Here is a 56529-nt window from a genome sequence, read left to right as displayed (position 1 = left end):
TGAACGGCCTGCTCCACAAGGCTGTCTCCGCTGAGCCAGGAGAAATTGTACCAGTTGCGCACCTGCCACTCCACATCGCCCATGCCCGCAGGGCGTCCTGCCGCCGGGGGCATGACTTTCACAGGCCCGGAATAGTAGGTCGCGAGAATGCCGGTGATGTCGCCGATGTCGCCATCATGGAGGCGCTTGTAGCACTCGATGCGGCTGGTGGCGTAGCGCCAGCAGAAGCCGGCCACGAGATTCAGCTTCTTCTGCTTGGCCTTTTCCACCGCGGCCTGGGCCACACGGTAGCCCGCTGCATCCACCGCCATCGGTTTCTCGCAGAAGATGTGTTTTCCGGCTTCGACCGCGGCGGTGAGGTGCATCGGGCGGAATCCGGGTGGTGTGGCCAGGAGCACCACATCCACACCGCAGTCGATCAGCTTTTGGTAAGCATCAAGACCGGTGAATTTCATTTCCGGTTTCACATCCACGCGATCCGGGAAGCTTGCGGACAAGTTCTTGATGCTGCTCTCGATCTGCGTGTCAAAGGCATCCGCCATGGCCACGATTTTCGAGTTGTAATCCGCGCCGAGGGCCTGCGCCGCCGCACCGGTGCCACGACCGCCGCAGCCGATGAGGCCGATTTTCAAAGTCTCATTGGAGTCCGCTTTTTTTTCCGCGAGCAGGCTGCCAGTGGAGGTAAGAATGGCTGGGGCAAGGACTGCTCCTCCGCTGGCATTGAGAAAGCGGCGGCGCGAGAAGGCGGAAACGGCTGGATCAGACATGGGAGCGGAGGGTGGTTGAATGACAGAAGTGAGATTCGGCACGGACTTGCCAAACCTTTCAGCGAAAGGCCAGATTGAAACCAAGATCACACGTCCTGCACCAAAATCAAAGGTCCGGCGTTAGGAAGCCGCTAATGGATCGACCCCGGCTCTGCTCTGCCGTGGCGATGGATGATGTTCGTCGGACCGGAGGACTGCGGCGGGTAGCCACCGGCCTCCAGATTTCCCAGCGGCTGCGTTTCATCGCGGCTGATTTCATCATCCGGCGAAGGCTGCAGCAGCGTCTGCACAAGGAGCTGGGTGTCCTCCAAAAAGGTCAGTCCCACACGGCGAAGAAAATCCACCTCCGAAGCATGCGAGTGCAGAGTGATCAGGAGGCACTCCCCCTGGAACAGCGCCAGCACAAACACGCCCTCATACCCGAACCAGAAAGTTTTGACGTCCCGGTCGCCACCGCTGGCAAAGTGAGCCCGCGCATCATGCAGCGCCTGCAGGAGGCGCTCGGCACGGAATTCCTCAAAGGGGAGCAGATTGATCAAAATCTGCCGCCGCCAGCACAGCAGCAGGCCGTTGACCGCGCCGGCGTGCTTCAGACGTTCGAGAGCGGAGCGAAGAGAGGGGGTGATGGATGCAGCCATGGTGTTTATGCCTCCAATGCGTTTGCCCGGGTGAGCAGTTCAAACATCGGCACACGTTCTCCGATGAGCGCGCCGGCGCCAGGATCCTTGGCGTCCGTGCCAGCATCAAAATAGGCGAAATTCAGGGTGAAGTCATCCTCCTGCAGCGATCCCATCCAGGGCGCGCCGAGTTCGAGGCACTCCCCCACTTTCAAACCGAAATGCCGCAGCCCTTGGAAATCTGCAGCGTAGTTGTTGACGGCTTCCTGACCGCTGTCACTGGCGACGACGCCATCTTTCAGGGTGAAGAGTTGCAGGGGTAGAGGCAGAACCTCGGATTCGCTCATGGAGAAATTGGAGTTGTGGCTCTTTCGTCTCAAAAATTTGCTGATGAGGCAAGCAGAATCCACATGAAGCTCAAAATAGAAGCGCCCTTGGCGGCTTGACACCATGACGCTTCGCTTTCTTTCATTCTTTTCCTGCGCTATTCGTATCTCCCCCCATGACCGCCGTCGCTCCCAGTTTCAAAATCGGCAACGAAAAACTCATCAAGGTGCTGCCAAACGCAGCCAACCGTCTGCTAGGCCTGCTCAAAAAACAGGGCCGTGCGGAAAACGGCGCCCTGCGCGTGGCCGTCGTCGGCGGCGGCTGCTCCGGCCTGCAATACAAGATGGATCTCGTCGATGGCCCGGCCAACCGCGACATCATGGTCACCTCCAGCGAAGTACGGGTGGTCATCGATCCCAAGAGCGCCCTGTTCGTCTCCGGCTCCGAGCTGGACTATAGCGACGACATCCAGAGCGGCGGCTTCAAAGTGAAGAATCCGAACGCCGTCGTCACCTGCTCCTGTGGCGAAAGCTTCTCTGCCTGAGAACGATGCCAAACGCCTTTGCCCTCCTCGGTCTGCCACGCATCGCCGCTCTCGATGACGAGGCCCTGCAGCAGGCCTGGCTCGCCGCCAGCCGCAGCGCCCACCCCGACCAACCCGGAGGCGATGCCACCCGCGCCGCCGAGATCAATACCGCCTACGAAACCCTGCAAGCCCCCGAGAAACGCCTGAAGCATCTGCTGGAGCTTCACGAGGTTCCCTGGCGCACCGTCCCCATCGACGAGCCCATGATGGCGCTCTTCGGCAAAATGGGTCCTGCACTTCAAGCCGTCACCGCCTTCCTCAAGCGCAAACAGGCCGCCACCTCAGCCCTCGCCAAAGCCCTGCTCGCACCCGACGAGATGCGCCTGCGCGAAAATCTCGAAGCTCTGGGCACCACGCTCGACGCCGAACGCAGTGCCCTTTTGGAAAACCTGCCCGCATTGGATGCACGACTCAGCACCGGAGACACCGCAGCGCTTTCGGATCTGCAAATCCTTCAGGCGCGGCTGGCCTACTTCAGCAAATGGCAGGCGCAGGTACGCGAGGCGCTGCTGAGTTTGATGCTGTGATTGAAAGCGCTGGATGCAGCCAAAGCGTGGTGTCGAGGATGGTCCCTTCCCCAGTGGAAACCCCGAAGGTCCCAGCGCCTGTCGAAGCACCCGTCCGGTGGAAACTTCATCAAATTCATCAAATTCGGGGGGAGTGTCTCTCCCGGGTGCCAGCCAAAGTCACCCGTCCCGTGGAAACTTCATCAATTTCATCAAATTCGGGGGGAGTGTGTCTCTTCGCTCGAACCCCCTTCGCCACCCATTTTGACTTCACAGGGCGCGATATCTGCAATCCGTTGCCATAGAAATCACAAACAAGCGCCCCAAGCAGCCAGATGGAGTACCTCCCCCCGTCCGGCAAGGGACAAGCCTTTTAGACCTGGCTTGCCTGCCCCCTCATAAGCCAGTGTGGAAAGAAAACGCTCCGGCGGCAGCTCGGCTCGCCGTCCCGCAGGCCATCCAAGACCAACTGTAAACCATTGATTGCCATGAAATACCACATTGTGGCAAACAATAACAATCCAGACACGCCACAGAGCCTGAGCTTCCGATGCTGCAAAGCACGCGTACGTTTGCCACCAACAGCTTAAATGTCATCAGAGGTCCATGACTACGTTTCTTTTCTCCACCCTTTCCGTGAGAGAGAGACATACCTCCCGAATTTGATGAATTTGATGAAGTTTCCCCACGCTTCTCGCTCCACCGCGCCCTTGCGAGAGACACACTCCCCCCGAATTTAATGAATTTGATGAAGTTTCCGCTCCGCCTGCACGACATCGACCAGGCAGAGGAGGCGCTGCGCCAGGCCACTCCGCACTCAGCCACCCACACCCGCCGAAGCATGCCCACGCGTCAAACGTGCCTCACGCAGAAATGTGTCCCACTCAAACCGCCGCGGATAGTCGTGACCGGCCTCGTCCACACCATCCCATAAGCCTGCACCCGACGCGTCAACGTCCTCGCTGTTGCATGACGGACACTTGATGGAACGTGGATTACTTATGCGCGTCCGTGATGGCGGGAGGTAATCACCTCAAGCTCAGATACTGAGGAGGCTGGCGTGCTGGCTGCTGGTCGAAGGCGGTGATGAGGCTGACCAGCAGCCAGTGTGATGCCCGCCGGGTTCGCTGTAGCGAATGGCTAGGCGTTGTGGGTATTGTCATTGGATGTTCGAGCTTGAAGGCGCTGAGGCAAGCTGTTGAAGACGCCGAAACTCTGCGAAGTACAAGGTTGCTCGCTGCTCGTCTGGCATAACCGCATCGTAGAAATGGGCAGCCTCCTCGTATGCCTCTGCAAAGGTCGGGTCAATGGCGATGGCCCGGAGAAAGCATGCTCCGGCTTCGTCAAGTGAGTGCGGGCAAGACTCTGATGCGAGTTGAATGAGATCGCCCCGCATGCACCAGAGCTTTGGCGAATTCGGAAAAGCACGAACAGCCTCGTCCGCGAGCGCGATAGTCTCTGGCGTCGCCTCGAAATTGGGCTCGCTGGAAGACGAACCGCGAGGCCACCGGGCTCGGAGTTCTGAGATATAGTCGTGCTCGTTCACAGGATGCGCTTACCAACGCCGAACCATTTGACGGCCGGCAGTTTTGTCGAGCACCAACAGAGTTGTGCCTTCATGACTGTTCGCTTTTGGCGCTTGGGGCTGCCGTTGACTGCTGCATCGTCACAGCCGCCACCGCCTCCCTCACAATCCGCAGGCACTCTTCAGGACTCGCATCCATCGGCAGCGTGATCGCTTTCTGAGCAGCCTGCAAATGGCGCACGGGGCCTTCGCGGCGGACGTGGCTCACCTCGATGTCGTGACTGGCAAAGAAGCGCACCACGTCCTGATTGCTGGCGTAACGGGCCATGGCAGAGGTTTAGAAATCTCCGCCGCCACCGCTGTCACCACCGCCAAAATCGCCGCCGCCACCGGAGTCACCGCCGAAGCTGTCGCCAGAGCTGGAGTAGTCAGTGTCCGTGCCGGAGTAACCGCCGCCGCCGCCAAAGCCGCCGTCACTTGAGCCGAAATCTGAACGATGCTGATCATTGAAGGTGGCGGCATTGCTGTGGCCGCCGAAGAAGGTGTCATACATCCACATGCCCGCGGCAGCGCCAAACATGCTGCTCATCATGTTCTGGAAGAAGCCACCGCCGCCCACATTGTAGGGCTGGCCCATGCCACCATTCATGGTGCCACCACCGCCGCCGGACATGGCGCGGAAGAGGCTGCGAATGACATTGATGACCACGAGGATGACCACGAAGCCAAGAATGGGGCCAAGCCATGAAGAACCCGTCGTAGGCTGAACCGAGCTCGACCTGTAGTGGGAGGTCGTCGGAGCAGCACTCCCACTGCGATGCGAGGTCATGGTAGTGGCGATGAAGTTCACGCCATCGATCAGCGCCTCATCGTTCTTCTTGTCCCGCAGCTGCTTGATCATGCGCTCCACCAGCGTCTGGCGATCCAGCAGCGTGAAGGCCTGCCTCTGCGTGTCATTGCCCACAACGACCTGCAGGTGCGCGGGTTGTTTGACGAGGAGAATAAAAACACCGTTCACGCTCTTTGAGCGGGCGAGCTGTTCGGCCCACTGGGAGAAGCCGCGATTGGTGGCGGCCTTGTCACCCTGCAGCACCTTGGCCTTCATGTCCTCAGGCACTGCGGCAAAGGTTTGCACGGAGATATCCTTGTGCAGCCGGGTGGAGACATCCTTGATCGTCCCCGAGGCATTCACCTTGGCGAACTCGGAGAAAAAGGCGCCGTCATCTTGAATGCCGCCGGCTGCGCGGACAGCGGAGGTGCCAAGCAGCAGCGTGGCAGCGAGCACGGGAAGGGATAAGAGGCGTGGAAGTGTGGTCATGATGGGAGAGGTTGGCAGAAGTAGTGTCTGCCATAAATACGCACCGGGAAGCTACGAAACGCGACTGATTTTGTAGGCGCTCACGCCTCGCTCAACCAGGAACACCAGACAAATTTCACACAAACACATTACAATACCTGCCTTTACCGAGGCCTGCGCAGTGTGAAACTTCCCCTATGGAAAAGACGACATGCCTAGAAATTCTCAAACAGGGCTCCTACGCTTGGAACACCTTTCTTCTGGACGAAGGTCTGCAAACGGCCTGCCTCAGTGAAGCTTATCTCAAGGGAGCAGACCTCCGCCGCGTGAATCTCGCGCAGGCGGATCTTCATCTGGCGAACCTCAATGGCGCAGACCTCAGTCTGGCCAATCTCCGCGGCGCCGACCTCAGCCTGGCCGATCTCCGTGGCGCAAACCTCAACGGCGCCGACCTCAGCCTGGCCAATCTCGAAGGTGCCGACCTGCGCGGGGCCAAATGCACCGGCGTACAACTCCTCGGTGCAGACCTGCGACGTGCCAACTTTCATGACACCGACCTGCGCCGTGCCAATTTTGCCAATGCCAATCTCTGCGGAGCCGACCTCGGGGGCACGCGCCTGATCCGGGCCAATCTTGCGGGCGCCGATCTCGGCGGCGCTGACTTGACCGGGGTGGAAATGGTGGAGAGCAAGCCAGAGCCGCTGCGCGCAGCGGCTTGAGTGCGCACTGTTTGACGCGGCAACGGCACAACCTTTTGAAGATGCACAAACAGCGTCTTCTTTGCGCGATTTAGCGTCTGCGAAATCGAATGGATGGGCAGGGATATGCTCAGCGTATGGGCGGTTAATCGGCCCCCGCATGCACCTCACCCGTCAACATCATGGAACAAGGCAGCCCTCGTTTCGAGACGGGTGGGGACTTTAGAGAGGTGGCACGATTTCAGGCACTTCATCACTCACCCCACCCCACACATCATGCCCCGCGTCTCACGTTACTCACCTGCTGAAAAGGCCGCCATCGTGGCCGCTGCACGTTCCCGCATCCGCCTCGGAGAAAGCTGCAAAGAGATCGCCCATCAGCTGGGCGTGAACCAGCCCTCCCTGCGCGGCTGGCTGCGCGAATCGACGCTGGACATGCTCTACCCGCCCCTGCCGCCCTGCATGCCGCGCAATCGCTCGGCATGCCCGCACTGAGCGGTTTCAAACTGGCTGCCTACTTGCTCTTCACCTGCCAGAGATCGTCAAAGAAGTCCGCGGCCACGACCTTGCCGGCCGACTCGGCGCTCGGTGGCTGAGTGATGTCCAGGATGGCCCAGTCCGGCAGCTTCGGATTTTGCAGCGAGTTGGTCTTGTCATGCGCTTCCCGGAAGGTGAGGCCCGAATTGATCACCGCCTCAAACCCCATCGACTTCAGGCAGGGATAGGTCAGCAGCGGCACGTGCGTCTTCGCATCAAACGACTGCCCGCCCACGCTCACCTTTTCCGCATCCCACTTCACCGGCAGTGATTTGGCGATCTGCTTCAGGCAGGAGTTGGACTCTGGCGTGCCCCAGAGAATGAGGCTTTGAGTTTTGCCCGCCTCGAAAACATCTCCCACATCCGACGCCTTCACCACGCGCACGTCACCACGCATCAGCCCCCTCCAGCGCTGAATGAAATGCGCAGACTCCGCCTTCACCCACGCATCCACCTCGGGCGAGGAGGACTTGCCATCCGGCAGCACCACGAGGAAGCGCTTCAAGAAACTCGCGTCCATCGGCCCAGGGTGCGCCCCCGGCTTGCCGCCCGCAGGCGTGTCATGCTGAAACGGCTCCGCATTGCCAAAGTCGCGCCACGCGCCGTTCTCCTTGATCAGGCGGCAGAAGGCCCCCGCCACCTTGGGCCCGGGCGTCATGAAGGTCTCAAACTGCGGAGCCACCGGGCCGGTCTTCAGCGTCAGCGTGGCACCGTCGATCTTCACCGTGAGCGATCCCCCGCCCTGCCGAAGCTGCGGCGGCGGGTAGAAGACGATGCGCATCACGTTCTGCGTTTTGATTTCCAGCGTCTGCCCGTCCACCACCTTCGCATCCAATCGCGCCTCCTTCCAGCTTTCCTCCATGCCGTGGAGGTTCAGCCACTTCATGCGGCCATAGAAAGGCGTCTTGGTCTGGATGTGCACTTCATTCGGGAAAAGATCGCGCCCTTTCGCCACCGCCTTTTCAATCCACGCCTGCACTTCCTTGATCGTTTCCGGATGGTATTTGTGCGGCATGCCAGGGCCGATCAGGTGCGGCGGATGGAGATCCTGCTTCGCCAGCACCTCCATCATGTACTCCGCTGAATCGCGCTGCGCATCCACTTCGCCGCTGTAGCTGATGAGCGGCACGTTGAAGAAATTCCGCGCATAGTCCGGCACGTCATACACGCCCCACAGCGTCTGCTCATACGCCACGGGATATTTGTCCGGCGTGAGTTTTTGGTAGCGCTTCACATCCGCAAATCCGGCCCCCGTATGCACGCAGGCCCACTGGTCCGCATAATGTGCGCCCATGTGCCACGCGCCAGCGCCGCCCATGCTGAAACCCGCCAGCGCGATGCGATTGCTGTCCACATTGAAGCGCTTCATAGCGTCGTCGCGACATTCAAACACATCCGTCTCCCCCGCGCTCTTCCAGCCATTGCAGTAGCGGCCAAAGGGATGAATCACGATGGTGCCCGCAGGCTGAAACTGCCCCGGCTTCTTCGCCGTCAGCTTGGAATACACAAACGGCAGATCCGTCGCGGTGTCTCCCCGGCCATGCAGCCAGATCCACATCGACACCGGCTTTTTGCCTGCGCCAAACTCCAGCCCCTCCGGCACCTCCACGCCATAAGGCTGCGGCGAATCATCAATCTTCGAATAAAACCCCAGCACCTTCTGCCCGCTGCCATTCATCCACGGCGTTTCATTTTTGCCGAGCGATGCAATGCGCTTCTTCGCCTCATCAAGCAGCACCGTGGCCTTCTTGATACCGTCCTCCGGCTTCTTGTCATACCACTCGTCAAACTCCAGCGCATAGCGCACCGCTTTGAGGAAGATGTCTGCATCCGCTGCGCGCGGATGTTTCTTCACCGCCTGAAAAGACTTCGTCACCACCGCCAGCTCTTTGGCGAGTCCCGCCTCCTGCTCCGCGGAAAGCGCAGCCGTGGGTTTCGGTGGCAGACTGCCTTTAAAGGAAGCCGTGGCACCAGTGGGACTGAGCTGCGCCTGCGCAGTCACCGCAAGCAGGGAGAGAAAGAAAAAACGCTTCATCATGAGAGAAGCTTAAACGCAGCCATCCCGCATTTTTAACAGCTCAATGCCCTGAAGCACTTTGCCCGCCTGCGGAATCAAAGAAGAGTTCCCCCGTGGCGCGCACGCCGATGTAGGCATAGGTGCCAGCCACCTCGCTGGTGCTGACGGTTGATTGAAAATTCATGCTCGCCAGCGAACCACCGTTTGGCTTCCGGCCCGCCAGCACCGCAGCCACCTGCGTGGCCACATCTCCTTCCGGCCATTCCACACCCGCCGCCGCACCGGTCGTGTAGGCCAGCAGGATGTTCTGCGCATTGCGCTTGTCCTTCACCTTGTCCGCCGTGCCTGAGAGAAAACTCAGATTGGGGATCACAATGGCAGCCAGCACACCAATGATGACCATCACCGTCAGGAGTTCAATCAAGCTGAACCCCGACCGGCGACGATCAGGCTGGGTGGTTTTCATGAGCAGGAAGGAAAGGCACTCGGGACAGGCAGCGCTTCAGCAGCTGCGCACCTCAAAGTTCTTCCCCTTCCCTCCACCCTGCACTGCGCTAAATATTCAAAACCACTTAACGCAGGCAGATGCTCAGGACCTCTTAACCTCGCCCTTGAATCACGCCGTCTTGAGCCAGCGCGCCAGTGTTCCGAAAGGAACCTCCGGCACCCCGGCCTCCCCCGTAAGCAAGATCTCCCCGCTCTCCACCTTTCCGCCAAAGACGCTGAACTCCTGCCGCATGAGATGCTGCAGCGTCGTGGGCGAAACCACGCCCTGACGGCAGCAAATGACGACTCCAATCGGCTTGTCTGAAAGCAGGCCGCTGACCGTGCCAAGCAGTGCGCCGAGATCGCGCTCGATCTCAAAGCCGCGCTTGGCATCCTTCGGCGTGTGCGGATCGATCACGATCAAATCATAGCGCGTGGTCTGCGTGCGCTCGCGCTGGGCGAACTTCACCGGATCATCCACCACCCAGCGGATGTCGCGATTCGCCAGCGTATTGATCGCGGCATGGTCACGGGCACGTTTGATCGCGTCCGCCGAGGCGTCCACATGCGCCACCGCCGCACCGGCTTGCGCGGCCGCCAGGGTGAAGCCACCGGCTCCGCCGAAGAGATTCAGCACCCGCGCCGGACGCCGCTGCTGCTCGGCAAAGGTCACGCACGCGGCGCTCACGCGCTCCCACTCTTCCTCCAGCTCCGGTGCAAGCCCACGCACACCGCCCTGGGGAGAAAGCAGAAAGCGCACGCTGCCGATGCGCACCTTGAGCGTCTCTTTCACATCCCTCTTTAGATCCACGGCCTTGCGCCATTCACTGCCCGGCAGCTTGCGCCGCCACCACGCCGCGTGGCTGTTGCGGGTGGACACGAGGGTGCCTAGTTTTTCGAGCACTCGCCCGCCGCCGCTGTCCAGCAGCGCATACATTTCCTGGTCGGTTTCGGTTTCAGCCATTCCCGACTTTGTGCGGCTAAGTGTGGCAGACAAGGAGGGATTCGAGGCGGAGCTTGACTTTGCAACGTCAGACGACAGTGAATGTGCGCAGGCGGTGGTGCCAAGCCGCCATGAGACACGATGGAATCCAACCGCTCCCCCAAACCCTCTGGCGCCGCAAGCGGCAAGACCTGGTCCCGCCGCATTTACTACACGGGGCTTGCCTTGTTTTTCGCCACCCGCCTGCTGGGCATCTGGGGTGGCTATTTCACCGGGGAAAACGCACGCAATGGCGGCGATGCCCTCACCTACCTGTGGCACGCCCAGGCCAGCCTCCACGGCTACCCGACGGACTCCACCGCCATCCAGTCGGTCAAGCAGCAGCTGGCCGATCATCACCTGAATTTCGAGACAGATGGCACCTATCCGATGTTCATCCACACGCGTCTGCAGGGCACCGCCACGCCGCTGTTTGATGTCGTCCTCGGCAGCCTGCACGCCTTGGTGCATGACGACGGGCTGGCCTATGCATTGGTGGAAACGCTCACCACCATCTTGCTCAGCCTCGGCGCAGGGTGTTTCCTAAAGCGCCTCGTCGGCTGGCGCGCCGCCGGCCTGGGCCTGCTGCTCATGGGCGTGATGACCATGCCGCGCCAGGGCATCGATACCCTGATCGCCTCACTCGCGGCCACGGGCCTCTGCCTGTGGATCGCCGGGGCTCTGCTGAAAGCTGGCCGCCCGCGCTGGGGCTGGATCGCGCCAGGCATGATCTGCCTGCTGCTGGTGCACAGCATCGGTCTGGTGTTTGCGGTCTTCCTCTGCGCACTGGCGGCGCTCATCTCATGGCGCCGGGGGGAGAACCTCCTGCGCGGCCGTGCCGCATTGTTCATCACCATCGCGGTGGGCGCGGTCGCGCTGCGCACCGTCTTATATGCCAGCGTGCCGGGCATGAGCCTGCCCAAGGAATACCACGGCGTGGTGCATGACCTGAGCCAGTTGGGCGGCAATGCCGAGCGCGCCTTCCGCTTCATCTACGATGTGCTGCGCAAAAATCTGGCCGTGCTGCTGCTGCTGGTGGTCGGCGTGTGGCAGTCGCGCTCCCGCTTTTTCCCCCGCCATGTGTGCTGGACGTTCCTGGCCTGGGGGCTGGTCTCCATCTGCACGCTGGCGCATTACCTTCCGGGCTTCAAAGCGGACGTCTTCGGCCGCGTGCTGGTCGTCGCCGCCTTCGTGATCTGCGGTCTGGCAGCGCGCATGTTTTTCCGCCGCTCGACTCCGCAATGGGTGAAGACGCTGGCCTGCGTGTTTTTCGCCGTGCACGTCACCCACTGGTTCGTCGTTCAGCTTGGCGAGCAGATGCACTTCAACTGGTATGCCTTTGACCTGAACAAGACCGAGCAGGTGCTGAAGCAGCAAAAGCCCGAGGAAAAGCTTCTCTTTGTGGAAGGCGAGCAAACCCTTCAAACCCTCATGCTGGCGGGCGCAGGCAGCCATGAAATCCTCTGGATGCCGGCCTATGCCAAAGACGTGCAGCCGTGGAAAGTGGCCACGGAGACTCCACAGTGGACCGGCGTGGTCGGTCCGCCGCGCGAGCTGAACTGCCTCGCCATGATCCGCCCCATGGGCCTGTCCAAACGGCGGGAAGGCGTGTCCTTCATTCACTGCACGGGATTGCAGATCGAGGCGCTGGACCGCCGGGAGCTGCCGCCCCTGGTGCTGAAATTCCTCAATACCAAGGGGCTTGATCAGGTCCTCTTCGTCCCCTACGACAAAACCGGCGCACGCATGCCCGCCGAGGTCCTGCAAACCAAACACAATGATTCCGGCGAGATCTGGCTGGTGCAAGGGGCCGGGGTTCATCGTCTGGACGCCATGCTGCCGGAGAAAAACAACTGGCTGGTCGGATTGCATGCAGGCACGGACAACACCATTCTGAACTGGCCCTGGAACTCCGGCCTCCTCATGCGCTACTCCGCCCGCAACGTCCGCGCCAACCCCATGTACACCGTCGATTTCGACCTGCGCCACGCCATGCAGATTCAGGCCACCGGAAACCTCCCTCCCCCGCCCTTTGACGTCGTTCCCGTGGATGATTCTTCAGGCCTGATTTTCTTCCGCCGTCAAACTCCCTGACCCTTGGGGAACCCACCCGCCCCTAGGGGGCGAAGGAATTCAGTTGTGAACACCTATCACCGCTTTATCTAGCGCGATTGATGCCCACAGATTCCCACACAGCCACAGGAAAAGGACTGCTCAGCGCGGTCCCTCCTTCCTGGATCACCTGGATTTATACCGTCCTGCTGCGGCCCAAGCCCCTGCGCATGCTGGCACAGTGGGCCGTGCGCACGCTGTTCATCAAGAAGGAAGTGCAGGTCCATGGCGTCCGCTTGGCCCTCAATCCGCAGGATGCCATCGTCAGCGGCGCCCTGAGCCTCGGCTGCTATGAGACCAGCCTTTCCGAGCTTTTTCGCGCCACCATCAAGCCCGGCATGAACGTGCTGGATATCGGGGCCAATATCGGCCTTTACTCCATGATCGCCGCCAATGAGGCAGGCCCCACTGGACGCGTCGTCGCCGTGGAGCCAGAGGCTGGGAACTGCGCCTTTGTCGAGCGCTCCCGCCAGCTCAACGGCTTTGAAAACATCGCCATCATCAACAAGGCCGCCAGCGACCGCGAAGGCACGCTGAACCTCTACCTCTGCGCGGAAAACAAGGCCGACCACCGCGTGTACGACGCCGGTGGCGACCGCCCCCATGTGAAGGTGCAGGCCACCTCCATTGACTTCCTGCTTCAGGAGCAGGGCGTCACCCGTCTGGACGTCATCAAGATCGACGTCCAGGGCGCTGAATACCAGGTCTTCGTGGGCATGCAGAAAACGCTGCAAAGCCAGCCCAATCTGACCATCTTCATGGAGTTCTGGCCCTGGGGCCTCCTGCAGTCCGGCTCCGATCCGCAGAAGCTGCTCGACCTGCTGGTGCAGGCCGGTTTTTCCATGGGTGAATTTGATGACACCACCGCCCAGGTGAAGCCCATCGCGGATCTGGCCGCACTGGCCGCCCACAAACTGGAGCGTGAGCATTTCAATCTGGTGCTCACCAAGGGCGCCAAACCCGCAGCATCGGCACAATGAGCGTGAGCGTCATCATTGGCAGCGAAGGCCAGGATGGCCGGCTGCTGTATGACCAGCTCGTGGCAGCGGGAGAAAGCGTGGTCGGCATCGGCCGCAGCGGCGTCCGCTCGCACGGCTGCGAAGTCCCGCCCTTCCATGGCATCGCCGACGCGAAATCCGTGCGCGATCTCGTGCGCGAAACCAAGCCCGTCGCGCTGTACTATCTCGCGTCCTTCCACCACTCCTCACAGGAAAACGCCCTCACAGATGCCTCGGCGCTGATGACCCCCAGCCTGGAAGTGCACGTGACCGGCCTGCTGCATTTCCTTGATGCCCTGAAGCACGAGGCCCCCGGCTGCCACGTCTTTTACGCGGCCTCCGCACTCGTGTTTGGCGATGGCAACGGCAGCGTGCTGCAGGATGAGAACACGCCCCTGCGCCCCCGCTGCATCTACGGCATCACCAAGACCGCCGGCATCCACCTCTGCCAGAAGCACCGGGAAAAGGACGGCCTGCCAGCCTCCGCCGGCATTCTCTTCAATCACGAATGCCACCTGCGGCAGGAGAAATTCGTCTCCAAAAAGATCATCAATGCCGCCGTGCGCATCAAGCAGGGCCGCCAGGATCAGCTCGTGCTGGGAAATCTCTCCGCGCAGGTGGACTGGGGCTACGCGCCGGACTACGTCAAGGCCATGCGCGCCATCTGCGCCCTGCCTCAGGGAGACGACTTCGTCATCGCCACCGGCACGCTGCACACCGTGCAAGAGTTTGTGGACATCACCTTCCGCGCACTGGGCCTGGACTCCCGCAATCACGTCAGCCAGGCCGGGCAGGTACTCACACGCTCGCGCTGCGCCATGGCAGGCGACTCCGCCAGACTCACCCGTGCCACCGGCTGGAAACCCGAGACCGGCTTTGCGCAAATGATTGAGAGCATGGTTCAACACGCACTTCAGGAACACATTCAATGAACAGGCTGCTGGTTTTTATCCCCACGTACAACGAACACGAAAACGTCGGCCCGCTGCATGCGGAACTGCGCAAGCTGCCGCTGGACTTTGACATCCTGTTCATGGACGACGGCTCGCCGGACGGCACCGGAAAAATCCTCGACGACATGGCCGCCAAGGACCCGAAGATGAAGGTCATCCACCGCGAGGGAAAGCTCGGCATCGGCAGCGCTCACTTCACCGCCATCCGCCATGCATGCGAGCAGGGCTACGATGTGCTGGTGACCATGGACTGTGACTTCACCCACAATCCCGCCGACATCCCCCGCCTGCTCGAAAAACTCTCGGGTTATGACATCGCCGTCGGTTCCCGTTACTGCAACCCCGACAGCCTTCAAGGCTGGAGTCTGCCGCGCAAGATGCTCACGCATTTCGGCCACTTCCTCACCTCCAACCTGCTCGGCCTCCCCCAGGATGCGAGCGGTGGCCTGCGCGCCTACGATTTGAAGCGGATCGATCACCACGCTTTCGGCCCCATCCAGTCGCGCAGCTACTCGTTCTTCTTTGAGAGCCTGTATGTCCTCATCAAGCAGGGCTACAAAGTCAGCGAACTGCCCATCACCCTTTCCGCGCGCACCTACGGCCACTCCAAGATGAGCCTGACCGAGGCAGCCCGCAGCGCCTCCTTCCTCTTCCGTCTCTGCCTGGAAAACATCGTCAACCCAGGCCGCTTCCACCCTTCCCGCGATCCCGACCGTATTGAGCCAGGCCTTAGCGATCCGCAAAACTGGGAGCCCTACTGGCGGCAGAAGAGCCGCCTCAGCGCCTTCGTCTATGAGGTGATCGCCACGATCTATCGCCGCCTCATCATCCGCCCCAATCTCGAGCGCGCCATCCGCCGCGAGTTCCGCCCCGGCTCCGCCCTACTGCACGCCGGCTGCGGCAGCGGCCAGATCGACGTGAGCCTGCACGCATCCTATCAGATCACCGCCCTCGACATCTCGCTGGCGGCGCTGGAACTTTACTCGCGCTACAATCCCCAGGTGCACCGCCTGGAGCAGGGCAGCGCTCTGGCACTGCACCATCCGGACGGCACCTTTGACGGCGTGTACAATCTCGGCGTCGTCGAGCATTTCTCCCACGAGCAGATCGAAACCATCTACCGCGAGTTTTACCGCGTGCTGAAGCCCGGCGGCAAGATCGTCATCTTCTGGCCGCACCGCCGCGCCACCAGCGTCTTCGTTCTCAAAGTCTGGCGCTACATCCTGGACAACATCCTCAAAAAACCCGGCGAATTCCATCCCGCCGAGCCCTCACTTCTCGACTCCGAAAAGCAGGCCCGCGGCTTCCTCGAGCGCACCGGCTACAAGTTCGTCGGCTACGAGTTCGGCCCGCGCGACATCTTCATCCAGGCCGTCGTGGTCGGACAGAAGCCCGCCTGATACCACGATCAGTTGAAAACAGGTCTGATCACCCACAAACACTTCGCCTGATACCGCATGCTGGACCGTAGGATGGGCGTGGCGACAGCCCGCCCGTCTGCGAGCGCACCGCAAACACTGTGGTGTAAGAGCGTCCTCGCCCACTGCTCGTTGTGATACGCCAGAAGTAGCACGGGCAATCCTGCCCGTGTCCAACGCATAGCCACGGGCAAGATCACCCGCGTTACGTCGCAGCCTTCGCGCCTGGGTTGCAAAGGCTCTCATACAGCCTCCGCAGCCCCTCAATATAATCCCCCATGCGCGGCTGCCGCGCCCATTGCTCATTCTGATACGCCATCAGCCGTCCGCGAAATTCACCATCCTTCAGGCACTGCTGCACCTTGCGCTGGTAGTCCGCATCATCATTCAGATCAAACAGCCCCGGATGCTCCGCGCCCAGCGCCGCCACATTCCCCTCGATCCTACTGGCCACGATGGGAATGCCACAGGCCATGCCTTGCAGCAGCACCATCGGCTGCCCTTCCCACGTCGAAGGCAGCAGCAGCACATCGAGCGCCTGCAACCACGGCGCGATGGGCCGCTTGTTTCCCGCCAGCGTGAGCACATCCCCCACACCCGCTGCGGCGATCTCAGCCTCCAGCGTCGGGCGCATCATGCCCTCACCAAAAATGATCCCCTGACACGCAGGCAGCGCCTTCTTCAAACCGCCCATCATCCGCACCGTCGCCGAATGATTCTTCTGCGAGGACAGCGAAGCAATGCCACCAATGATCTGCGCCCGCGCATCCAGCCCCAGCACTTCACGCATCCACCCACGGTCTTTCATTGGAGCAAACACACGCGTGTCCACCGTGTTGGTCATCACATGGGTGGCGCTGCGCGGCACCTTCAGCGCGCTGATGATGTCGTCCCGCGTTTGCTCAGAAAGGGTGATCTGCGCGGCCGTGATCTTGGACAGCATGCGCAGGGTAAACCAGCGTCTGCGCCGCTCCCTGTTAAAAGTCTTGTGGTGATGCATCACCACCGGCAATCCAGCCAGCCGCGCCGCCAGCACGGCATACACGTGCGCATTGTACACATGCGAATGCACCACATCGATGCGCTGCTCCCGCAGCCAGCGGGAGAGGCGCCACACGCCCGTCGGACTGAAGCGCCGGCTGCGCGCGGCATGCAGCAGCTGCACCGGCACGCCCGCCTCGCTGGCCTCCGCACCGGCCACGCCCAGCTCCCGCAGGCACACGGGCAGAATCTCCACGCCCGGCACTCCCGCAGACGCTAGCGAGAGGACAATGTCCTCCGCGCCGCCAACAGGCATGCTGATGAATACGTGGGCTGCTCTCATGGGTGGGTCTGCGGGTGAGGCACTGCTGTTCGTAGCACTTTGAAATACCGGCGCAACCACCGGCCCGGCATTTGATTTGCACACCCGCCCCACGCGGATTAGAGGCACGTTTCCCCTCCTTCATGAAGTCCCACGCCCGCAGCATCCTGGACGCCTACAATCGCCTGCTCCGGCTTTGCGGACGGCGTCTGCGCGTGTCAGAGCCCGACAAGGCCGTGGGCCTCCAGGAGCGCCGCACCGTCGTCTCCGCCGGCAGCCGCAGCGACACCAATCCGCTGGAGATCCGCGTGAACGGCCCCGAGACCGCCACCTTCGATTTCGACTGGCCCGCTGCCGAGCTCTTCCGCCTGCGCGACGTGTGGCTCACCGGCGACCAAGGCCAGGTCTTCCTCAAAGACGGCAGCCTCTTCTCTCCCTGGGTGCTGCCCTACAATCTCGCGAAGCTCAAAATTTCACAGCCGCTCAAACTGGGCGTAAAGAAGATCGCGGGCCCCGTCTTCCACCTCACGGGCCGCAATCACGAAAACCGCGGCCACTTCATGCTGCAGCATCTGCCGCGCCTCATGGCTGCACGGGATTACCTCAAGTCGCTGCCCGACTACCGCATCCTCGTGGCTCCGGGCCACTCACGCTGGCAGGGCCGTTACATCGCCTGGGCCGGACTGGATCCCTCCAAGCTCGTCGAAGGCACACGCGGCACCATGCAGATTGATGACCTGATCTTCATCCCCAATCTTTACGGCAAGTCCTCCCTCTGCCCGCCGCCGTTTTACAACGAACTCTCCGACTGCGCCGCAAACTACCCCGTTCCCAACGGCCCCGGCCGCCCGCTCTTCATCACGCGGCGCGATGCACCCGACAAGCAGCTCATGAACGAGGAGCGCATCGTGGAAATCCTGCGCAGCAAGATCGGCCCCGTCGATCTCATCCGCCTCGGCGAGCACTCACTGCCGGACCAGATCGGCATGTTCCGCGCCGCCCCGCTCGTCATGGGTGCCATCGGCCAGGGCATCTGCAACGTCCTCTTCTGCAAGACCACCCTGCTCGTCATGCTCGCCCCCGGCACGCCCGACAATCAGGTGTACACCACCTCCCACGGCGCGCAGCTTGCCCGCATCTGCGGCAACGAAGCCCTCACCTTCCTCTCCAACGAACCCGCCCCTTCGCGTGGCGACTGGACCTTCCCCGAAGAGCGCTTCATCACTTTGCTCGACCGCTTGCTTGAGCAACCCGAGGCCGCCAGGATCAAACCCGCCGCACCGTGAATCCGCGCCGCATCCTCGCGATCAAGAACAAACATCTCGGCGATGTGATCTGCGGCGTGCCCGCCTTCCGCGCGCTGCACAACGCCTTTCCCCAGGCCGAGCTCGATGTCATCGTCTCTCCCGGCAGCCGCGATCTCATCGCCGGCTTCGACTGGATTCACGCCGTCATCGAATCCCCACGCAAGCTCAAAGGCCTCGCCCGCGTGCGCGATGAACTGCGCGTCGCGAAAGCCGTCGCCACCGGCGGTTACGACCTCGTCGTCGATTTCACCTGGAGCGACCGCGCCATGTGGTACGCCGCCCTCAGCCGCGCCAGCCGCCGCTGGGCCATCCAGGTCACCGCCGGTTCCAAACTGAAGCCGCACATCTTCAACGGCTACGGCGGCAAGCCCGACCGCAGTCACCATGTGATGGAACACGAGCGCGAGTTCCTCATGCGCATGGGCATTCCGTACTACGACATCCAGCCCGACTTCCCGCCCACGCCCGTCGAAGAGCAGGAAGCCCGCGACTGGCTCGCCGCGCACGGCGTGCAGCGCGAAAAACTCGTCGTCGTCCACCCCACCTCCCGCTGGCTGTTCAAATGCTGGCACGACGAGCGCGTGGCCGAGGTCATCGACTGGCTCACCGCCCAGGGCTGGCAGCCCGTCGTCACCTGCGGCCCTTCGGAAGACGAGCTCAAACGCGCCCGCAACATCGTCAGCCTCGTCCGCCAGCCCTGCCTCTCCCGCCTTGGAGACATGAGCCTCCGCCACCTCGCCGCTTTCATGCGCCAGGCCCGCTTTTTCTTCGGCATGGACTCCGCCCCCTCTCACATGGCCTCCGCCGTGGGCGTCCCCGCCGTCATCCTCTTCGGCCCCTCCCAGGTGAAACGCTGGCGCCCCTTCGGCGACCAGCACATCATCCTCCACCGCGACTGCCCCTGCATTGCCGCCCGCGGTGCCGAACTCGCCTGCGACAAAACGCAAATCGTCAAATGCATGAGCGCCATCACGGTGGATGAAGTCACCAGCGCCATTCAGTCGCGATTTCCAGCCGCCCCAAAGATTGCAATGGCTGATTGAGCATCGGGGGAGGTGCCAAATTATTCGGCTCCTCCTTGGCATTGTATGCTCTACTTGGTCAACCACGCCGCTGAATGAAACGAGCCACTTGCCGCCTTTCTGTTTTCATTCTGGCCTTTTTGATGTGGTTCATTTGGTCCGCAAACAAGGAACGGCTAAGGTTGAATGCCATTTCCCGCCTTTCCACGGGTGGATGGGATATTTATTTTGCTCGCTCTCCTGCAAACGTCCCATGGTCGAGAAGGTTGTGGATATGGATGCTGCCGGATGTGCTGCCGCCAGACTATCTCAAAGAGGTGGAAGGCATCGCCTTGGGCGGCGCCACAGAGCAGCAAACTCTGCTGGTTGATTGCATTAAACACATCCCAAGCATTCAGGGGGTCTATGTTCCTAACAACCTGCACCTGTCAGCAAACTTCTTTGCCAGCCTTGCAACCTTGCCAAATCTCAAGCGGCTGAATCTTGATGGAAGCAATGTGGATGATGACATGCTGAGTTCCTTTTCTGCTGCCTCGAGAATCGAGTCGATAACCATGTACATCGCTGTGAATGTGCATGGGAAGTCCTTGGAAAGATACAAGTCACTCAGGGAGTTGGTGGCCAGTGAGAGCGGCATCGATGACAAGGGGATCAGCATCATTGCCCTTAATTGCCCTATCTCCAGAATGGATGTTGATGGAACAAACATCTCGCGAGAGGCCCTGAAACACCTTGAGGGTATGAAGTCCCTGCAAATTTTGTCGCTTCCAGATCGTGTATTTGATGACAATCCGGAGCTGGCCCAATTTCGGCAAAAAAGACCCGACGTTCATATTTCTCATTAGAAGTGGGGATCTCTACAGGCATGAATGTTTTTTCTTCCGAGGTGCCGGTGCATCCAAGCAATTCGGCCAGAGCTGTCTGGCCGTAAGATCACGGCAATCCCCATTCCTCCCTCTCCCACGATTTCATCTTGCCGCCCCGTGCCTGCTGGCTTTGTATCCGCCCAGTGAATCAACCCGAAACAGAGGCCCAAATCCGGGGCATCCGAGAAAACATCATCCGTGCGGCCAGCGTCGCTGGGGAGGGGCATATCGCCAGCGCCTTTTCCATCCTCGACATCCTGTATGTGCTCTATCACGGCATTCTGAGCAACGACCCCGCCCAGCCGCAGGATCCGCAGCGCGACCGCTTCGTCCTGAGCAAAGGCCACGCCTCCCTCGGCATCTATGGTATCCTGGCAGAGCGCGGCTTCTTCCCCAAAGAGGAACTCAACACCTTCGCCTCCTCCAGCGGCCGTCTCGGCGGCCACCCGGACTCTCGTAAAGTCCCCGGCGTAGAGGCCTCCACCGGCTCCCTCGGCCACGGCATGCCCATGGCCGCTGGCATGGCCCTCGGTTTGAAAATCAAAGGCTCCGGCTCCCGCGTCGTCTGCATCGTCGGCGATGGCGAGTGCAATGAAGGCTCCGTCTGGGAAGCCGCCCTGCTGGCCGCGCACCACAAGCTGGGAAACTTCACCTGCATCGTCGATTACAACCACTCAGGCGACCGCGCCCTCATGCTCGGCGACATCTCCGCCAAGTTCCAGTCCTTCGGCTGGGAGACCAAGGAGATCTACGGCCACAACCACGCGGAGATTCACGCGGCGCTCGAACCCCATGGCGGCGACGTGCCGCGTGCCGTCATCGCGCACACCGTCAAAGGCCACGGCTGCAAAGAAATGGAACACAATCCCGCGTGGCATCACAAGGCCCCCAAGGCGGATGAACTGGAGGCATTGCTGGCCCAACTGACATGAGAAAGCAGTTTGTCACCACCACCGAGCGTCTGCTGGATGAGGATGAGCGCGTCGTCGTCCTCCTCGGCGACATCGGCGTCTTCGCCTTTCGCAACGCCTTCAAAAAGCACCCGCAGCGCATCATCAACATCGGCATCCTCGAGCAGGCCACCGTCAGCGTGGCCGCCGGTCTGGCGAAGGAAGGCCTCATCCCGCTCTTCCACAGCATCGCCCCCTTCGTGGTCGAGCGCGCCTTTGAGCAGATCAAAGTGGACTTCGGCTACCAGCAGCTCGGCGGCAATTTCGTCTCCGTCGGAGGCTCCTACGACTACGCCGCGCTGGGCTGCTCCCACCACTGCCCCGGAGACGTCTCGCTCATGCAGGCCATCCCAGGCGTGGAGATCATCGCCCCCGGTCATCCGGCAGAGCTGGACGTGCTGATGTCGCAAACCTACGCCAGCGGAAACCCCACGTATTACCGCCTCTCCGAGCGCTCCAATCGTAGCGCTCAAAGCGTTACTTTTGGCAAAGCAGAAGTTATTCACAGTGGCAAGGGCCCCACCGTCGTAACGGTCGGCCCGTTCTTGGATCGCGTCGTCGAGGCCCTCGAAGGCACCGACGCCACCATCCTCTACTACACCACCATCACCCCCTTCGACGCCGCCACGCTGCAGCAGCATGCCGGCGATGGCCGCATCCTCTGCGTCGAGCCCTTCTACGAAGGTACCCTCGCCGCCAGCGTCACGCAGGCCCTGCGTGGCCAGCGCATCGCCCTCAGCAGCATGGGCGTGCCACGCCAGTTCCTCACCTCCTACGGTCCCGCTTCCTACCACGATCAAGCCTGCGCCTTGATGCCAGCGGACATCCGCGCCCGCTACGACGAGCTTCTCCATGTCTAGTTCCTACTTCCACGAAGATGCCGGCATCGCCCTCGACGGCGTCCCCCGCGAACCCTTGCAGGACGCCCGCGTGCTGCTCACCGGAGCCTCCGGCGTGGTGGGCATCCACATGGCCGCCGCCTTCCGCCGCCTCATCGCCGAAGGCTCAAAGCTGCGCCTGCAGGTCACCTTTCAAAGCCCCGTCACCGGCGTCATCGCCGAGATGCTGGACCACCCCCAGATCTCCATCCGCCGCGGCGACCTGACCGATCCCGCCTTCCGCCGCAGCCTGGACCAGGCCGACCTCATCCTGCACGCCGCCGGCTACGGCCAGCCTGGCCGCTTCCTGGAAAACCCCGGCAAAACCATCCGCCTCAATACCGAGGCCACGCTGGACCTGCTCGAAAAAGTCCCCACCGGCGGCCGCTTCCTCTTCGTCAGCACCAGCGAGCTTTACGTCGGCCTGCCTGTCGGCGAGCCGAACCGTGAAGACAGCATCGGCACCACGAACACCACCCACCCCCGCGCCTGCTACATCGAGGGCAAACGCTGCGGTGAGGCCGCCTGCAATGCCGCACGCGCCGGAGGCATCCAGGCCGTCTCCGCCCGCCTCGCTCTCGCCTACGGCCCCGGCGCCCATGCGCACGACCGCCGCGTCCTCTACACCTTCATCGAAAAAGCCCTCCATCAGGGCGAGATCGCCATGATGGACCACGGCGAGGCCCGCCGCATCTACTGCTACGCGCCGGACGCCGTCCGCATCATGCTCCGCGCCGTGCTGGAAGGCCGCGAGCCCATCTACAATGTGGGTGGCAAAGGCGTGCTCCTCATCCGCGAAGTGGCGGAGAAAATCGGCGCCCAGCTTGGCGTCCCCGTGCGCCTGCCGGAAACCGCCCGTCCGCTGGAGGGCGCCCCTGCGGAAGTGGGGCTGGACATGGGCCTGTACGAGCGGGAGTTCGGCCCCCTCAAATACGTTGACTTTGACGAGGGACTTCGTAGAACCATCGCATGGCACCGCCGGGAAAAACCGGCAGGTGCCTGATTGATCTATGGCTCGTTATCTCGTCACCGGCAGCGCCGGCATGTTGGGTTCCTCGCTTCGCCGTCTGCTGGGCGAGGAGGGTGCGGTTTATCTGACCCGGGAGGACGCGGACCTGACGAATTTTGACGCCACACTCGCCCTCTTTCGCACCCACCAGCCCGAGTTCGTCATCCACTGCGCCGCCGTCGTCGGCGGCATCGGCAGCAACAGCATCCACTCCGGCGAATACTTCCGGAACAACATCCTCATCAATCTCAACGTCCTCGAAGCCGCGCGCCAGACCGGCGTGAAGCGCCTCATCTCCTTCATGTCCACCTGCGTGTTTCCGGACAAGACGGAATACCCGCTGAAGGAAAAAAACCTGCACAACGGCGCACCGCATCAGTCGAACTTCGGCTACGCCTACGCCAAGCGCATGCTCGACGTGCAAAGCTCCGCCTACCGCAAGGAGTGGAACTGCGACTTCATCGTCGCCATCCCCACCAACATGTACGGCCCCTGCGATGACTTCGCCATGGAGGGCGGCCACGTCATCCCCTCCCTCATCCACCGCTGCTACCTGCGCCAGCAGGAAGGCGCCGACCTCCCCGTCTGGGGCAGCGGCACCCCGCTGCGCGAGTTTGTGTATGTCGATGACATCGCCAAGCTCACCCTCTGGGCGCTGGAAAACTACCGCGAGGAAGACCCCATTATCTTCTCCTCCGGCATCGAGCGCAGCATCAAGGAACTCGTCGAAATCGTGGCCGATAAGATGAAGTTCACCGGCAAGATCGTGTGGGACTCCACCAAGCCCGACGGCCAGTTCCGCAAGCCCTCGGACACCACCAAGCTCAGCGGCTACCTGCCCGACTTCCAATTCACCCCGCTCGACGAAGGCATTGAAAAAAGCGTCGAGTGGTTCAAGGCCAACTATCCCAACATCCGCCAATGACCGTCCAAACCATCCAGCCCGCCGACCTCGAAGCCATTCTGGGCGAGCCGATCAGCGAGCGCCTCACCAAGCGCCTTGCCGAATTCGACCTGCGCTTCACCGAGATCACCCCGCAGGAGCGCGACCAGTACATCCTGGAAGCCGTGCGCGCGCTGGTGAATCCCGAGATCAAGGTGGCCGGCGAGCACCGCATCGGCGACTGGGAAAAAGGCTGGGGCGAAAACTTTGACATCTTCTGCAAAACCGGCAACCCCGATGCCGCCGTGCCGCTTTATTTTGGCAAGCACCCCATCGTACGCTGGCGTCGCCGCTGGGTGCGCCCGGTCTCTGAGTCCTTCGACTACCGCATCATCTGCCTCCTCGTCGAGTACGCCATGGAGCGTTACATGAAGGACACCGCTGGCATCTATGAATTTGGCTGCGGCCCCGGCTACCACCTGCTGCGCGCCCGCAAGATCAACCCCACTGCGCACCTCGTCGGCCTCGACTGGACCACAGCCTCGCAGAAGATCCTCAACGGCATGGCCGCCAGCGGCATTGACCCCAATCTCGAAGGCCGCAACTTCGACTTCTACCACCCGGACGAAACCCTGGAGTTCCTGCCAAACAGCGTCGCCTACAGCGTTGCAGCCCTGGAGCAGATCGGCCCCCGCCACGAGGAGTTCATCCAGTTCATGCTGCGCAAGAAGCCGGGCCTCATCGTCCACTTTGAGCCCATCGACGAAGTCCTCGAAAAAGACGACCTCCACGACCAGCTCTCCGTCTTGTACTCCAACAAGCGCAACTACCTCCGCGGCTACCTCCCGCGCCTCGAAGAACTCGAGCGCGAAGGCAAGCTCACCATCCACCGCAAGCAGCGCGTGCACAGCGGCAGTTTCTTCATCGAAGGCCATTCCCTCATCGTCTGGTCCCCCAACCGCTAAAGCCATTCCATGAGCGATTCATTCAACGTCGTCAATTTTGCCTCCGCCGATGAGCGCGAACGCCGCAAGGCGATGACCAGCCTCATCGAAAACTGCCCCATCCCCCCGGAGGAGCGCATGGACAACATGGGCATCTTCCTCAGCTCCAAGACCTGGGCCCGCCTGAAGTTCATGGACTTCATCTACCAGAAAATCGTCGAGCTGCCCGGCGTGGTCATGGAGTTCGGCACCCGCTGGGGCCAGAACGTCGCCACCTTTGCTGCGCTGCGCGGCATCTACGAGCCCTTCCACCGTCATCGCAAAATCATCGCCTTCGACACCTTCGCAGGCTTCCCCCACACCGCCAATCAGGATGGCGATGGCGGCATCATGCGACAGGGCGGCTACTCCGTCACAGACGGCTACAAGGAGTACCTCACCAAGATCCTCGAATTCCATGAGGCGGAAAATCCGCTGAGCCACATCCGCAAATTTGAGCTCGTTCAGGGAGACGTCTGCGAAACCCTGCCCGTCTATCTTGAGCAGCATCAGGAGACCATCGTCGCTCTCGCCTACTTCGACCTCGATCTCTACGCCCCCACCAAGAAGTGCCTCGAACTTCTCAAACCCCGCCTCACCAAAGGCAGCGTCCTCGGCTTCGACGAGCTCAATGAGCACGCCACCCCCGGTGAAACACTCGCTGTCATGGAGGCCCTCGGCCTCGGGAACATCGCATTGCGCCGCCTGCCCTACACCTCGCGCACCTGCTACTGCGTCATTGAGTAAACCCTCTTCGCCGTCATGACAGCCCAACAGCCGGACAGCGCTTTCACGCTCGTCGTGCCTTCGTGCGATTTCTATTCGGACACCTGGCCGTACTTCTTCCACTTCCTGTTCAAGTACTGGCCCGACATCCCCGCGCCGATCTACCTGCTGTCCAATCACCTCAGCTACGACGACCCGCGCGTGCACACCGTCAAGGTGGGCGATGACCACCAGTGGGGAGACAACCTCCGCGCCGCCCTACCCCAGGTCCCCGGCGATGTCCTCCTCATGCTGCTGGATGACTTCTTCCTCAACCAGCCCGTCATCACCGCAGACGTGCAGGCCGCCGTGCAGCGCTTCCGCCAGCTCAATGGCCGCTACCTCGGTATCGATCATTTCAAAAAGCATGGCACCCCCATCCCCGGCACCACCTGGCACGCCATCCTGCCAGACCCTCCCTGCGTCGGACTCAACGCCACCATCTGGAGCGCCGCTCAGTTGCAAGCCGTCGCCAACTCACCCGGCATGAACATCTGGCAGGCCGAAAACCGCGCCAAGCAACTCGCCCGCGAAGACCAGACCGGCCACTTCTACATCGGCCCCGAGGGCAAAGCTCTGATGACCTACCAGGAGTCCATCAAAGGCCTCTTCTGGAAGCCCTCCACACTCGACTTCTTCAAAAAAGAAAACGTCCCCCTCAGCGCCACCCCACGCCCCTGCCCTCCCCAAGGCCAGGACCCCATTTCCAAATTCATCCGCAGCTGGAAAAAGCGCAGCTTCAGAAACTGGCTCCGCAAACGCTCCGAAAAAATGGCCATCGACGGCACCACCGTCATCAAACCGCTGAAATAACATGCCCGGCATGAATGGCACTCGGTTAAAGCGGCGCATCGCTGAATGCAGTGTCGCAGGCCAAAGCGCCCCTGGAGCGCGGACTTTAGTCCGCAGCACGCCGCGCACATCCACGCCTCCGTACGTCCCTTCAGCATCGCAGCCTCCAGCGTCATCCTGCTTGCCATGCGCCGGAAATAATATGCCTGTCATGAATGGCACTCAGTTAAAGCGTGTCGTCGCCGATTGGGTGCTCTGTCGCTCAGGTGCGCAAGCGAACGCGACAGCGTCTTGGAGTGCGTGCGGGAAGCGTAGCGCCACGCCGCTTTTCGCAGGCCGGACAGAGCGGCAAGGCCCGATAACGCTCATGCCCGGCATGAATGGCACTCCGTTCAGCCCCTCGATCTCGAGTTTCCCCCTCCCTCCGCACCGCGCCTTAAACCGCAGAATTACCTTCGCCAACACAGCTCTCTCCCCTCGCACCAGCCCTGAAGGGGCTGCGGATCATAGCCCAGGGTCAGCCGAGCCTCGGCGAGGCGACCCTGGGTTGTCGCAAGCAAATCAGGAAGCAAACCGAGCACTCCTGACACACCCAGCGTTTACCAGCAGCGTCTGCAAAAAGCCCCGCCGCACGCCTGCCGCCCAGCACCCCCTTCACTCCCGCTAACCCTCCCTAACCGAGTCCCCTCCATGTCCGCCGCCCTGCCCATCCTCTACCTCGGCCCCGCCTCCGGCATCGCAGCCGTCACCACCACCCTTGGCAGCGGCTACGAAGTTCTCTCGCCCGCCACCACCCCCGATGCCGTCCTCCCCCTGCTCCCCCAGGTCCACGCCATTCTCGACGCATCCATGAAGGTGCCCCTACGCCAGGCAGACCTCGACACCGCGACACACCTCAAACTCATCGCCACCGCCACCACCGGTGCCGATCACATCGACTCCAAAGCCCTCGCCGCGCGCAATATCCCCCTGCTCACCCTCAAAGGCCAGAAGCAGGTGCTCAACGAGCTCACCCCCGCCGCCGAGCTGAGCTGGATGCTCCTCATGGCCTGCGCCCGCCACCTGCGTGCCGCCAATCGCCACGTCGAAGCCGGCAAATGGGATCGCGAACTCTTTCCCGGCATGCTCCTCAAAGGCCGCACCCTCGGCCTCATCGGCTGCGGCCGCATCGGCCAGTGGATGTCCCGCTACGCCACCGCCTTCGGCATGCGCGTCATCGGCCACGATCCCTACCTCCCGGAAACCGAATGGCCCGCCACCATCGAGCGCACCGACCTCGACACCCTCCTGCAAAACGCCCACGCCGTTTCCATCCACGTCCATCTCAGCGATGAAACCCGCGGCCTCATCGGCCCCCGCGAGTTTGGCCTCCTGCGCCCCGGCGCCATCCTCATCAACACCTCCCGCGGCGCCATCTGCGATGAAGACGCCCTCCTGCAGGCCCTGGAAACCAACCACCTCGCCGGCTACGGCACCGACGTCCTCGAAGGGGAGCCCGCCATCCAGACCAGCCGCATCTGGCAATACGCCCAAACCCACGACAACTGCCTCATCACCCCCCACATCGGCGGCTTCAGCCCCGACGCCGTCGACATCGTCCTAAAATTCGCCGCCACCCGCATCCGCGACTTTTTCGCTACGCAAAGCTGAGCCCCAGGGCGTCATTAAGCTAATGACTTCTTAATGCACCCCTCTGAATTCATATTCCTAAAAATTTGCGGATATTCGCGCCCATTCGCGTTGTGAATTCTTCGTTCGACAACGCTCCTAACGCGCAACTTAACAGCAATAATCCGGAGCCCCTGGCCTCGGTTCTCAATGGATTACGCGATTTTGTGGCGAATGCAAAATGTCTTCATTGCAACAGAGACGCTAAGTTACCACTTAGCCCTCCACCCGTCGCTTCGTCGTCCGGACGAGACGACGGACTCCACGAGCTAGTTCGAAGGAACGTTGATGTGGTAGATGCAGCGATTGATATCGCCTCTACAACCAGAGCAACAGGGTCTTTTAGGGACGTTGTGCCTGCCGCAAACAATCTGCGTTGTCGACCATCGAATATTTCCCCATCACGCACAGCTTGAAGCGCTGCGTTCTCTTCTTTCCCCGCATTTCGAATAATCGCCCGCAATGGAGCCTCCAGGCCAGCCATCAAAATCCGATGAGCAGGTTCCAATGAACTGGCGGAGCTACCAAATGATGCCGTCGCAAGCCTAGCAAGTAGCGAAGCAGCCGCGACAATCGTTCCACCTTGCATTGCGTGTAAACATGCGCCAACAGCCTCTTGAACCTGGCGCTTAAGTAACTGACACGAATCAGTTGTGGCACCACCAACAAACACGGTGGAACTCAAACCAGACAGCAGCGCCATACGTCGCTCAAGCTGTTCTCGATCGTAATCTGAATCGCAACCACTCAGCTTGGATCGAATGTTCCCAACACGCTCTGCTATAAGGTTACGATCTCCGCCTCCATCCTGAATTTCAGTCGACTTGGCTGTAATGACAATCCTCTTTGCTTTACCAAGCTTATTTAAGCCAGCATTCTCAATGGAAAAGCCTGTCGCAGGATCAAGGACATTTGCTCCAGTGGCCACCGCGAGGTCTTGAAGTATCCCAATTTGACGCTCACCAAATCCGGGTGCGAGCACAGGAACACACTTTAATGCGCCTCGATTATTGTTGAACTGTAGTGTTGCGATCACTTCGTCTTCAAAACCCCGGGCTACGAACAGAAGAGTTTTTTGAGCCTGACTCACTTTTTCAAGAATAGGCAAAACCTGTTTTAACGACTCAACAGAGCATGAGCAAACGAGCACCAGAGCGTCCGATAGAATCGTTAACGTTTTATTATCTTCCGAGAGGAAATCATCGTTAACAGCTCCACGCTCCAACCTAAAATGTTCCTGCCGTGCAATTTGAATTCCGGTTACAGATGAATCCTCAATTGACACGATGCCCCCTTGAGTCACAACTTCAATTGCGCTTAGAAGCTGCGAAGGAACGCTCTCCATCTTGGCCGCCGTTGCTGCCAAATCCTGCCACTGTTCAGGACCTGCCATGCCCGAGCATTTATGCAACTGCTCAATAACCACATTGGCAACGGAAGAGAGTTTTTCGGCCACAGAAGGGCCCGGGCAATCACCTGCGCATTCGGCTACAGATTCGATCATGGCGGCTGCAATCAGGATGACCATCTTTGAGCCGTCTCTGTATTTTTCAAAAATCGAACGCGCAGCGTGTCCCAACAGCCTGATTCCTTCATGTTCAAAGGGGTTGTTAGATCTTACTGCCATCGCGATGTCTTTGCCGGTAATTGCAAATGATGACGAAGTGGCATTGCGAACTTGCATGCCCAACCCCAAAGGTCCGTATGCGACGCGCGTGCTGTCCGCTAAATGCTTAATTCCACGAAGAACCAACACGCGCTGTCGATCCGGCGAAATGCTGGTGGGATCAGGCGTTATGAGCGTGAGTTCCTCCCGAATGACTCTCAACACCTCGTTGTCGAACTTCTCTTCGCCAGTTTCTAGACGTGCGAGTTTTTCGAGCAGATGCTTTTCCAACTTTGAGTAATCAAGCGGGTCATAAAACTTGGTAAAATAACCAATCACATCGAAAGGATTTTTCACCCCGGATATATCTTCACGAATCAGGATTACCGGGGCATGTGAAACCGCCAATCGAACGCCAAGTTCGTACATGACATTCGGATTAGGTTCGGTTCCTGATAAATCAGCGATCACAATGTCGGCGCTGCACACCGAACGAATAATCTCGCGCGTGATGCTAAAGTCTTCTCCTGAGCGCGTCACACTGTATTGGCACTGCAAATGCTCGGCGCCTTCGATGGGCCGCTTAATGTTGTTGTGAAAAAACGCGGACAATTGCTCTTGGTTACGACTGCCGCCGTTGATACGGACAAACGGCATCACCACAAATATATTCTTAATTGGCTTTTTGCTCATACGCTTATCCGGCTGAAATTACTCATAGTTTTTTCGGGCATTAGCGGAGGGTTGTCAATGAATGCCGTATCAACCCCTTTACAGCCTTCCTGCACCCCATTAAGAATCGTCTTTCCCACCCTTCTTCCCACCCACCGCGCCTCCTCCCAGCCCCCGCATGGCCTTTGAATCTTTCGCTCAGCAGTTCACCAAACTCGGCGGCACCCGCGTCTTCGGCGTCCCCGGTGGCGGCCCCAGCCTGGAACTGATCACGCAGATCGAAAACGACGGCGGCTCGTTCCTTGCCACCGGTCACGAAGCCGTCGCCGCCCTCATGGCCGGTGCCCATGCGCGACAAACCGGCGCACCCGCCGCCTGCGTCACCATCAAAGGCCCGGGCTTCATGAACCTTTCCCCCGGCCTGCTCTGCAACAGCTACGAGGGCTACCCCTGCCTCTCCATCTCCGAGGCCTACCCGCCGGATGAATCCACCGGCCGCAGGCACAAGTGGCTGAACCACCTCGACGTCGCCTCCACCTTCCTGCGTGGATTTCACGGCTTCAGCGAGATCGGCGGCACCGTCGAAACCCTGTGGGCCGAAGCCACCCAGGAATGCCCCGGCCCGGTCCACATGGAATTGGTGCCGCGCGCCGAAACGGTGAACGAACTGCCGCGCGCGATGCAAGCCGCCACGCAGCCCGACTGGCGCAAACAAATCGCCGCCGCGTCCTGCCCTGCCCTGCTCATCGGCACCTGGGCCACCCGCGCCCCATGGCGCGCGCAGCTTGCCTCATTGAACATCCCCGTCTTCACCACCGCCGCCGCCAAGGGCGCGCTCTCCGAGCACCTGCCGCAAAGCGCCGGCATCTGCACCGGCGATGGCAAACCCGGCACGCCCGAAAAAGTGCTGCTGCCCCAGGCCGATCTCCTCATCTGCCTCGGCGTCCGCAGCGGCGAGATGCTCTCCCCTTCCGCACCGCACGCCAACACCCTGTGGGTTGACGCTCCCGGCCTACATGAAAATCGCGTCTTCCCCGACAACGTCTTCGGCACCCGCGCCAGCGCTTTGACCGATGCAGAGGCCACCGAACTCTTCGCCGCGTTGCAGGAGAAAAACTGGGGCCTCGAAGCCATCGCCGCCGCGCACGCCCACCTTCAGGATGCCATGTCCGGCTGGGAGGATTCCCCACTCGCCGCCATGCGCACGGCCTCTCAACGCCTGCCCGGCGCAGCCCACATCGTGGACACCGGCAACTTCACCGTCTGGTCCGAGCACTTCCTGCGCGTGGAGCATCATCTCGATCTCACCGGCACACCAAACGGTCGCTATCTCGGCGCAGGCCTCGGCTACGCCCTCGGCACCGCATTCGCCCGTGCGCCCAAGCCCTCCGTACTATGGATCGGCGATGGCGGCATCCGCGCCAACCTCGCGGAGCTCTCCCTCGCGGTGGATCACAAGCTGCCGCTGCTCGTGCTGGTGATGCGCGATGGTTACCTCGGCAGCATCCGCGGCCGCGCGCGCAAGCTGGGCTGGTCGCAGCAGCCGCTCACCCTCCCAGACCACCGCCTCCTCCGCGTGGCCGAGGCCATGGGCCTCGCCACCTGGGATGCCCCCAATGCGTCAGCGCTTGATGCCGTGATCCAGCAATGGCAGCGTGCAGGCAATCCACCCGCCCTGATCGAGTATCACCTCGCGCCGGACATTTACGTGGATATGACTGAACAGCTTCGATGAGCGCTCCCACCCTTCACCTTCTTGTCATTGGTCTCGGCTCCGCCGGGAAACGTCATGCCCGCAACCTGCGCGCCCTCGGCTGCACCGTCAGCGGCTTCGATCCTCGCGCCGACCGCCAGGAGGAAGCCGCCGCCGAAGGCCCGCTTGAGTCCACTTTCGGCGATCTCAACGCAGCACTGGCCGCCACCGTCTATGACGGCTTTGTCATCGCATCGCCGCCTTCCTTTCACGTCGATCAAATCATCGCCGCAGGTGCCACCGGTCGTTGGATTCTCTGCGAAAAACCGCTGAGCATCGATGCCGCAAGCTGCCGCAAACTGCAGGCCGTCGGTGCCAAGGTGCTGCTGGGCTACACCTACCGCTGGTGGCCGCCCGTGGCGGAGTTACGCCGCCGCCTGCAAAGCGGCGAGATCGGTGCCGTGCGCCACATCCGCTTTGTGATGAGCGCCCACCTCGCCGACTGGCACCCCTGGGAGCGCTATCAGGATTTCTTCATGGCCAACAAGGAGCAAGGCGGCGGCGCCTTGCTCGACGAAAGCCACTTCCTCGACCTCCTCCTCTGGATCTCCGGCAAACCGCAGTCCGTCATGGCCTCCGTCGATAAAATCTCCGATCTCGACATCAGCGCCGACGACAACGTCGATGTCATCGCCTCCTTCAGCAATGGCATGAAGGCCAATCTCCACCTCGACCTCATCGGCCGCCCGCATCAGCGCCACATCATCGCCGTGGGCGAGACCGGCACGCTCATGTGGTCCTATGAAGAAAACGCCGTGAAGCTCTCCCGCACCGGCGAATTGAACTGGGCCAGCCAGCCCTTCACCTGCGAGCGCAATGAGATGTTCCTCGGTACCGCCATCGAGCTGCTCGAACTCATTCGTGGCAATCGCAACGCCCCTTCCTGCTCGCTCGAAGATGGCATCGCCGCATTGGAAGTGGTGGACGCCTGCCGCCAAAGCTCCGCCCAGGGCCAGTCCATCCGCATCCTCTCATGAAGCACGGCCGCCGCATCCTCGCCGTGGTCCCCGCCCGTGCTGGCAGCAAGGGCATCCCGGACAAAAACATGCAGACCATCGCCGGCAGGTCACTCATCGCGCTTGTCGGCGAAGTGCTCAACTCGCCCGCCTGCGACTGGATCGACCGCCGCATCATCTCCACCGACTCCGAACGCTACGCCGAAGAAGGTAAAAAACACGGCCTCGATGCTCCCTTCCTCCGCCCGCCAGAACTCAGCTCCGACACCGCCGGTGCCGTGGAGACTCTCTGCCACGCCGTGACCGAAATGGAGCGCATCGACGGCGTCACCTACGACGTCATCCTCATCGTCGAGCCCACCTGCCCCTTCCGCCAGCCCGAGGACGTCAATGGCGTCATGGACCTCCTGGCCGCCACCGACGCCGGTTCCACCGTGACCGTGAGCCGCGTGGACACCAAATTCCATCCGCACAAAGTCCTGCGCGTCAGCAGCAGCGAAGACGTCATCACCTTCTACAACGAAGCCGGTGCCGGTGTAAAACAGCGCCAGTCCCTGGAGCCGCTCTTCTATCGCAACGGCGCCTGCTACGCCCTCAGCCGCGCCTGCCTCATGGACGAGCACAAGATCTTCACCACCGGCACCCGCGCCCATCTGGTGGAGCGCCTTCTCATCAATATCGACGAGCCGGAGGAAATCGAGCTGGCCCGTTATTATGCCGAGACACGTCACCTTCCCGTCGGCTATAAGAAAGCATAAGCATGAAAAAGAAAATCGCCGTCGTCCTGGTCAACCGCGCAAACTACGCCCGCATGAAGCCCGTCATGCAGGCGCTGCAGCACGAGCCTGACGTGGACATGCAGACCCTCTGCGCCGGTTCCATGCTGCTCGATCGCTACGGCTGCGCCCGCAATGTGGTGGAGGCCGACGGCTTCCCCGTGGAGTCCGAAGTCTATCTCCAGCTCGAAGGCTCCGTGCCCATCACGATGGTGAAATCCATCGGCCTCGCCGTCATCGAGTTCGCCTCCGAGTTCAGCCGCATGAAGCCCGACTTCGTGCTCATGATCGGCGACCGCTACGAGGCCATGGCCGCCGCCATCGCCGCTGCCTATCAAAACATCTGCCTCATCCATTTGCAGGGCGGTGAAATCTCCGGCTCCATCGACGAGTCCACCCGCCACGCCATCACCAAGCTGGCGCACTACCACTTCCCCGCCACCAAACGCGCCGCAGAGTACATCGTCGCCATGGGCGAAGACCCGGACACTGTCTTCCCCCTCGGCTGTCCCACCAGCGATGTCGTGCTCGCCGCATCCAACGATCTCCCCCAGGACGTCCTCGGCCGCCTCGGCGTCGGCACTTCCATCGATTTCTCCAAGCCCTACCTCCTCGTCCTCTTCCACCCCGTTACCACCGACATCGGCCACCAGGAAGAGCAGATGGAGGCCGTGCTGGAAACCGTGCGCCGCCTCAACATCCAGACCGTCCTCCTCTGGCCCAACATCGACGCCGGCTCCGACCTCGTCTCCCAGGCCATCCGCCGCTTCCGCGAGCACCACCACGAGTTCCCGCTGCACGCCTACAAAAACCTGCCGCCGGACATCTACATCCCGCTGCTGAACCACGCCGCCTGCTGCATCGGCAACTCCTCCTCCTTCGTCCGCGAGACCTCCTTCTTCGGCACCCCCGTCGTCCTCGTCGGCTCCCGCCAGGACGGCCGCGAATGGTCCCCCTCCGTCATCCGCGTCGAGCCATTGCAGCCAGAAATCGAATCCGCCACCCGCAACCAACTCGCTCACGGCCGCTACGGCGTCTCAGACCTCTATGGCAGCCCAGGCGTGGCCGCACGCATCGCCTCCCAGGTCGCCAAGCTGACGCCCTACGCCCAGAAGCAGCTCCATTACGTCAAACGCCCTTCCGCATGAGCCTGACCACCCCCTGCCCCATCTGCAAGGCCACCTCTTGGAGCAGTTGCTACCACGGCTCCATCCGCATGGGCTCCTTCGGCAAGAAATCCCCCGACGACCTCGACATCTGGGAATGCGCCGGCTGCGGCGCCCGCCATCTCCCCCCGGTGATGGCCGACATCGAAGCCTACTACAAATCCGGCGAATACCGTGACGACCTAAGCCAGGGCAATGCCGCAGACGCCTACTTCAAGGTCAACGACAACGACCAGCCCCACCGCCTCGACCTCATCGGCATGCACAACCTGCGCGGCCAAATCGTCGCCGACATCGGCTGCGGCGCCGGCCCCTTCCTCGATCTCGTCAAAGGCATCGCCACCCGGACCATTGCCATCGAGCCCAACCAGTGCTACCACGACTCCCTCCGCGAACGCGGCCACGAAGTCTTCACCTGGGCGCAAGACGTCCCCGCCGGAACCACCGTCGATGCCGCCGTCAGCTACAGCGTCCTCGAGCACGTGGAAGACCCGCTCAAATTCCTCCAAGACATCCACCGCCTCCTCAAACCCGGCGGCACCCTCGCCCTGAGCACCCCGAATGCCGACGACTGGATGGTCGCCAACAGCCCCGATTATGCGGCCTTCTTTTACCGCAAAGTCCACCTCTGGTATTTCACCGCCACCTCCCTCCAAAAATTGGCGTCCATTGCCGGATTCGACACACAAGTCGTCACTTTCGACCACCGTTTTGACCTCTCGAACGCCATGGTTTGGATGCGCGACAAACGCCCCTCCGGCAACGGCAAGATCCCCTTCGACCCCGCCCTCAACGCCGTCTGGCGCGAAACCCTCATCCGCCAGGGCGCCAGCGACTACCTCTACGCCATCTTCCAAAAGCCCGCTTAACGCCTAGGCGCACCCGCTGCCAGGTAACCTGACACAGCTTCACGCCACCTCTTGCAGGTCTGCCCGTCCGTATGCGTCACCGCGCGCTCCAGGAGACGCCGGCGCTCTTCCCGGCGCTTTTCGGGATGATTGACGCATTCCTTCAACGCATTGCGCAGTTCTTCATCGTTATGCACCATCCAGGTCGCATCTTCCTGAATCACCGGCTGCGCATGCACATACTTGAAGAACCGCACCACCGAAAGCCACGGCGGCAGATCCAGACCACAGTCGTAGGCCAGGTTCACCACCGGCACATCAAAGCACGCCGCATCCAGAATGATCGAAGAACCGCTCGTGAGCAGCACGTCAGTGTTCTTCAAGGTAGATGCCCGTTCATAGTCCTCTTCGGCCAAAGGAATCCATGAGTGACGTCCATACGCAGCCCCTTCGCCCAGCGGATACTGAATCGTGGTATGCGGCAGACCTTCAAACTCCTTGTACAACGTGTAGATGTCTTTGGGGCTCACACGCACCAGGAGGTGACATGGATGCTCAAAAGGCTGCTCGGCGATGATGCGCTGCAGCAGTCGCACGAAAGGCTGGTTGCAGCGGATGACGGCGCTGTCTCCGGTGGCAAACTGGATGATCTTGGTGTTTGGGGTCACTCCAAGCTGCTCGCAGAATTTTTCACGCGGTATCAGCTTCTCAGGAGAGAAGTAGTTTTCAAAGTAGATCACGCCCACGATGGACATGCTGTCCTCAGCAATCCCATGGCACTGCGCCATCTCCTGCTTCATTTCCGTGGACCACACCAGCGTGTAATCGGGAATGACCGTGAGCGGCCCTTTGGAGGTAGGATTGTCCCAGCTTGCCACCGCTAGAATGAGCGGAATCTTGTGCCTCCGTGCTTCCTTAAGGCACTCCAAGTCGGAAGGAATCATGTTGGCAAAGACCACGGCATCCGGCTTCACCTCACGGATGAGCCGGTCAAAATCCGCATCATGTCCAAAGTGCTCCATGAAACGAATGATACCCTGTGACGTGATGCCCATGCTCAAGGCAAGGCGTGCGATGCCAAGGCGGAAGTCGAGGTTTTTGCGCTTCCGGGCCAGTGCCTCCACCATCCGCTTCTGTGTGAAGCTGCTGTCTGGCTGCTCCACGGTCCACAGGTCCTTGGCCCACGAGAAGAGGAAGGAAGAGAACCAAGTGGGCTTCTTGCGCTTCAACGGCACGATACGCACCCGCTCGTGCTGAAATTCCTTCTGCGTCGCCTCGATATTGAAGGTACAGTAGAGGGTAATGCGGCTGGACTCGTCTGCGAGCAGTTCTCCAAGCAGACGGCTGCGAAACACGTCCCGGTAAAACTGCACCGTATCGACGATTAAAATCAGATTCATCACTCGAAGTCTTCCAGCTTCAGGAACTGCGCGGCGTTCACGGCATGTTTGAGTTTTTTGCCAAGAACGGAAGTGTAGTCCGCTGCCGGGATGCCGTGGCACGGCTTGCGGCAGGAGAGATTCTCCCGCGTGATCACCGTACCTGCGGCCAGATCCGACGCAGCCACCAAGCTCTGGCCGAACATGCGGCGTAGAGGCTCCAGCGCCTCTGCCACCGAGTCCTTGGGAAACGGATGCGCCTTCATGGTCTCGATGCTGCGCACACCTGCCACCATTTGCCTGAACTCATCCGTCGTCAGTGAGGCAGAGACATCCGGCCCGAACATCTCGCGACTGAAGGTGATGTGCACTTCGATCAGCTTTGCGCCAAGGGTAACAGCCGCAAGGGATGGATACGGCGTGCCGGAGTGATCGGACAAACCGACGGGGCAATCGTAACGCTGAGCCAGTTCGGTGATCTGATTGAGGCCGATTTTCTCTGGCGGGCACGGATACGCTGTAGTGCACTGAAACACCGCCACGGATGATCCTGCTGCCTTCAAATGCGCGACGGTGGCGTCCATTTCCTCCAAATAGCTCATGCCGCTGGAAACCAGCACCGGCTTACCGGTGTCGATCATGGCATCGAGAAACAGACGGTTGGTCACTTCACCGGAGGCCACTTTCCATGCGGACATGCCGAGGCGCTCCAGCAGACGGATGGCGGCGAGGGAGAAGGGAGAAGACAGAAACACGAGGCCTTTTTCCTCGGCATGCTGCTTGAGTTCCACCCACTGCGGTTCGGTGAACTCCATGCGCTTCCAGTAGTCGTAGCGGGTGGCGTCCTGCTTGCTGAATTTCACCCGCCAGGTATCCAGCTCGGAGCTTTCCTCTGCGGCAATGTGGGTCTGGAACTTGATGGCGTCCGCTCCCGTGGCGGCCACGGCATCGATGTAAGCGTGTGCGCTGCCGAGACTGCCATCGTGGGCCTGGGCGACTTCAGCGATGATGAAGCTTGGCGCAGCGGGGTTCTGCCAGAGGTCGTTGATGTCACGCGGGGGGGCCATAGGTCACCCAGCCTTGCCAACTTGCTTGTAAAACTCCAGCGTCTGGCGCAGGCCTTCCTCCCAGGAAACTTTCACCTCGTAGCCCAAACCTTCGCGGGCGGCGCTGATGTCCGCCAGCGAGTTCAGTACGTCGCCTGCACGGGCCGACTCAAAGCGCGGCTCCAGTTGCTGGCCGGTGAGTTGGTTGATGTCTTTGACCAGACGGATCAGGTCGATCGAGTGGCCGGTGGCCACGTTGAAGACTCTGCCAGCCGCCTTTTCAGCAGGCGCTTCCGCCGCAAGCAGGTTGGCGGACACAGCGTTATCCACAAAGGTGAAGTCACGCGCCTGGCTGCCATCGCCGAAAATGACGGGAGCCTTGCCTTCCAGCATGAAGGTGCAGAACTTGGCGATCACGCCGGAATACGGTGAATCAAAGGCCTGGCGAGGACCAAAGATGTTGAAGTAGCGCAGCGCGATGGCTTCGAAGCCGTAGAGCTGGTAGAAGAGCTGGCAGTAACGCTCGCCGCCGTACTTTTGCAGTGCGTAGGGGGAAAGAGGCTGCACGGGGAGGCTCTCATGCTTTGAGGGCGCATCCGCGTTTCCGTAGATGGAGGACGAGGAGGCAAACATCAGGCGCTTCACCCCGGCGTCGCGGGCGGCCAGCAGCACATTCAGCGTGCCATCGAGGTTTTGCGCATTGCTTTCCAGAGGTTCGGCGACCGAACGCGGAACGGAGGGCAGAGCGCCCTGGTGGAAAACCCAGTCCACCCCGGGCATCAGCTTGGCGAGAAGCGCTGTATCACGGATATCTCCTTCAACGAGGTCGATTTTGTCCCCCGGCTTCTTCCAGTCGAGGTTGGCCGGGTTGCCGAGCGAAAGATTGTCCAGCACAATGACTTCGGCGCCTTTGCGGCAGAGCGCTTCCGAAATGTGGGAACCAATAAAACCTGCACCACCAGTGACGAGAGCCTTCATGCTTTGAAATAGTTCGGTTTGCCCTTCATCAGGGCGCTAAGGGAGTTGCGAGAATCCACCACCAGCCGCGAATGCTCGGCCACGAGGGCAACATCCACAGCTTTGTGATTGGTGGCCACCAAGACCAGATCGTATTCAGACAATGCCGCCGCCGTGAGCGCAACGCTCTTTCTCCCGGCAAAGTGGGCGTGCTCCCGCGAGGGGCGGATGACTGGAACGTGGGGATCGTGATAGTCCACTTCCGCACCCTGCTGCTCCAGAAGCTCCCAGAGAACATAGGCGGGGCTCTCGCGGTCATCGTCCACATTCGACTTGTAGGCGATGCCGATCATGAGGATGCGGCTGTCCCGGATGGTCAGGTGAAGAGACGCCAGCGCCTCGCCGACACGTTTGATCACGTAGGAGGGCATGGCGGTGTTCACCTCTCCAGCAAGCTCAATAAAGCGCGTCTCCTGGCCGTACTCGCGTGCCTTCCAGGTGAGGTAAAAAGGATCGATGGGGATGCAATGCCCGCCAAGTCCGGGTCCGGGATAGAAGGGCATGAAGCCAAAGGGCTTGGTCTTCGCCGCCTCTATCACATCCCAGATGTCGATGCCCATGGCGGCGTACACCACCTTAAGCTCGTTCACCATGGCGATGTTGACGGCGCGGAAGATGTTTTCGGTCAGCTTCACCGCCTCGGCCACACGGCAGGACTCCACCGGCACGAGGGTCTTGATGGCACGTCCATACACTTCCATGGCGTGTTTCTGACATTCCGGGGTAAGACCGCCGACGACCTTCGGGATCAGCGCCACATCGCTCTGCGGATTGCCCGGGTCTTCACGTTCGGGAGAGAAGGCCAGGTGGAAATCCACGCCCGCCTTGAGATTTGAATCCGCCTCAAGCACTTCGCGCAGTTCGGTGTCCGTGGTGCCCGGATAGGTTGTGGACTCCAGCACAACGAGCTGCCCGCGCCGCAAATGGGGCGAAATGGATTTGCCGGTGTTCAGCACGTAGGTCAGGTCAGGATCGCGATGCTTCGCCAGCGGGGTGGGCACGCAGATGATGATGGCCTCGCATTCTTTCACCCGGGCGAAATCCGTGGTGGCGGAGAAACGTCCCGCATCCCGCTGCGCCTTCACGGCCTCACCTGTGATGTGAAGGATGTAGCTTTCACCCGCTTCCAGGCTGTTGATTTTCGCAGGATCGATGTCGAATCCCAGCACGGTGCTGCCCGTGCGGGCAAACTGAAGGCTCAAGGGCAGGCCCACATAGCCCAAGCCAATGATACCGATGGTCGATGACGTCATGTAAAAGGTCGGAGGTGTGAAGAAAAAATTGGATATGACGGCAAGGCTGGAGCCTTGCCAGAACTTTTTTCCATAAAAGGTGCCTCTTCACAGCACATGCAGTGTCGGCCACGACGCAAGAATAGTATTGAATATCTAGATCGAATTACCTAAAACTGTCACGAAACAATGACGTTAGGGTCGAAAATATGAAGCGCCAACCATTACAACATAATGATATTGATTATCTAATTTCAATCCCGTAAAACACGTGGATTAATTGAATTAATTCGTTGCGCCATCAACGATTGAATCAATCACAATCAGCTAATTTTCAATCGTTTAAGATTATGAGCCTCTCTTCCTTCCCACACTGGCGAATTGTTCATTCGGAGGCTTCTCTTGGATGGGGAGGACAGGAACACCGCGTGATGGCGGAGCTGCTGGGATTCCAGCGCCGAGGCAGCTCAGTTCGGCTGGTGGCACACCCAGACAGCCAGATCATGGCACGGGCCCGTGCGGCGGGCCTTAACACCCGTCCCTGCACTTTTGACCGCAGGCTGCTGCCGTTCGAAATCCTGCGGATGGCGCTGTGGCTGCGGCGCGAGAAAATCGAGATCGTCAACACGCACAGTTCGCGCGACGGCTGGCTGCTGGGGCTAGCAGCGCGTCTGGCGCGTGTTCCCATGGTGCTCCGCACGCGGCACATTGATGTTGTTGACCGCAGCCCGAAGATCAGCAGGCATAAATTCACCACTCTGGCTGATCATACCCTGACCACGAGCGACAAGATCACCCGCGACATCCGCAGCCGCTACCAGCTGGCGGCGAGCAAAGTCAGCACCGTTCCCACCGGCATTGACCTGGATCTTTTTCATCAAACCGGCCCCACTGCGGAACTGCCGGTGCGCAGCGGTCCCGGGGCGCCGCCGGTGATCGGAATGGTTTCCGTGCTCCGCTCATGGAAGGGACACTCCACCTTTTTTGCTGCGATCCAGCTTCTACGCGAGGCGGGCCGTGAGTTTCAATATGTGGTCGTCGGCGGCGGCGCTCCCGTTGAGGTGTATGCCGCGAAGGCGAGATCCTTTGGCGTGGAAGACCGCGTCAAGTTCACCGGACAGCGTGAGGATGTGGCCGACGTGCTGCGCGCACTCGATGTGCTGTGCATCCCCTCCACCGCCCACGAAGGAATACCCCAGATAGGACTGCAGGCCCTGGCCTGCGGCACGTCCGTCGTGGGCAGTGACTGCGGCGGCATTCCCGAAATCATCCGCGAAGGCGAGAGCGGACGCATTTTCCACGCAGGAGATGCAGCGGCGATGGCAGAGCGCATCGCAGAAACCGTGGACCAGCGGGAACGCAGCGCTCAGATGTGCCGCGCCGGACGCGCGCAGGTGGAAAGACAGCACAGCCTGGACAGCATGCTCGACCGTCTGAGCGAGATCTACCTACAGCGCCTCGAACGTACGGCCGCAGCTCGAAGCCAATCCGCTCAGATGGCTTCGTTCACCGGAGGGAGTTTGCTGAAACTTGCAGTCAAAAAAAAGGTTTAGTTCGGCGCTGCTTGGGCCAATAGAGCAGTGCGGACTACATGGCAGACTCTCCCCCCCAAAAACGTATCTGGCGCATCGCCCACTCTGAAGCCTCCCTCGGCTGGGGAGGGCAGGAGCACCGCATCCTGGCCGAGATGAAGGGATTTCGCGCCCGGGGCAGCGAGGTCTGGCTGGTGGCTCCTCCGAACAGCCAGCTCTATCAGCGCGCCGAAGAGGCCGGCATACCAGTGCAGGCCCAGTATTTCAATCAGCGCCACCTGCTGCCGTTTCACGTGATGCGTCTGGCGAGGTGGCTGAGCAGGAACCGGATCGAGATCGTCAATCCGCACAGTTCGCGTGACGGGTGGATGCTCACCCTGGCGGCACGCATTGCCCGGGTGCCGTTGATCATTCGCAGCCGCCACTTTGACGTGCCGATTCCCAACAAGTCTCTCAGCCGCCTGATGTACAAGGAGTGGAGCCACCACATCATCACCACCAGTCCGAAGATCACGGACACGCTGGTGACGACCTTTGACCTGGATCCTTCCGAGGTCTGCACGATCCCCACCGGAGTGGATCTGCAACGCTTTAGCCCGGATGGACCAAGGGCGGCGCTGCCGCTGCCAGAGCTGCCTGCTGGCACGCCGATTGTGGGCATGATCACCGTCATCCGCTTTGCGAAAGGGACGCAGGTGCTTGCTGAAGCCGCAGGGCTGCTGCGGGAGCAGGGACTTCGCATCCACTGCGTCATCGTCGGTGACGGGCCCTGGCGCACCCACCTGGAGGAGGCGATACAGAAGCTCGGCGTGCAGGATCTTTTCACCCTCACCGGACACCGTGAGGATGTGCCGGACATCATGCGTACGTTCGACATCGTGGCCATCCCCTCCTTTCACGAGGCGATCCCGCAGTCGGGTCTGCAAGCGCTGGCAAGCGGCGTGCCGGTGGTGGCCAGCAACATTGGCGGCATCCCCAGCATCATCCAGGATGGGGAGACGGGCCGCCTGGTGCCCATGCAGAATCCCGCGGCACTGGCACAGGCCATCCGCGACACTTTGGAACATCGCGAAAAGACACAGGCGATGTGCGCCGCAGGACGCCGCTTCATCGAGCGTGAGCACAGCCTGGAAAACATGCTGGACCGGCTGGAGGCGATCTATCGCCAGCACCTGGGGTGATGACTTCCCAGTTGTGAGGATGGCGATGCTGCGGCACTGATCAGGTTCCGTCATTTTCATGTCCCAGCCTTCCGCTCCCAAACCTCCGGCCAAAATCAATCTCGCTGATCCCCACCTCCGTGCGGTGGTGCTGAAAACGCTGGGGGCCATCTGGAAATACGTGGTTCCCTACAAAGGGCGCTTCATTCTGAGCACGGTGCTGGGCATTCTTAGCGGTCTGTTCACCAGCGTCATGCTTATCGGTTTCCAGCTCATTTTCTCGCTGGTGCTCAAGGGCAAGACCACCACGCTGGGAGAGACCATCAAGCTTCCACTCGTCGGTACGATCAATCCGGCGGAACTCCTCCACGTGTCCTCGGACACGCCCATCGGCGTCACCGGCGTCGCCATCGCCTGCGCCTTCATCCCGCTGCTGATCTTCCTGCGCGGCTTCCTCGGCTACCTCTCCAGCTACATGCAGGCATGGGTGACGAGCAAGGTGGTGTATCAGATCCGCAATGACGCCTTCCGCAGCATCATGCGCCAGTCGCCGGGATATTTTAACAACGCCCGCACTGGCGAGCTGATGCAGACCGTCATCAGCCAGACCGGTGTGGTGCAGCGCAATGCCATGATGCTCATCCAGACGCTCGCGCAACGCCCGGTGACAATCATCGCCATCCTCGTCACCCTCTTTGGCATGGACTGGTTTTTCACGCTGATGTCTCTGGTGGTCTTCCCGGCCTGCCTCTACCCGATCCTGCGCCTGGGCAAACGTGTACGCAAGGTGGGTGCCAAGGAGGAGTATGACTCCCGCGCTCTCATGGCCTCAATGCAGGAGTCCTTTGCTGGCATCCGCCTGGTGAAGGCCTATGGCCGTGAGGACCACGAGATGCAGCGCTTTGACCGCTCAAACGCCAGCATGACCAAGAACATGGTCAAATGGGCCAAGGCCTTGGAACTCATTGGCCCCATCGTGGAAACCGTGGCCTCCTTTGGCATCGCAGCCGGGCTGATCTATGCCTGGAACAGCGAAATCCAAGCCCAGGATTTCTTTCTGCTGGTGATGGCACTCACGCAGATCTACCCGCCGCTCAAAGAACTCAGCAAGGTGCAGCTCTTCCTGCAGAAGACGACCGTGGCCGCAGGCATGGTGTTTGAAATCCTCAACCGCCAGCCGGACATCCAAGATGCTCCGGGCGCCACCGCCCTCGGCAGGACCTCTGGGGCTGTTTCATTCCAGGACATCACCTTTTACTACCGCGACAAGGACGACGTCAAAAAAGACCTGCCTGCCGTGCAGGACATCAATCTCCAGCTCGAGCCCGGCAAATTCTACGCCTTCGTGGGCCGCAGCGGCGCTGGGAAGAGCACCCTCTTCTCCCTCCTGCTGCGCTTTTATGATCCGGACAAAGGCTCTGTGCTGCTGGATGGGAAAGACATCCGCACCTGCACCCAGCACTCTCTCCGTGCCAACATCGGCATCGTCAGCCAGGACACCTTCCTCTTCCACGACACCATCCGCGAAAACATCCGCTACGGCCGACTGGACGCCACGGAGGCTGAAATCATCGCGGCAGCGAAGAAAGCGCATGCGCATGAGTTCATCGAGCAGATCAGCAATGGCTACGATGCGATCGTTGGCGAGGGTGGCTGCAACCTTTCGGGCGGGCAGCGCCAGCGCATTTCCATCGCGCGTGCTGTCCTGCGTGACGCGCCGGTCCTGCTGCTCGACGAGGCCTACTCCGCGCTCGACACCGAGAGTGAGAAAATCGTGCAGGATGCCATCCACACGCTTTCCGAAGGCAAGACGGTCGTGGCCATTGCGCACCGTCTTTCCACCATTCTAGAAGCAGACCAGATCGTGGTCATGGATCAGGGGCGGATCGTTGACCGCGGGCCGCATGCGGAACTGCTGAGCCGCAACGCGATCTACCAGAACCTCTACAACCTGCAGTTCAGCAGCGAAGAGCAGCGATAAGCTTGAGAGCTTAGGCGCTCTTGTGGGACTTGGTGATGATGGTGCGGCCAAGCAGCATGTCGATGCTGTTCATGGCACGCACCAGCGGCTCATTGGCCTCGTCCAACGTTTTGACCCGGTGCCGCTCTTTGTACATTGCGCGGCCGCCCAGAATCTTTATCAACGGGTAAAGAAAAATGAGCTTCGCCATGCCGGAACGCTGACGGTGGTCAATGTGCGGAGACACATCAGCAAAGCCGGCATCCAGCAGGGAATGAGCAACATAAAACCAGGACACCGGATTGATGTGTCCACCCGTGGAATAAAGGGCGCTGTTTTTCACCGGCAGCGGCCCGAAGAGATTCCAGAAACCAAACCAGAGAAAGCGCAGGCGCGAATTAAGATTCAGGATATTCGGCGTGCTGAGAATGCAAACACCACCGGGCTTGAGCACACGATAGATTTCCCGCAGTACCTGACGGTAGTCTTCGAGGTGTTCGATCACCTCCGTGGCAGTAACTACGTCAAAGCTTGCATCGGCATAAGGCAATGGCTCATTGTTGAGGTTGGCAATGTCCACCTTTTGACTGGGCAGTTTCATCAATGTGTCAGTGTAGTCGCAGACGCTCGACTGGACCTTTAACGCTGCTTTGACCCGCTTGATCAGCCCGCCATGACCTGCGCCAATGTCCAGATGGTGCGTCCACTGATGGCAGCGGTGTTCTGCGAGAACCAGTTCCAAAACTTTTTTGTGAATGCGGTCAACAGACATGAAGTATGGCTGGATATCGTAGCAAGTTGCATGGGCAACTTGATTTTTATTTTGTCATAGCGCCGCCACAAAAATCGCATCGTGCATCCAGCAGGCGCTTGATCTACGGAAGCTAAAGGCCGAAGAAAAACTCCTGCATGCTTCACACCATCACCATCGCCGCATCTGCCATTCCACCGCTGTTTGCACTGCTGGCGCTGATGCTTGCCGGTGTGGTGCTGGTGTCCCTGCTGCTGCTGAAGCTGCGTCAGTCAATGCTTGCGGGGTATTTCATCTGTGGCGTGCTGATTGCAAACTCCGGCGTGCTGGGACTGTTGGGCGGCGGTGAGTCGCACGTGCAGGTTTCGCAGATGGCGGAGTTTGGTGTGGTGCTGCTGATGTTTACGCTGGGACTAGAGTTCTCACTGGGGGAACTGCGCTTTCTACGTCGGCTCGCCTTTGTGGGCGGTGGCTGGCAGATGGGCCTGTGCGCGCTCGTGGTTGCGGCAGTGTCGAGCGCCTTGCATTCCAGCACGTGGCAGGGGGCCGTCATTTTGGCGGTCGCGCTTTCTCTGAGCTCCACCGCAGTCAGTTTGAAGAGCTTTCAGGATCTCGGACTGGAGGCAAGCCCCGGTTCGCGCATGGCGCTGGCCGTGGCGATTTTTCAGGACCTTTTCATCATCGTCTTCTTCATGTTTCTGCCGCTGCTGCTGCCACATGAAGGGGAATCCACAGCGCTGATGCCGAGGCTGGGCTCGCTGGTTTTACGTGGGGGTGCTTTCGTCATTCTGGCGGGCGTGGCTGCGCGGTGGATCATCCCGTGGCTGCTGAACGCGGTGACGCGAACACGGAGCCGCGAGCTTTTCACACTGACAGTCATTGGCAGCTGTGTTGGCTTGGCTTTTGTGGGTGGTTTGCTGGGGCTGGGATTGGCGCTGGGCGCGTTTGTCGCGGGACTGGCGGTCAGCGAATCCATTTTTAAGCACCGGATTCTGGCGGATGTGATGCCGCTCAAAGATCTGTTTCTAACGCTGTTTTTTGTCTCTGTTGGACTCATGATCGATGTGAAGGCTGCCATGGTTCTGTGGCTGCCGATCTGCCTGATCACGGTGGCGCTGATGCTGGTGAAGGCGGGGCTAATCACCGCCATAGCGCGTTACCTCGGACTCGGGCAAAAGCAGGCCCTCATGGCGGGCATCGGCCTGTGCAGCGCAGGGGAATTTTCGCTCGTGCTGCTGCAAAACGCTAGCAGCACGCATCTGTGGAGCGATGCCACACAGCAGACGCTGCTGGCCGCGAGTGCGCTTTCCATGGGGCTGCTGCCTGCCCTGTTGAAATTCGGCATTCCGCTCGGCGACTGGCTGGTGAAGCGCGGCTGGGGGCGTGGCAAGCAGGTCAAGGTGGATGCTGGCAATCTGCGCCAGCGCATCAGCGGACTCACGGACCATGCCATCATCTGCGGTCATGGGCCGGTGGGTGAGAAGCTCAACAAAGCACTGCTGGATTCTGGAGTGCGTACGTTGGTGGTGGAGCTGAACGCTGAGACGGTGCAAAGCCTCAAGCGTCAGGGGCAGGCCGTGCTGTTTGCCGATGCCAGCCATCAGGAAACCTGGGAGCTCACCAAGCTGAAACATGCGCGCATGGTGGCTCTGACATTTCCGGATGCCACGGTTAATGCGCAGGCGCTGGCCATGATTCGCGAGCATCGCCCGGATATTTCCGTGCTGGCCCGTGCGCGCTTCAGTTCGGATGTGGAGCGCCTGAAACGCCTCGGGGCCACGCAGGTGGTGAATGATGAGACGGAGGCGAGCCGAGCGATGGAGGATGCGGCGATTACCTTGCAGGGGGCTTGACGAAAATGACGAATGTCGAATGCGGAATGACGAATGACTGAGGTTCTCGATATTCATTCTGCATTTGTCATTCGTCATTGCTCCCCCTCCCCCGCCCTGCTTAGTCTGAGGGCAAATGTCCCAACGCCTTTTCCTTCTCGACGGCATGGCGCTGCTTTATCGCGCGCACTTTGCTTTCATCAAAGCTCCCATCCGCACCAGCGATGGCGTGAACACCTCCGCGCTTTACGGCTTTGCCAACACGCTGCTCGACATCATCAAAAACCAGCAGCCTACGCATCTGGCGGTGGCTCTGGACACCTCTGCGCCGACGCCGCGGCATGAGATGTTTCCTGCTTACAAAGCCCAGCGCGAGGAGATGCCGGAGGACATCAGCATGGCCATCCCGCAGATCAAGCGCCTGATGGAGGCGATGAACATCCCCATCCTCGTGCGCGATGGCTACGAGGCGGATGACATCATCGGCATCATGGCGAAGCGGGCTGAGAAGGAAGGCATCGAGACTTTCATGGTCACGCCAGACAAGGACTTTGGGCAGCTCGTGTCGGAGCATGTGAAAATTTATAAACCAGGCCGCCAAGGCAGTGATGTGGAAATCCTCGGCGTGAAGGAGGTCTGCGAGCGGTGGGGCATCGAACGCCCTGAGCAGGTCATCGACATCCTCGCACTCATGGGAGACACCGTGGACAACATCCCTGGAGTGAAAGGCTTTGGCGAAAAGACCGCCACCGCCCTCATTCAGCAGTTTGGCAGCGTGGAAAACCTCCTCGCCAACACGGCGCAGCTCAAGGGCAAGCAGAAGGAGAAACTTGAGGCCAGCCGGGACGATGCGCTGCTCTCCAAAAAGCTCGCCACCATTTTTCACGATGCGCCTTATGAGCCGCAGGTGACTGATCTCGTGGTCAAACCGCACAATGATGATGCGCTGAAAGCTTTCTTCACCGAGTTCGAGTTCAATGCGCTTGGCCGACGTCTTTTTGGTGACGAATTCAAGGCGGGCCGAGGCCGGAAGGCAGAACAAGTGGCCGCCTCGTCGGCCGAATCGGGAGCGGGTGCAGACGATCTTTTTGCAGCCCCCGCTCCTGCGGCTCCAGCCAAGCTCAGCACCATGTCTGACACGCCGCACGTGTATCATCTGGTGCAGACGGCGGAGGAGCGAAAGAAGCTGATGGCGCAGCTGGCCACGTTGAAGTCGTTCTGCTTTGACCTTGAAACCACCGGACTCGATCCGCGCGATACGGAGATCGTGGGCATCGCGCTTTCATGGCAGGCGCATGAAGGGTGGTTCGTGCATTTCCCGCGTGAGAAAGCCGCCGCGAAGGCGGTGCTGGATGAATTTCATGCTGTGCTGACCACAGAAGGCATCGAAAAAGTCGGGCACAATCTGAAGTTCGATCTCAGCGTGCTGCTGGCACATGGCGTCGAAGTGAAGGGGCCGTTTTTTGATTCCATGCTGGCGCATTCGCTCATCGATCCCGAGCAACGCCATGGCATGGACTACCTTGCCGAGTCGTACCTGCACTACACGCCTGTGCCGATCACAAACCTCATTGGCACGGAAAAGAACGATCTCTTCAGCCAGTCCACCATGGCTGATGTGGCCGATCAGGACATTCGCAAGGTGACCGACTACGCGGCGGAAGACGCGGATGTGACGTGGCAGCTGGCAGCGAAGATGCGGCCGGAATTGAAGGAGCAGCAGTACGTGTTTGAAAAAATCGAATGCCCGCTTCTTCCCGTGCTCACGAAGATGGAGAACTACGGGGTGAAGATTGATGTGCAGGCGCTGCGCGAGTATGGCGTCGAACTCGACAAGAAAGCGGCCGAACTGCAAAAGCGCATTCAAGAAAATGCGGGCGGACCTTTCAATCTCAACAGTCCAAAGCAGCTCGGCGAGGTGTTGTTTGACCGCCTCAAGCTTCTCGACAAGCCGAAGAAGACCGCCACGGGGCAGTATCAAACGAATGAGCAGGTGCTGCAGTCGCTCCTGGGCCTGCACCCGATCATTCAGGATATTCTGGACTACCGCGAAGTCACCAAGCTTAACAGCACGTACGTCGAGGCGCTTCCGCATGCGGTTTCAAAAGTGACCGGACGGGTGCATACGACGTTTCATCAGCTCATGGCCGCGACGGGCCGCATGGCATCGACGAATCCGAATTTGCAAAACATCCCGATTCGCAGCGATCTCGGGCGCGAGATTCGCAAGGCCTTCGTGCCCGGTCAGGACGGCTGGGTGCTGATGAGCGCTGACTACTCGCAGATCGAACTTCGCGTCATGGCCGCGCTCAGCAAGGACAAAGCCATGATCGAGGCTTTCGCCAGCGGACTGGACATTCATCAGGCCACCGCTGCGCGAGTCTATGGCGTGGAACTCGATGGCGTGCTGCCGGAGATGCGCCGGACAGCCAAGATGGTGAACTTCGGCATCATCTACGGCATCTCTGCCTTCGGGCTGAGCCAGCGTCTCGGCATCCCACGCGGAGAGGCAGCCACCATCATTGAGAACTACTTCAAGCAGTTCCCTGGCGTGAAGCGCTTCATGGAGCAGATCATCGTCGAGGCCAAAGAGCATGGATACGTCAAAACTCTCACGGGCCGCCGCCGCCTCATCCGCGACATCACCAGCAGCAACGCCACCGTGCGTGGCGCCGCCGAGCGCGTGGCCATGAACACCCCCATCCAAGGCACGGCAGCAGACATGATCAAGCTCGCCATGGTCAACGTGGACGCCGCGCTAACGAAAGCGGGCCTTCAAACGCGCATGCTGCTGCAGGTGCATGACGAACTGCTGTTCGAGATGCCGGAGAGCGAGGTCGAACAGGCCAAAGCTATCATTCTCGAAGCCATGCAGAATGCCCTGCCGCTTGAAGGCGTTCCCTCGGAGGTCGAGGCCGGCACCGGATTGAACTGGCTGCAGGCGCATTGATGGCCTTTGATCCACAGCACTGAAACGACTGTTCATAAATCTTCCATTTTACTTTTCCCCATGGCCTGGCGACCTGACAAATGCATCGTTTGTGGTGAGATCGACAATACTGTGAGGGGGCGTGTGACAGGGCGCATCTGGCTGCTGGGAAAGGAGGAGCCGCTGGTGCTTGATTTGAGCGGGGATGCTTGGCCGGATGTGGCGGGCTCGAAGCTTACGTTTGTGAATCCCAATCCTGTGGCGCAACCGGATTATGAGGGGCTGCGTTTGAATCAGACGGGATCGGTGGGAGACATCACGGCATCGCAGAGGGTGAAGAAGCTGCTGGTGCCCGAGGAAGAATGGATGCTAGCCATCAAGGAGGACCGGTTTCATGAGATTCCCTGGGTGTGGGCGAATGCTCTCTACCTGGAGTGGTACGGCGACTTCAATGGACGTGTGGTGATCCAGACAACGGATTTCGAGATCACGGCCTCCGAGCGACTTTGGGTGCTGGATCCCGATGAGCATGCGGCACAGCAGGCGATCAATGAGGCAGACATGCAGGCTTACATGGAACAGATGGGAGACGCGCTGGCCGAAGAGAAGGAAGACGAGGACGAAGAAAAAGGAGAATAGCGCAGTCCGTCATTCATCACTCCCCGCCCTTTGGATCAAACGCATCGCGCAGGCCATCGCCGAGGAAGTTTAGGGCGAGGAGACTGACGGACATGAGGAGGGCTGGGAAAACGAGGAGCCACCATTTGCTTTCGAGCGGGTTGATGACTTGAGCGCCGTCTTTGAGGAGCGAGCCCCAGCTTGAGGCGGGGTCTTCGATGCCGAGGCCGAGGAAGCTGAGGAAGGATTCGTCGAGGATGACGGCGGGAATGGTGAGCGTGAGGTAGGTGAGAATGATGGTGCTCAGGTTTGGCAGCAGATGGCGGCGCAGCACCTGCCAGGAACTCTGCCCCATGGCGCGTGAAGCAGTGACGAAAGTCATCTCCCGCAGCACCAGCACCTGACCGCGCACGATGCGCGCCATGGTGAGCCATTCGACGAGACCGAGCGAGATGATCATCACCAGCACCTTGGTGTAGGCTTTCAGCTCGTTCATGACCTTGGCAAACTCCAGCCGGTCGCTCTGCTCCGCAGCCAGACGCCAGCCATCGATCCAGCCCTTCACGTATTCATCGAGGGCGGCGATGAGGATCATGATGAAGAGGATGCGTGGCACGGATTGCAGCACCTCGACCGTGCGCATCATGAAGCCGTCGATGCGCCCGCCTGCATAGCCGCTGATCATGCCGTAGAGAGTGCCGATGCCCAGGCTGATCAGCGCGCCGACCAAGCCTACGCCGAGGGAAACGCGAGCGCCGGAGAGCAGGCGGTAGAGCATGTCCTGGCCGTTTACATCGGTTCCCAGAAGGTGTGCTTTGGAGGGCGGCACAAACGATTCGCTGCTGGTGAGCTTCAGAGCCTCGGGCAGGAGCAATGGCACCACGATGGTGATGAGCGTCAGGGCCGCGAGGAAGCCGAGCGAGATGAGCGCCACGCGGTTGCGCTTCAAGACCTGCCAGCCGTCCGGCCGAGCGATGGAGGCTGGAGCGGCGGCTTCAGGCATAGAGACTGATGCGTTTGTCCAGCAGCGTGTAGATCACGTCCACAAGGAGATTGAAGAGCACGAGCAGCACGCAGTAAACGATGACCGCGCCACTGAGCAAAAAGACGTCCCGATTCTGAATCGAGTTCACAAAGATCATCCCCGCGCCGGAGATGTTGAAGACGACTTCAACGATCATCGAACCCGTCAGCAGATTGGCAGCGAGGGGTCCGAGAAAAGTCACGACCGGCAGAATGGCGACTTTGGCGGCATGCCTGACCACGGCCTGCGTTTCGGACAGACCTTTGGCGCGTGCGGTGCGCAGGAAATCACTCTTCAAAACATCCAGCAGGCTGTTGCGCATCAAACGCGCGACGTAAGCGACATAGGGTGCCGCGAGGCAGAGCGCTGGCAGCACCATCTGCGGCACGGTGCCCCAGCCACCCACCGGCAACCAGCCGAGCCAGAGGGCAAAAGCGGCGATCAAAAAAGGCCCGCTGATGAAGGAAGGAATCGAGATGGACAGCAGCGCGCCAACCATGGCCGAGTGGTCGATCCAAGTGCCCTTCTTCATCGCTGCGAGAGTCCCCAGAAAGACGCCCGCGAAACTCGCGATGACAAAAGCAAGAGATCCGAGGACGAAGGAGTTCGGCAGCTTTTGCCGCAACAGCTCCGCCACAGTCCAGTCGCGATACTTGGTGGACAAGCCGAGATCGAAATGAGCCAGGGAGGAGAGATAGGAGAGGTACTGCTGAGGCAGGGTGCCGCCCAGTTTGTACTTTTTCTCCAGTGCTTCTTTGACGTGTGGAGGCGGCTCCTTCTCCCGGTCAAACGGTCCCCCTGGTGTGATCCGCGCGAGCACGAAGGTGATCGAGATCACGCAAAAGATCACGATCACGCTGCTGAGAGCGCGGCGGAGGAGAAACGGGAGCATGGGTGCAAATGTCGAATGACATCATGCCAGCCACCAGGCGAAGCTGCCACTGGGGACGGGTAGGACACTGGCGGTGCCGCGAAGCTGCATCTCGCCGTGCTCCACTTTGCCGCCCTTGCGGCCGAACTGCTGGAGGAGGAGGTGGTGCAGGGAGATGGGCGTCAGCTCCGGGGTGTGGCAGGAGAGCAGCACACCGAGGGGCTGGTCGGACATGAGCTTGCCGAGCAATGAGAGGAGCGGGGGCAGGTCGTTTTCGATCTTGAAGACTTCGCCCTTGGCGCCGCGGCCATAGCTTGGGGGATCGAGGATGAGCAGGTCGTATTGACGATCACGGCGGAGTTCACGCTCGAGGAATTTGGTGACGTCATCCACGATCCAGCGCACGGGCTTTTCTTCGAGGCCGTTGAGCGCTGCGTTTTTGCGCGCCCAATCGACCATGCCCTTGGAGGCATCCACATGGCAGACTTCCGCGCCGGCGTGCGCTGCGGCCAGCGTACTGCCGCCGGAGTAGGCGAAGAGATTCAGCACGCGCGCTGGGCGGTTGTGTTTTTTGGCGTATTCGGTGCAGACTTCGCGGATGCGACGCCATTGATCGCGCTGCTCGGGGAAGATGCCGAGGTGGCCGAAATCGGTGGAGCTGAGCTGAAACTTGGTGCCATCGACTTCGATAGCCCATGTCTCGGGCAGCTTGTCGCGGCCGCGCCATTGGTTGCCGCCATCGCGGAAGAAGGTGGCGGTCACTTTCTGCCAGTCGGCCTTGGCCAGGGTCTGCTGCCAGACGGCCTGTGCACACGGGCGTGAGAGCACGACGCTGCCAAAGCGTTCCAGCTTTTGAAAGGAGCCGCTGTCGAGGAGTTCGTAACCGTTGGAGTCAGACATGAGGTAGTTTAATCGGCCTCGGGCCGGGGGTCGCGTGAAAGGAGAGCCTTCATGCCTTCTTTGGGGGATTTGCCCTGGTGCAGGACGGCGTTGATCTCGTCGATCAGCGGCATTCGCACGCCGCGGGCGTGGGCGGCGCGGTGGAGACTGGCGGTGTTCAGCACGCCTTCGGCGACCATGCGGGTGCTGGCGATGATTTCATCCAGCGGACGGCCCTGGCCGAGCATGACACCGACGCGATGATTGCGGCTGTGCTCCGAGTAGCAGGTGCCCATGAGATCTCCCACGCCGCTCAGTCCATAAAATGTCTCCACCTTGCCGCCTTCGGCCACGCCAAGGCGCACCATCTCGGCAAGTGCCCGGGTGACGAGAGCCGCCAAGGTGTTGTCTCCGAGCTTCAGGCCATGCGTGATGCCGGAGGCGATGGCATAGGGGTTCTTCATCGCGCCCGCCCACTCGGCGCCGATGATGTCGTCCGTGGTATAAGTGCGGAAAAACGGCAGCGTGAAGCAGGACTGCACGGCCTTGGCGATTTCATCATCCGTGCAAGCCACGACGGCGGCGGTGGCCAGTTTCCGTGCGACTTCCTCGGCGTGATTGGGGCCGGTCAGCACCGCGAGAGGAATGCCGGGAATGGATTCGCCGATGATCTCGCTCATACGGCGGCCGGTTTCGAGCTCGATACCCTTGGAGCAGGAGACGAGCACGCGGGCCTTGGAAGCCGCGCCACTCTGAGCGACGAGTTCCGCGGTGGCGCGCATGGCCTTGGAGGGGATCACAAACACGAGCATGTCTGCGGGCTGCAAGGCATTCAGGTCGGAGGTTACTGTGATCTGCGAGGGCAGTTCCAGGTCAGGGAGATAGCGCGCGTTGCGGCGGGTGTCGCGGATCTGCGCCATCAGTTCGGCATCGCGGCCCCAGAACTGTACGTTCAGCCCGCGCCAGGCCAGCAAAGCGGCCAATGCGGTGCCCCAACTGCCGGCACCGAAGACTGTGGCGGACTGGATCATGGCTGCGGCTTCTTTTTGGTGAAGGCCTTGCTCTCGGTGCCTGCGAGCAGCCGTTTGATGTTCGAGCTATGACGGGCGATGGCGAGGATCATCACCACGATGCCGAAGCCAAGAAGCACGAAGTCCCAGCGGCCTTCACGGTACATCTGAATGGCCATTCCCGCAGGCACGCCGAATGCCGCGGCTATGGAACCAAGGGAGACATAGCGAAATGCGAAGAGGAAGGTCAGGAAGCCGATCCAGCCGCCAATCATACCGGCCAATGAGATGCCCAGCAGCACACCGCAGGTGGTGGCGATGCCTTTGCCGCCTTTGAAGCCGAGCCAGAAGGTAAACATGTGGCCAAGCACAGCGGCCAGGCCGGTCAGCACCTTGCCGATGGAAACCATCTCAGGCGCGGCTCCGGTCTGTCCGATCCAGATTCCTGCCAGAAACACAGGCAGCCAGCCTTTGAGCATGTCGAGAATGAAGACAGGAATGCCAATCCCCTTCCCCAGCACGCGGATGGCATTCGTGGCGCCAATGTTGCCGCTGCCGTGCTGGCGGATATCGAGACCTTTCAAACGTCCGGCAAGATAACCAAACGGCACTGAGCCGCAGAGGTAGCCGCAGGCGATGCTGAGGAGTGTGGCGGTGGTGGTGGTCATGGCGTGAGCAGCCTCCTAGTAGCCGAATCCGGCATGCTCTGGCAAGCGTTTCGTCAGGCCGAAACTGCGGGTTCTCACTGCGCTCCGTACTTTTCCTTTAGATACTGCACGGTTTCGTCTGCCGTATCGGCCTGAATCATGAGCAGGTCTCCGGGTTGCGCAGAGGCGAGCGCGAGGTCGAGCGACTTCAGGTGACCGAGGATGGATTCCACGCGCTTCGTGCGTGCTGCATTCTCCAGGCCGGCGGCGAGGAGCTTCATGATCTCGCCGGACTCACGACCACGCACGTAGTCGCCTTCATACAGCCAGGCTTCATCAAATTCGGTGCCGAGCATGCGGCCCTGCTCGATGATGTCGCTGTCACGGCGGTCGCCGGCAGAGCTGTAAACGACAATACGGCGCGCATTTTCAAACTGGCGCAGGCCATCAAGCAGCGCACGCAGGGCGTCGACATTATGACCGTAATCGACGATGACGGTGATGCCCTTCAGGTCCAGCACATTAAAGCGGCCCGCGTTTTGATCGAGGCTGGGCACAAAGGTGCGCGCGCCCTGGCGGATGAGTTCGTCATCGATGCCCAGGGCCCAGGCTG

At 60.6% G+C, this 56529-nt stretch carries 52 protein-coding genes (2 of these 52 running past the window's edge); 31 read left to right on the top strand and 21 right to left on the bottom strand.

Translation table 11 applies throughout. The features are described from left to right. The 3 genes from ACILSO_RS22730 to ACILSO_RS22720 form a co-directional block, all read right to left on the bottom strand. A protein-coding gene (locus tag ACILSO_RS22730) for a Gfo/Idh/MocA family protein (protein WP_395739759.1) crosses the window boundary here: on the bottom strand, positions 1–767 show its 5' portion. Its footprint begins 589 nt before the window's first position; the window shows 767 of its 1356 coding nt (coding positions 1–767); it begins with the start codon at positions 765–767; the stop codon falls past the left edge of the window. 131 nt (positions 768–898) lie between these two features. Beyond that, entirely contained in the window at positions 899–1405 is a 507-nt protein-coding gene (locus tag ACILSO_RS22725; RefSeq protein WP_395739758.1) for a hypothetical protein, read from the bottom strand. Positions 1406–1410: 5 nt separating this feature from the next. After that, positions 1411–1731: a hypothetical protein gene (locus ACILSO_RS22720; RefSeq protein ID WP_395739757.1), complete on the bottom strand. Its 321-nt coding sequence runs from the start codon at positions 1729–1731 to the stop codon at positions 1411–1413. A 155-nt stretch (positions 1732–1886) separates the two neighbouring features. Between ACILSO_RS22720 and ACILSO_RS22715 the strand changes: the two genes are divergently transcribed. From ACILSO_RS22715 to ACILSO_RS22705, 3 genes are all read left to right on the top strand, one after another. Beyond that, positions 1887–2255 (top strand): HesB/IscA family protein, encoded by a 369-nt coding sequence (locus ACILSO_RS22715; protein ID WP_395731794.1) that lies wholly within the window; start codon positions 1887–1889, stop codon positions 2253–2255. Positions 2256–2260: 5 nt separating this feature from the next. Beyond that, entirely contained in the window at positions 2261–2824 is a 564-nt protein-coding gene (locus tag ACILSO_RS22710) for a J domain-containing protein (RefSeq protein ID WP_395739756.1), read from the top strand. Between the two features lie 727 nt (positions 2825–3551). Further along, complete coding sequence (locus ACILSO_RS22705; RefSeq protein WP_395739755.1) at positions 3552–3737, top strand: hypothetical protein; 186 nt, start codon at positions 3552–3554, stop codon at positions 3735–3737. A 682-nt stretch (positions 3738–4419) separates the two neighbouring features. Here the strand turns inward: ACILSO_RS22705 and ACILSO_RS22700 are convergent. Continuing rightward, entirely contained in the window at positions 4420–4656 is a 237-nt protein-coding gene (locus tag ACILSO_RS22700; RefSeq protein WP_395739754.1) for a hypothetical protein, read from the bottom strand. A 9-nt stretch (positions 4657–4665) separates the two neighbouring features. Then, entirely contained in the window at positions 4666–5646 is a 981-nt protein-coding gene (locus ACILSO_RS22695; protein WP_395739753.1) for a hypothetical protein, read from the bottom strand. Between the two features lie 176 nt (positions 5647–5822). Between ACILSO_RS22695 and ACILSO_RS22690 the strand changes: the two genes are divergently transcribed. After that, entirely contained in the window at positions 5823–6344 is a 522-nt protein-coding gene (locus ACILSO_RS22690) for a pentapeptide repeat-containing protein (RefSeq protein WP_395739752.1), read from the top strand. Between the two features lie 255 nt (positions 6345–6599). Beyond that, the gene (locus ACILSO_RS22685) at positions 6600–6818 is read left to right on the top strand and encodes a transposase (RefSeq protein ID WP_395739751.1); all 219 of its coding nucleotides are present in this window, start codon (positions 6600–6602) and stop codon (positions 6816–6818) included. A gap of 19 nt (positions 6819–6837) precedes the next feature. On the opposite strand, the gene ACILSO_RS22680 is transcribed toward ACILSO_RS22685, so the two are convergent. The 3 genes from ACILSO_RS22680 to ACILSO_RS22670 form a co-directional block, all read right to left on the bottom strand. Further along, a complete protein-coding gene (locus ACILSO_RS22680; RefSeq protein WP_395739750.1) occupies positions 6838–8898 on the bottom strand; it encodes a prolyl oligopeptidase family serine peptidase in 2061 nt (686 codons plus the stop codon). A gap of 40 nt (positions 8899–8938) precedes the next feature. Beyond that, a complete protein-coding gene (locus tag ACILSO_RS22675; RefSeq protein WP_395739749.1) occupies positions 8939–9343 on the bottom strand; it encodes a type II secretion system protein in 405 nt (134 codons plus the stop codon). Between the two features lie 150 nt (positions 9344–9493). Next, positions 9494–10360, bottom strand: a complete 867-nt coding sequence (locus tag ACILSO_RS22670; protein WP_395739748.1) for a class I SAM-dependent methyltransferase — start codon at positions 10358–10360, stop codon at positions 9494–9496. A gap of 87 nt (positions 10361–10447) precedes the next feature. Between ACILSO_RS22670 and ACILSO_RS22665 the strand changes: the two genes are divergently transcribed. The 4 genes from ACILSO_RS22665 (at position 10448) to ACILSO_RS22650 (ending at position 15808) form a co-directional block, all read left to right on the top strand. Further along, positions 10448–12439, top strand: a complete 1992-nt coding sequence (locus ACILSO_RS22665; protein ID WP_395739747.1) for a hypothetical protein — start codon at positions 10448–10450, stop codon at positions 12437–12439. 80 nt (positions 12440–12519) lie between these two features. Then, on the top strand, positions 12520–13437 hold the full coding sequence (locus ACILSO_RS22660) for an FkbM family methyltransferase (protein WP_395739746.1): 918 nt from the start codon (positions 12520–12522) through the stop codon (positions 13435–13437). 2 nt (positions 13438–13439) lie between these two features. Then, a complete protein-coding gene (locus ACILSO_RS22655; RefSeq protein WP_395739745.1) occupies positions 13440–14387 on the top strand; it encodes a GDP-mannose 4,6-dehydratase in 948 nt (315 codons plus the stop codon). Then, entirely contained in the window at positions 14384–15808 is a 1425-nt protein-coding gene (locus tag ACILSO_RS22650; protein ID WP_395739744.1) for a glycosyltransferase, read from the top strand. The genes ACILSO_RS22655 and ACILSO_RS22650 overlap by 4 nt, the downstream gene beginning before the upstream one ends. 223 nt (positions 15809–16031) lie before the next feature. On the opposite strand, the gene ACILSO_RS22645 is transcribed toward ACILSO_RS22650, so the two are convergent. Continuing rightward, positions 16032–17150: a glycosyltransferase gene (locus tag ACILSO_RS22645; protein ID WP_395739743.1), complete on the bottom strand. Its 1119-nt coding sequence runs from the start codon at positions 17148–17150 to the stop codon at positions 16032–16034. Positions 17151–17272: 122 nt separating this feature from the next. Here ACILSO_RS22645 and ACILSO_RS22640 point away from each other — a divergent pair, with 122 nt between their 5' ends. From ACILSO_RS22640 to ACILSO_RS22590, 11 genes are all read left to right on the top strand, one after another. Continuing rightward, positions 17273–18415 carry a glycosyltransferase family 61 protein gene (locus tag ACILSO_RS22640; RefSeq protein ID WP_395739742.1) on the top strand — a complete coding sequence of 381 codons (1143 nt, stop codon included), beginning with the start codon at positions 17273–17275 and terminating at the stop codon, positions 18413–18415. Beyond that, positions 18412–19479, top strand: coding sequence for a putative lipopolysaccharide heptosyltransferase III (gene rfaQ / locus ACILSO_RS22635; RefSeq protein WP_395739741.1), 1068 nt, complete (start codon positions 18412–18414; stop codon positions 19477–19479). Before ACILSO_RS22640 ends, rfaQ begins: the two co-directional genes overlap by 4 nt. 74 nt (positions 19480–19553) lie before the next feature. Continuing rightward, entirely contained in the window at positions 19554–20303 is a 750-nt protein-coding gene (locus tag ACILSO_RS22630; protein ID WP_395739740.1) for a hypothetical protein, read from the top strand. Between the two features lie 164 nt (positions 20304–20467). Then, on the top strand, positions 20468–21256 hold the full coding sequence (locus tag ACILSO_RS22625; RefSeq protein WP_395739739.1) for a transketolase: 789 nt from the start codon (positions 20468–20470) through the stop codon (positions 21254–21256). Beyond that, entirely contained in the window at positions 21253–22134 is an 882-nt protein-coding gene (locus tag ACILSO_RS22620; RefSeq protein ID WP_395739738.1) for a transketolase family protein, read from the top strand. Before ACILSO_RS22625 ends, ACILSO_RS22620 begins: the two co-directional genes overlap by 4 nt. Then, complete coding sequence (locus ACILSO_RS22615; RefSeq protein WP_395739737.1) at positions 22127–23155, top strand: NAD-dependent epimerase/dehydratase family protein; 1029 nt, start codon at positions 22127–22129, stop codon at positions 23153–23155. The genes ACILSO_RS22620 and ACILSO_RS22615 overlap by 8 nt, the downstream gene beginning before the upstream one ends. Before the next feature lie 7 nt (positions 23156–23162). After that, the gene (locus tag ACILSO_RS22610; protein ID WP_395739736.1) at positions 23163–24086 is read left to right on the top strand and encodes a GDP-L-fucose synthase family protein; all 924 of its coding nucleotides are present in this window, start codon (positions 23163–23165) and stop codon (positions 24084–24086) included. Next, positions 24083–25009, top strand: a complete 927-nt coding sequence (locus ACILSO_RS22605) for a hypothetical protein (protein WP_395739735.1) — start codon at positions 24083–24085, stop codon at positions 25007–25009. The genes ACILSO_RS22610 and ACILSO_RS22605 overlap by 4 nt, the downstream gene beginning before the upstream one ends. A gap of 9 nt (positions 25010–25018) precedes the next feature. Beyond that, positions 25019–25774, top strand: a complete 756-nt coding sequence (locus tag ACILSO_RS22600) for a crotonobetainyl-CoA--carnitine CoA-transferase (protein WP_395739734.1) — start codon at positions 25019–25021, stop codon at positions 25772–25774. A gap of 15 nt (positions 25775–25789) precedes the next feature. Then, positions 25790–26605 carry a hypothetical protein gene (locus tag ACILSO_RS22595; protein WP_395739733.1) on the top strand — a complete coding sequence of 272 codons (816 nt, stop codon included), beginning with the start codon at positions 25790–25792 and terminating at the stop codon, positions 26603–26605. Positions 26606–27274: 669 nt separating this feature from the next. Then, complete coding sequence (locus tag ACILSO_RS22590) at positions 27275–28234, top strand: NAD(P)-dependent oxidoreductase (RefSeq protein ID WP_395739732.1); 960 nt, start codon at positions 27275–27277, stop codon at positions 28232–28234. Between the two features lie 205 nt (positions 28235–28439). Here the strand turns inward: ACILSO_RS22590 and ACILSO_RS22585 are convergent, their stop codons facing one another. Continuing rightward, positions 28440–30551, bottom strand: coding sequence for a TCP-1/cpn60 chaperonin family protein (locus tag ACILSO_RS22585; protein ID WP_395739731.1), 2112 nt, complete (start codon positions 30549–30551; stop codon positions 28440–28442). 157 nt (positions 30552–30708) lie between these two features. Between ACILSO_RS22585 and ACILSO_RS22580 the strand changes: the two genes are divergently transcribed. From ACILSO_RS22580 to ACILSO_RS22560, 5 genes are read left to right on the top strand one after another with little or no spacing between them, the layout of a single operon-like run. Then, positions 30709–32265: a thiamine pyrophosphate-dependent enzyme gene (locus tag ACILSO_RS22580; RefSeq protein WP_395739730.1), complete on the top strand. Its 1557-nt coding sequence runs from the start codon at positions 30709–30711 to the stop codon at positions 32263–32265. Next, positions 32262–33260 (top strand): Gfo/Idh/MocA family protein, encoded by a 999-nt coding sequence (locus tag ACILSO_RS22575; RefSeq protein ID WP_395739729.1) that lies wholly within the window; start codon positions 32262–32264, stop codon positions 33258–33260. The genes ACILSO_RS22580 and ACILSO_RS22575 overlap by 4 nt, the downstream gene beginning before the upstream one ends. Beyond that, positions 33257–33997 (top strand): cytidylyltransferase domain-containing protein, encoded by a 741-nt coding sequence (locus ACILSO_RS22570; RefSeq protein ID WP_395739728.1) that lies wholly within the window; start codon positions 33257–33259, stop codon positions 33995–33997. The genes ACILSO_RS22575 and ACILSO_RS22570 overlap by 4 nt, the downstream gene beginning before the upstream one ends. Positions 33998–33999: 2 nt before the next feature. Next, a complete protein-coding gene (neuC, locus tag ACILSO_RS22565; protein WP_395739727.1) occupies positions 34000–35163 on the top strand; it encodes a UDP-N-acetylglucosamine 2-epimerase in 1164 nt (387 codons plus the stop codon). Beyond that, positions 35160–36050: a class I SAM-dependent methyltransferase gene (locus ACILSO_RS22560; protein ID WP_395739726.1), complete on the top strand. Its 891-nt coding sequence runs from the start codon at positions 35160–35162 to the stop codon at positions 36048–36050. Before neuC ends, ACILSO_RS22560 begins: the two co-directional genes overlap by 4 nt. Here ACILSO_RS22560 and ACILSO_RS22555 read toward each other — a convergent pair. From ACILSO_RS22555 to ACILSO_RS22540, 4 genes are read right to left on the bottom strand one after another with little or no spacing between them, the layout of a single operon-like run. Further along, positions 36047–37429, bottom strand: a complete 1383-nt coding sequence (locus ACILSO_RS22555; protein WP_395739725.1) for a hypothetical protein — start codon at positions 37427–37429, stop codon at positions 36047–36049. The genes ACILSO_RS22560 and ACILSO_RS22555 overlap by 4 nt on opposite strands. Next, entirely contained in the window at positions 37429–38475 is a 1047-nt protein-coding gene (locus ACILSO_RS22550) for an N-acetylneuraminate synthase family protein (protein ID WP_395739724.1), read from the bottom strand. The genes ACILSO_RS22555 and ACILSO_RS22550 overlap by 1 nt, the downstream gene beginning before the upstream one ends. A 3-nt stretch (positions 38476–38478) precedes the next feature. After that, positions 38479–39432 carry an NAD-dependent epimerase/dehydratase family protein gene (locus tag ACILSO_RS22545; RefSeq protein WP_395739723.1) on the bottom strand — a complete coding sequence of 318 codons (954 nt, stop codon included), beginning with the start codon at positions 39430–39432 and terminating at the stop codon, positions 38479–38481. Then, positions 39429–40724: a nucleotide sugar dehydrogenase gene (locus ACILSO_RS22540; protein WP_395739722.1), complete on the bottom strand. Its 1296-nt coding sequence runs from the start codon at positions 40722–40724 to the stop codon at positions 39429–39431. The genes ACILSO_RS22545 and ACILSO_RS22540 overlap by 4 nt, the downstream gene beginning before the upstream one ends. Positions 40725–41053: 329 nt before the next feature. On the opposite strand from ACILSO_RS22540, the gene ACILSO_RS22535 reads away from it, so the two are divergent. From ACILSO_RS22535 to ACILSO_RS22525, 3 genes are read left to right on the top strand one after another with little or no spacing between them, the layout of a single operon-like run. After that, complete coding sequence (locus ACILSO_RS22535) at positions 41054–42256, top strand: glycosyltransferase family 4 protein (RefSeq protein ID WP_395739721.1); 1203 nt, start codon at positions 41054–41056, stop codon at positions 42254–42256. Positions 42257–42294: 38 nt separating this feature from the next. Further along, positions 42295–43416, top strand: coding sequence for a glycosyltransferase (locus ACILSO_RS22530; protein ID WP_395739720.1), 1122 nt, complete (start codon positions 42295–42297; stop codon positions 43414–43416). Positions 43417–43474: 58 nt separating this feature from the next. After that, positions 43475–45376 (top strand): ABC transporter ATP-binding protein, encoded by a 1902-nt coding sequence (locus ACILSO_RS22525; protein WP_395739719.1) that lies wholly within the window; start codon positions 43475–43477, stop codon positions 45374–45376. Between the two features lie 10 nt (positions 45377–45386). Here ACILSO_RS22525 and ACILSO_RS22520 read toward each other — a convergent pair whose 3' ends face one another. Beyond that, positions 45387–46142: a class I SAM-dependent methyltransferase gene (locus tag ACILSO_RS22520; RefSeq protein ID WP_395739813.1), complete on the bottom strand. Its 756-nt coding sequence runs from the start codon at positions 46140–46142 to the stop codon at positions 45387–45389. A 122-nt stretch (positions 46143–46264) separates the two neighbouring features. Between ACILSO_RS22520 and ACILSO_RS22515 the strand changes: the two genes are divergently transcribed. From ACILSO_RS22515 to ACILSO_RS22505, 3 genes are all read left to right on the top strand, one after another. After that, positions 46265–47959, top strand: coding sequence for a cation:proton antiporter (locus tag ACILSO_RS22515; RefSeq protein ID WP_395739718.1), 1695 nt, complete (start codon positions 46265–46267; stop codon positions 47957–47959). Positions 47960–48074: 115 nt separating this feature from the next. Beyond that, the gene (gene polA, locus ACILSO_RS22510; RefSeq protein WP_395739717.1) at positions 48075–50888 is read left to right on the top strand and encodes a DNA polymerase I; all 2814 of its coding nucleotides are present in this window, start codon (positions 48075–48077) and stop codon (positions 50886–50888) included. A 60-nt stretch (positions 50889–50948) separates the two neighbouring features. Next, on the top strand, positions 50949–51506 hold the full coding sequence (locus tag ACILSO_RS22505) for a hypothetical protein (protein WP_395739716.1): 558 nt from the start codon (positions 50949–50951) through the stop codon (positions 51504–51506). Between the two features lie 16 nt (positions 51507–51522). Here ACILSO_RS22505 and ACILSO_RS22500 read toward each other — a convergent pair whose 3' ends face one another. The 6 genes from ACILSO_RS22500 to cphA form a co-directional block, all read right to left on the bottom strand. After that, the gene (locus ACILSO_RS22500; protein ID WP_395739715.1) at positions 51523–52488 is read right to left on the bottom strand and encodes an ABC transporter permease; all 966 of its coding nucleotides are present in this window, start codon (positions 52486–52488) and stop codon (positions 51523–51525) included. After that, positions 52481–53401 (bottom strand): ABC transporter permease, encoded by a 921-nt coding sequence (locus ACILSO_RS22495; RefSeq protein ID WP_395739714.1) that lies wholly within the window; start codon positions 53399–53401, stop codon positions 52481–52483. Before ACILSO_RS22495 ends, ACILSO_RS22500 begins: the two co-directional genes overlap by 8 nt. A 21-nt stretch (positions 53402–53422) precedes the next feature. Continuing rightward, positions 53423–54280, bottom strand: coding sequence for a class I SAM-dependent methyltransferase (locus ACILSO_RS22490; protein WP_395739713.1), 858 nt, complete (start codon positions 54278–54280; stop codon positions 53423–53425). Between the two features lie 8 nt (positions 54281–54288). Continuing rightward, on the bottom strand, positions 54289–55290 hold the full coding sequence (locus ACILSO_RS22485; protein ID WP_395739712.1) for an NAD(P)H-dependent glycerol-3-phosphate dehydrogenase: 1002 nt from the start codon (positions 55288–55290) through the stop codon (positions 54289–54291). Further along, positions 55287–55937 (bottom strand): glycerol-3-phosphate 1-O-acyltransferase PlsY, encoded by a 651-nt coding sequence (gene plsY, locus ACILSO_RS22480; protein WP_395739711.1) that lies wholly within the window; start codon positions 55935–55937, stop codon positions 55287–55289. The genes ACILSO_RS22485 and plsY overlap by 4 nt, the downstream gene beginning before the upstream one ends. Positions 55938–56011: 74 nt before the next feature. Beyond that, on the bottom strand, positions 56012–56529 hold the 3' portion of the coding sequence (cphA, locus tag ACILSO_RS22475; RefSeq protein WP_395739710.1) for a cyanophycin synthetase. It continues 2089 nt past the right edge of the window; the window shows 518 of its 2607 coding nt (coding positions 2090–2607); its start codon lies off the right edge, out of view — the gene reads right to left on this strand; its stop codon occupies positions 56012–56014.

The organism is Prosthecobacter sp. (assembly GCF_044226605.1).
Classification (GTDB): Bacteria; Verrucomicrobiota; Verrucomicrobiia; order Verrucomicrobiales; family Verrucomicrobiaceae; genus Prosthecobacter.
Note: the sequence above shows the minus strand (reverse complement) of the source record. Positions and strands in the feature narration are given on the sequence as shown.

What these genes read in the sequence shown, in the direction of transcription:
- ACILSO_RS22710 (WP_395739756.1), top strand. Translation starts at nt 2,261, where the DNA reads ATGCCAAACGCCTTTGCCCTCCTCGGTCTGCCACGCATCGCCGCTCTC.
- ACILSO_RS22620 (WP_395739738.1), top strand. Translation starts at nt 21,253, where the DNA reads ATGAGAAAGCAGTTTGTCACCACCACCGAGCGTCTGCTGGATGAGGAT.
- ACILSO_RS22585 (WP_395739731.1), bottom strand. Translation starts at nt 30,551, where the DNA reads ATGAGCAAAAAGCCAATTAAGAATATATTTGTGGTGATGCCGTTTGTC.
- ACILSO_RS22675 (WP_395739749.1), bottom strand. Translation starts at nt 9,343, where the DNA reads ATGAAAACCACCCAGCCTGATCGTCGCCGGTCGGGGTTCAGCTTGATT.
- polA (WP_395739717.1), top strand. Translation starts at nt 48,075, where the DNA reads ATGTCCCAACGCCTTTTCCTTCTCGACGGCATGGCGCTGCTTTATCGC.
- ACILSO_RS22575 (WP_395739729.1), top strand. Translation starts at nt 32,262, where the DNA reads ATGAGCGCTCCCACCCTTCACCTTCTTGTCATTGGTCTCGGCTCCGCC.
- ACILSO_RS22615 (WP_395739737.1), top strand. Translation starts at nt 22,127, where the DNA reads ATGTCTAGTTCCTACTTCCACGAAGATGCCGGCATCGCCCTCGACGGC.
- ACILSO_RS22600 (WP_395739734.1), top strand. Translation starts at nt 25,019, where the DNA reads ATGAGCGATTCATTCAACGTCGTCAATTTTGCCTCCGCCGATGAGCGC.
- ACILSO_RS22570 (WP_395739728.1), top strand. Translation starts at nt 33,257, where the DNA reads ATGAAGCACGGCCGCCGCATCCTCGCCGTGGTCCCCGCCCGTGCTGGC.
- ACILSO_RS22660 (WP_395739746.1), top strand. Translation starts at nt 12,520, where the DNA reads ATGCCCACAGATTCCCACACAGCCACAGGAAAAGGACTGCTCAGCGCG.
- ACILSO_RS22545 (WP_395739723.1), bottom strand. Translation starts at nt 39,432, where the DNA reads ATGAAGGCTCTCGTCACTGGTGGTGCAGGTTTTATTGGTTCCCACATT.
- ACILSO_RS22650 (WP_395739744.1), top strand. Translation starts at nt 14,384, where the DNA reads ATGAACAGGCTGCTGGTTTTTATCCCCACGTACAACGAACACGAAAAC.
- ACILSO_RS22530 (WP_395739720.1), top strand. Translation starts at nt 42,295, where the DNA reads ATGGCAGACTCTCCCCCCCAAAAACGTATCTGGCGCATCGCCCACTCT.
- ACILSO_RS22695 (WP_395739753.1), bottom strand. Translation starts at nt 5,646, where the DNA reads ATGACCACACTTCCACGCCTCTTATCCCTTCCCGTGCTCGCTGCCACG.
- ACILSO_RS22685 (WP_395739751.1), top strand. Translation starts at nt 6,600, where the DNA reads ATGCCCCGCGTCTCACGTTACTCACCTGCTGAAAAGGCCGCCATCGTG.
- ACILSO_RS22485 (WP_395739712.1), bottom strand. Translation starts at nt 55,290, where the DNA reads ATGATCCAGTCCGCCACAGTCTTCGGTGCCGGCAGTTGGGGCACCGCA.
- ACILSO_RS22605 (WP_395739735.1), top strand. Translation starts at nt 24,083, where the DNA reads ATGACCGTCCAAACCATCCAGCCCGCCGACCTCGAAGCCATTCTGGGC.
- ACILSO_RS22700 (WP_395739754.1), bottom strand. Translation starts at nt 4,656, where the DNA reads ATGGCCCGTTACGCCAGCAATCAGGACGTGGTGCGCTTCTTTGCCAGT.
- ACILSO_RS22665 (WP_395739747.1), top strand. Translation starts at nt 10,448, where the DNA reads ATGGAATCCAACCGCTCCCCCAAACCCTCTGGCGCCGCAAGCGGCAAG.
- ACILSO_RS22540 (WP_395739722.1), bottom strand. Translation starts at nt 40,724, where the DNA reads ATGACGTCATCGACCATCGGTATCATTGGCTTGGGCTATGTGGGCCTG.
- plsY (WP_395739711.1), bottom strand. Translation starts at nt 55,937, where the DNA reads ATGACCACCACCACCGCCACACTCCTCAGCATCGCCTGCGGCTACCTC.
- ACILSO_RS22495 (WP_395739714.1), bottom strand. Translation starts at nt 53,401, where the DNA reads ATGCTCCCGTTTCTCCTCCGCCGCGCTCTCAGCAGCGTGATCGTGATC.
- ACILSO_RS22500 (WP_395739715.1), bottom strand. Translation starts at nt 52,488, where the DNA reads ATGCCTGAAGCCGCCGCTCCAGCCTCCATCGCTCGGCCGGACGGCTGG.
- ACILSO_RS22640 (WP_395739742.1), top strand. Translation starts at nt 17,273, where the DNA reads ATGAAGTCCCACGCCCGCAGCATCCTGGACGCCTACAATCGCCTGCTC.
- ACILSO_RS22595 (WP_395739733.1), top strand. Translation starts at nt 25,790, where the DNA reads ATGACAGCCCAACAGCCGGACAGCGCTTTCACGCTCGTCGTGCCTTCG.
- ACILSO_RS22725 (WP_395739758.1), bottom strand. Translation starts at nt 1,405, where the DNA reads ATGGCTGCATCCATCACCCCCTCTCTTCGCTCCGCTCTCGAACGTCTG.
- ACILSO_RS22525 (WP_395739719.1), top strand. Translation starts at nt 43,475, where the DNA reads ATGTCCCAGCCTTCCGCTCCCAAACCTCCGGCCAAAATCAATCTCGCT.
- ACILSO_RS22630 (WP_395739740.1), top strand. Translation starts at nt 19,554, where the DNA reads ATGAAACGAGCCACTTGCCGCCTTTCTGTTTTCATTCTGGCCTTTTTG.
- ACILSO_RS22505 (WP_395739716.1), top strand. Translation starts at nt 50,949, where the DNA reads ATGGCCTGGCGACCTGACAAATGCATCGTTTGTGGTGAGATCGACAAT.
- ACILSO_RS22515 (WP_395739718.1), top strand. Translation starts at nt 46,265, where the DNA reads ATGCTTCACACCATCACCATCGCCGCATCTGCCATTCCACCGCTGTTT.
- ACILSO_RS22550 (WP_395739724.1), bottom strand. Translation starts at nt 38,475, where the DNA reads ATGGCCCCCCCGCGTGACATCAACGACCTCTGGCAGAACCCCGCTGCG.
- ACILSO_RS22580 (WP_395739730.1), top strand. Translation starts at nt 30,709, where the DNA reads ATGGCCTTTGAATCTTTCGCTCAGCAGTTCACCAAACTCGGCGGCACC.
- ACILSO_RS22560 (WP_395739726.1), top strand. Translation starts at nt 35,160, where the DNA reads ATGAGCCTGACCACCCCCTGCCCCATCTGCAAGGCCACCTCTTGGAGC.
- ACILSO_RS22690 (WP_395739752.1), top strand. Translation starts at nt 5,823, where the DNA reads ATGGAAAAGACGACATGCCTAGAAATTCTCAAACAGGGCTCCTACGCT.
- ACILSO_RS22720 (WP_395739757.1), bottom strand. Translation starts at nt 1,731, where the DNA reads ATGAGCGAATCCGAGGTTCTGCCTCTACCCCTGCAACTCTTCACCCTG.
- ACILSO_RS22555 (WP_395739725.1), bottom strand. Translation starts at nt 37,429, where the DNA reads ATGAATCTGATTTTAATCGTCGATACGGTGCAGTTTTACCGGGACGTG.
- ACILSO_RS22535 (WP_395739721.1), top strand. Translation starts at nt 41,054, where the DNA reads ATGAGCCTCTCTTCCTTCCCACACTGGCGAATTGTTCATTCGGAGGCT.
- ACILSO_RS22590 (WP_395739732.1), top strand. Translation starts at nt 27,275, where the DNA reads ATGTCCGCCGCCCTGCCCATCCTCTACCTCGGCCCCGCCTCCGGCATC.
- ACILSO_RS22610 (WP_395739736.1), top strand. Translation starts at nt 23,163, where the DNA reads ATGGCTCGTTATCTCGTCACCGGCAGCGCCGGCATGTTGGGTTCCTCG.
- ACILSO_RS22490 (WP_395739713.1), bottom strand. Translation starts at nt 54,280, where the DNA reads ATGTCTGACTCCAACGGTTACGAACTCCTCGACAGCGGCTCCTTTCAA.
- ACILSO_RS22645 (WP_395739743.1), bottom strand. Translation starts at nt 17,150, where the DNA reads ATGAGAGCAGCCCACGTATTCATCAGCATGCCTGTTGGCGGCGCGGAG.
- ACILSO_RS22680 (WP_395739750.1), bottom strand. Translation starts at nt 8,898, where the DNA reads ATGATGAAGCGTTTTTTCTTTCTCTCCCTGCTTGCGGTGACTGCGCAG.
- ACILSO_RS22705 (WP_395739755.1), top strand. Translation starts at nt 3,552, where the DNA reads ATGAAGTTTCCGCTCCGCCTGCACGACATCGACCAGGCAGAGGAGGCG.
- neuC (WP_395739727.1), top strand. Translation starts at nt 34,000, where the DNA reads ATGAAAAAGAAAATCGCCGTCGTCCTGGTCAACCGCGCAAACTACGCC.
- ACILSO_RS22715 (WP_395731794.1), top strand. Translation starts at nt 1,887, where the DNA reads ATGACCGCCGTCGCTCCCAGTTTCAAAATCGGCAACGAAAAACTCATC.